The sequence below is a fragment of the Cupriavidus sp. 207A1 genome, assembly GCF_057798955.1.
Genome location: NZ_JBYOJO010000021.1, coordinates 55,701 through 110,878, shown reverse-complemented (window position 1 = coordinate 110,878; position 55,178 = coordinate 55,701). Strand labels below are relative to the sequence as shown.

The 55,178-nt window shown below is 69.3% G+C and carries 52 protein-coding genes (2 of these 52 cut by a window edge); 31 read left to right on the top strand and 21 right to left on the bottom strand.

Annotation, left to right across the window (positions count from 1 at the left end; all coding sequences use genetic code 11):
• The 3 genes from AC3FMM_RS28895 to AC3FMM_RS28885 form a co-directional block, all read left to right on the top strand.
• A protein-coding gene (locus tag AC3FMM_RS28895) for a DUF3422 family protein (RefSeq protein ID WP_115713279.1) crosses the window boundary here: on the top strand, positions 1–1,281 show its 3' portion. It extends 33 nt beyond the left edge of the window; only the last 1,281 of its 1,314 coding nucleotides appear in the window; the start codon falls outside the window, past its left edge; its stop codon occupies positions 1,279–1,281.
• A 43-nt stretch (positions 1,282–1,324) separates the two neighbouring features.
• Positions 1,325–1,510 carry a hypothetical protein gene (locus AC3FMM_RS28890; RefSeq protein WP_147299341.1) on the top strand — a complete coding sequence of 62 codons (186 nt, stop codon included), beginning with the start codon at positions 1,325–1,327 and terminating at the stop codon, positions 1,508–1,510.
• Between the two features lie 195 nt (positions 1,511–1,705).
• Entirely contained in the window at positions 1,706–2,632 is a 927-nt protein-coding gene (locus AC3FMM_RS28885; protein ID WP_488687830.1) for a LysR family transcriptional regulator, read from the top strand.
• A 42-nt stretch (positions 2,633–2,674) separates the two neighbouring features.
• Here AC3FMM_RS28885 and AC3FMM_RS28880 read toward each other — a convergent pair whose 3' ends face one another.
• The 7 genes from AC3FMM_RS28880 to AC3FMM_RS28850 all read right to left on the bottom strand — a co-directional run bounded on the left by AC3FMM_RS28880 (position 2,675) and on the right by AC3FMM_RS28850 (position 10,811).
• The gene (locus AC3FMM_RS28880; RefSeq protein WP_116314405.1) at positions 2,675–3,655 is read right to left on the bottom strand and encodes a Bug family tripartite tricarboxylate transporter substrate binding protein; all 981 of its coding nucleotides are present in this window, start codon (positions 3,653–3,655) and stop codon (positions 2,675–2,677) included.
• Positions 3,656–3,728: 73 nt separating this feature from the next.
• Positions 3,729–4,940, bottom strand: coding sequence for a tricarballylate utilization 4Fe-4S protein TcuB (gene tcuB, locus AC3FMM_RS28875; RefSeq protein ID WP_326348485.1), 1,212 nt, complete (start codon positions 4,938–4,940; stop codon positions 3,729–3,731).
• The gene (tcuA, locus tag AC3FMM_RS28870) at positions 4,924–6,354 is read right to left on the bottom strand and encodes an FAD-dependent tricarballylate dehydrogenase TcuA (protein ID WP_488687828.1); all 1,431 of its coding nucleotides are present in this window, start codon (positions 6,352–6,354) and stop codon (positions 4,924–4,926) included. Before tcuA ends, tcuB begins: the two co-directional genes overlap by 17 nt.
• Positions 6,355–6,518: 164 nt before the next feature.
• Entirely contained in the window at positions 6,519–6,980 is a 462-nt protein-coding gene (locus tag AC3FMM_RS28865) for a RidA family protein (protein WP_488687826.1), read from the bottom strand.
• 35 nt (positions 6,981–7,015) lie between these two features.
• Positions 7,016–8,464 carry an aminotransferase class V-fold PLP-dependent enzyme gene (locus tag AC3FMM_RS28860; protein ID WP_115682971.1) on the bottom strand — a complete coding sequence of 483 codons (1,449 nt, stop codon included), beginning with the start codon at positions 8,462–8,464 and terminating at the stop codon, positions 7,016–7,018.
• Between the two features lie 224 nt (positions 8,465–8,688).
• A complete protein-coding gene (locus AC3FMM_RS28855) occupies positions 8,689–9,360 on the bottom strand; it encodes a response regulator (protein ID WP_115713285.1) in 672 nt (223 codons plus the stop codon).
• Positions 9,357–10,811 carry a cache domain-containing protein gene (locus AC3FMM_RS28850; RefSeq protein WP_488687823.1) on the bottom strand — a complete coding sequence of 485 codons (1,455 nt, stop codon included), beginning with the start codon at positions 10,809–10,811 and terminating at the stop codon, positions 9,357–9,359. The genes AC3FMM_RS28855 and AC3FMM_RS28850 overlap by 4 nt, the downstream gene beginning before the upstream one ends.
• A 569-nt stretch (positions 10,812–11,380) precedes the next feature.
• Here AC3FMM_RS28850 and AC3FMM_RS28845 point away from each other — a divergent pair.
• Positions 11,381–13,393: a hypothetical protein gene (locus AC3FMM_RS28845; protein WP_240987822.1), complete on the top strand. Its 2,013-nt coding sequence runs from the start codon at positions 11,381–11,383 to the stop codon at positions 13,391–13,393.
• Positions 13,394–13,432: 39 nt separating this feature from the next.
• Here the strand turns inward: AC3FMM_RS28845 and AC3FMM_RS28840 are convergent, their stop codons facing one another.
• The 3 genes from AC3FMM_RS28840 to ampC form a co-directional block, all read right to left on the bottom strand.
• Positions 13,433–14,824, bottom strand: coding sequence for a YncE family protein (locus AC3FMM_RS28840; RefSeq protein WP_488687821.1), 1,392 nt, complete (start codon positions 14,822–14,824; stop codon positions 13,433–13,435).
• Between the two features lie 55 nt (positions 14,825–14,879).
• Positions 14,880–15,317, bottom strand: coding sequence for a CopM family metallochaperone (gene copM / locus AC3FMM_RS28835; RefSeq protein ID WP_115713288.1), 438 nt, complete (start codon positions 15,315–15,317; stop codon positions 14,880–14,882).
• Positions 15,318–15,456: 139 nt separating this feature from the next.
• A complete protein-coding gene (ampC, locus tag AC3FMM_RS28830; RefSeq protein WP_488687836.1) occupies positions 15,457–16,626 on the bottom strand; it encodes a class C beta-lactamase in 1,170 nt (389 codons plus the stop codon).
• A 215-nt stretch (positions 16,627–16,841) separates the two neighbouring features.
• On the opposite strand from ampC, the gene phnC reads away from it, so the two are divergent.
• From phnC to AC3FMM_RS28810, 4 genes are all read left to right on the top strand, one after another.
• The gene (gene phnC, locus AC3FMM_RS28825; RefSeq protein WP_115682978.1) at positions 16,842–17,696 is read left to right on the top strand and encodes a phosphonate ABC transporter ATP-binding protein; all 855 of its coding nucleotides are present in this window, start codon (positions 16,842–16,844) and stop codon (positions 17,694–17,696) included.
• A 50-nt stretch (positions 17,697–17,746) separates the two neighbouring features.
• Entirely contained in the window at positions 17,747–18,748 is a 1,002-nt protein-coding gene (phnD, locus tag AC3FMM_RS28820) for a phosphonate ABC transporter substrate-binding protein (RefSeq protein WP_116380216.1), read from the top strand.
• 103 nt (positions 18,749–18,851) lie between these two features.
• On the top strand, positions 18,852–19,664 hold the full coding sequence (gene phnE / locus AC3FMM_RS28815; protein WP_115713292.1) for a phosphonate ABC transporter, permease protein PhnE: 813 nt from the start codon (positions 18,852–18,854) through the stop codon (positions 19,662–19,664).
• A gap of 5 nt (positions 19,665–19,669) precedes the next feature.
• Positions 19,670–20,131: a GNAT family N-acetyltransferase gene (locus tag AC3FMM_RS28810; RefSeq protein WP_115713293.1), complete on the top strand. Its 462-nt coding sequence runs from the start codon at positions 19,670–19,672 to the stop codon at positions 20,129–20,131.
• A 2-nt stretch (positions 20,132–20,133) separates the two neighbouring features.
• On the opposite strand, the gene phnN is transcribed toward AC3FMM_RS28810, so the two are convergent.
• The 3 genes from phnN to phnF form a co-directional block, all read right to left on the bottom strand.
• Positions 20,134–20,724, bottom strand: a complete 591-nt coding sequence (gene phnN / locus AC3FMM_RS28805) for a phosphonate metabolism protein/1,5-bisphosphokinase (PRPP-forming) PhnN (RefSeq protein WP_115682982.1) — start codon at positions 20,722–20,724, stop codon at positions 20,134–20,136.
• Positions 20,721–21,446, bottom strand: a complete 726-nt coding sequence (locus AC3FMM_RS28800; protein ID WP_488687817.1) for a DUF1045 domain-containing protein — start codon at positions 21,444–21,446, stop codon at positions 20,721–20,723. The genes phnN and AC3FMM_RS28800 overlap by 4 nt, the downstream gene beginning before the upstream one ends.
• Positions 21,447–21,572: 126 nt before the next feature.
• Positions 21,573–22,307 carry a phosphonate metabolism transcriptional regulator PhnF gene (phnF, locus tag AC3FMM_RS28795; protein WP_115713296.1) on the bottom strand — a complete coding sequence of 245 codons (735 nt, stop codon included), beginning with the start codon at positions 22,305–22,307 and terminating at the stop codon, positions 21,573–21,575.
• A 178-nt stretch (positions 22,308–22,485) separates the two neighbouring features.
• Here phnF and phnG point away from each other — a divergent pair, with 178 nt between their 5' ends.
• From phnG to AC3FMM_RS28740, 11 genes are all read left to right on the top strand, one after another.
• The gene (phnG, locus tag AC3FMM_RS28790; protein ID WP_115713297.1) at positions 22,486–22,986 is read left to right on the top strand and encodes a phosphonate C-P lyase system protein PhnG; all 501 of its coding nucleotides are present in this window, start codon (positions 22,486–22,488) and stop codon (positions 22,984–22,986) included.
• A gap of 1 nt (position 22,987) precedes the next feature.
• On the top strand, positions 22,988–23,605 hold the full coding sequence (gene phnH, locus AC3FMM_RS28785) for a phosphonate C-P lyase system protein PhnH (RefSeq protein WP_414249390.1): 618 nt from the start codon (positions 22,988–22,990) through the stop codon (positions 23,603–23,605).
• 1 nt (position 23,606) lies between these two features.
• Positions 23,607–24,791 (top strand): carbon-phosphorus lyase complex subunit, encoded by a 1,185-nt coding sequence (locus AC3FMM_RS28780; RefSeq protein ID WP_488687814.1) that lies wholly within the window; start codon positions 23,607–23,609, stop codon positions 24,789–24,791.
• Complete coding sequence (locus tag AC3FMM_RS28775; RefSeq protein WP_115682988.1) at positions 24,788–25,690, top strand: alpha-D-ribose 1-methylphosphonate 5-phosphate C-P-lyase PhnJ; 903 nt, start codon at positions 24,788–24,790, stop codon at positions 25,688–25,690. Before AC3FMM_RS28780 ends, AC3FMM_RS28775 begins: the two co-directional genes overlap by 4 nt.
• Entirely contained in the window at positions 25,687–26,463 is a 777-nt protein-coding gene (gene phnK / locus AC3FMM_RS28770) for a phosphonate C-P lyase system protein PhnK (RefSeq protein WP_488687812.1), read from the top strand. Before AC3FMM_RS28775 ends, phnK begins: the two co-directional genes overlap by 4 nt.
• Positions 26,464–26,468: 5 nt before the next feature.
• Complete coding sequence (gene phnL / locus AC3FMM_RS28765) at positions 26,469–27,206, top strand: phosphonate C-P lyase system protein PhnL (RefSeq protein WP_115682989.1); 738 nt, start codon at positions 26,469–26,471, stop codon at positions 27,204–27,206.
• Between the two features lie 27 nt (positions 27,207–27,233).
• A complete protein-coding gene (locus AC3FMM_RS28760; protein ID WP_488687810.1) occupies positions 27,234–28,451 on the top strand; it encodes an alpha-D-ribose 1-methylphosphonate 5-triphosphate diphosphatase in 1,218 nt (405 codons plus the stop codon).
• Positions 28,452–28,551: 100 nt separating this feature from the next.
• Positions 28,552–29,064, top strand: a complete 513-nt coding sequence (locus AC3FMM_RS28755) for a sigma-70 family RNA polymerase sigma factor (protein WP_115713302.1) — start codon at positions 28,552–28,554, stop codon at positions 29,062–29,064.
• A 10-nt stretch (positions 29,065–29,074) separates the two neighbouring features.
• On the top strand, positions 29,075–30,046 hold the full coding sequence (locus AC3FMM_RS28750) for a FecR domain-containing protein (RefSeq protein WP_326348475.1): 972 nt from the start codon (positions 29,075–29,077) through the stop codon (positions 30,044–30,046).
• A gap of 131 nt (positions 30,047–30,177) precedes the next feature.
• The gene (locus AC3FMM_RS28745) at positions 30,178–32,640 is read left to right on the top strand and encodes a TonB-dependent siderophore receptor (protein WP_488687807.1); all 2,463 of its coding nucleotides are present in this window, start codon (positions 30,178–30,180) and stop codon (positions 32,638–32,640) included.
• Positions 32,640–34,388 carry an enterochelin esterase domain-containing protein gene (locus AC3FMM_RS28740; RefSeq protein WP_240987821.1) on the top strand — a complete coding sequence of 583 codons (1,749 nt, stop codon included), beginning with the start codon at positions 32,640–32,642 and terminating at the stop codon, positions 34,386–34,388. Before AC3FMM_RS28745 ends, AC3FMM_RS28740 begins: the two co-directional genes overlap by 1 nt.
• On the opposite strand, the gene AC3FMM_RS28735 is transcribed toward AC3FMM_RS28740, so the two are convergent.
• Complete coding sequence (locus AC3FMM_RS28735; RefSeq protein ID WP_115713305.1) at positions 34,372–35,205, bottom strand: IclR family transcriptional regulator; 834 nt, start codon at positions 35,203–35,205, stop codon at positions 34,372–34,374. The genes AC3FMM_RS28740 and AC3FMM_RS28735 overlap by 17 nt on opposite strands.
• A gap of 239 nt (positions 35,206–35,444) precedes the next feature.
• On the opposite strand from AC3FMM_RS28735, the gene AC3FMM_RS28730 reads away from it, so the two are divergent.
• The 3 genes from AC3FMM_RS28730 (at position 35,445) to AC3FMM_RS28720 (ending at position 39,484) form a co-directional block, all read left to right on the top strand.
• Complete coding sequence (locus AC3FMM_RS28730; protein WP_240987866.1) at positions 35,445–36,380, top strand: Bug family tripartite tricarboxylate transporter substrate binding protein; 936 nt, start codon at positions 35,445–35,447, stop codon at positions 36,378–36,380.
• A gap of 85 nt (positions 36,381–36,465) precedes the next feature.
• Positions 36,466–38,805 (top strand): cytochrome P450/oxidoreductase, encoded by a 2,340-nt coding sequence (locus AC3FMM_RS28725; protein WP_488687806.1) that lies wholly within the window; start codon positions 36,466–36,468, stop codon positions 38,803–38,805.
• Positions 38,806–38,917: 112 nt separating this feature from the next.
• Positions 38,918–39,484, top strand: a complete 567-nt coding sequence (locus tag AC3FMM_RS28720; RefSeq protein ID WP_326348471.1) for a hypothetical protein — start codon at positions 38,918–38,920, stop codon at positions 39,482–39,484.
• Positions 39,485–39,494: 10 nt separating this feature from the next.
• Here AC3FMM_RS28720 and AC3FMM_RS28715 read toward each other — a convergent pair whose 3' ends face one another.
• On the bottom strand, positions 39,495–40,424 hold the full coding sequence (locus tag AC3FMM_RS28715) for a LysR family transcriptional regulator (protein WP_116314787.1): 930 nt from the start codon (positions 40,422–40,424) through the stop codon (positions 39,495–39,497).
• 197 nt (positions 40,425–40,621) lie between these two features.
• Between AC3FMM_RS28715 and AC3FMM_RS28710 the strand changes: the two genes are divergently transcribed.
• From AC3FMM_RS28710 to AC3FMM_RS28685, 6 genes are all read left to right on the top strand, one after another.
• Positions 40,622–42,610, top strand: a complete 1,989-nt coding sequence (locus tag AC3FMM_RS28710) for an FUSC family protein (protein ID WP_488687805.1) — start codon at positions 40,622–40,624, stop codon at positions 42,608–42,610.
• Between the two features lie 23 nt (positions 42,611–42,633).
• Complete coding sequence (locus AC3FMM_RS28705) at positions 42,634–42,852, top strand: DUF1656 domain-containing protein (protein ID WP_115713311.1); 219 nt, start codon at positions 42,634–42,636, stop codon at positions 42,850–42,852.
• Entirely contained in the window at positions 42,849–43,757 is a 909-nt protein-coding gene (locus AC3FMM_RS28700) for an efflux RND transporter periplasmic adaptor subunit (protein WP_488687804.1), read from the top strand. Before AC3FMM_RS28705 ends, AC3FMM_RS28700 begins: the two co-directional genes overlap by 4 nt.
• Complete coding sequence (locus AC3FMM_RS28695; protein WP_488687803.1) at positions 43,754–45,229, top strand: efflux transporter outer membrane subunit; 1,476 nt, start codon at positions 43,754–43,756, stop codon at positions 45,227–45,229. The genes AC3FMM_RS28700 and AC3FMM_RS28695 overlap by 4 nt, the downstream gene beginning before the upstream one ends.
• 181 nt (positions 45,230–45,410) lie before the next feature.
• Positions 45,411–45,752 (top strand): hypothetical protein, encoded by a 342-nt coding sequence (locus AC3FMM_RS28690; RefSeq protein ID WP_115713314.1) that lies wholly within the window; start codon positions 45,411–45,413, stop codon positions 45,750–45,752.
• A 124-nt stretch (positions 45,753–45,876) separates the two neighbouring features.
• Complete coding sequence (locus AC3FMM_RS28685) at positions 45,877–46,212, top strand: cupin domain-containing protein (RefSeq protein ID WP_115713315.1); 336 nt, start codon at positions 45,877–45,879, stop codon at positions 46,210–46,212.
• 6 nt (positions 46,213–46,218) lie between these two features.
• Here the strand turns inward: AC3FMM_RS28685 and AC3FMM_RS28680 are convergent, their stop codons facing one another.
• On the bottom strand, positions 46,219–47,103 hold the full coding sequence (locus tag AC3FMM_RS28680; protein WP_116314382.1) for a LysR family transcriptional regulator: 885 nt from the start codon (positions 47,101–47,103) through the stop codon (positions 46,219–46,221).
• Positions 47,104–47,226: 123 nt separating this feature from the next.
• On the opposite strand from AC3FMM_RS28680, the gene AC3FMM_RS28675 reads away from it, so the two are divergent.
• Complete coding sequence (locus AC3FMM_RS28675; RefSeq protein ID WP_115683006.1) at positions 47,227–47,658, top strand: VOC family protein; 432 nt, start codon at positions 47,227–47,229, stop codon at positions 47,656–47,658.
• Positions 47,659–47,679: 21 nt separating this feature from the next.
• Here AC3FMM_RS28675 and AC3FMM_RS28670 read toward each other — a convergent pair whose 3' ends face one another.
• On the bottom strand, positions 47,680–48,003 hold the full coding sequence (locus AC3FMM_RS28670; RefSeq protein WP_062803140.1) for a thioredoxin family protein: 324 nt from the start codon (positions 48,001–48,003) through the stop codon (positions 47,680–47,682).
• A gap of 124 nt (positions 48,004–48,127) precedes the next feature.
• Positions 48,128–50,467, bottom strand: a complete 2,340-nt coding sequence (locus tag AC3FMM_RS28665) for an ATP-dependent DNA helicase (protein ID WP_488687802.1) — start codon at positions 50,465–50,467, stop codon at positions 48,128–48,130.
• 183 nt (positions 50,468–50,650) lie between these two features.
• Between AC3FMM_RS28665 and AC3FMM_RS28660 the strand changes: the two genes are divergently transcribed.
• Complete coding sequence (locus AC3FMM_RS28660; protein ID WP_414249378.1) at positions 50,651–52,228, top strand: fatty acid--CoA ligase; 1,578 nt, start codon at positions 50,651–50,653, stop codon at positions 52,226–52,228.
• Between the two features lie 7 nt (positions 52,229–52,235).
• On the opposite strand, the gene AC3FMM_RS28655 is transcribed toward AC3FMM_RS28660, so the two are convergent.
• The 3 genes from AC3FMM_RS28655 to AC3FMM_RS28645 all read right to left on the bottom strand — a co-directional run bounded on the left by AC3FMM_RS28655 (position 52,236) and on the right by AC3FMM_RS28645 (position 54,273).
• On the bottom strand, positions 52,236–52,709 hold the full coding sequence (locus AC3FMM_RS28655; protein ID WP_115713318.1) for an RES family NAD+ phosphorylase: 474 nt from the start codon (positions 52,707–52,709) through the stop codon (positions 52,236–52,238).
• A complete protein-coding gene (locus tag AC3FMM_RS28650) occupies positions 52,706–53,221 on the bottom strand; it encodes an Xre family toxin-antitoxin system antitoxin (RefSeq protein WP_115713319.1) in 516 nt (171 codons plus the stop codon). The genes AC3FMM_RS28655 and AC3FMM_RS28650 overlap by 4 nt, the downstream gene beginning before the upstream one ends.
• A gap of 92 nt (positions 53,222–53,313) precedes the next feature.
• The gene (locus AC3FMM_RS28645; protein WP_488687801.1) at positions 53,314–54,273 is read right to left on the bottom strand and encodes a DNA-binding protein; all 960 of its coding nucleotides are present in this window, start codon (positions 54,271–54,273) and stop codon (positions 53,314–53,316) included.
• 112 nt (positions 54,274–54,385) lie between these two features.
• Between AC3FMM_RS28645 and AC3FMM_RS28640 the strand changes: the two genes are divergently transcribed.
• Positions 54,386–55,178, top strand: the 5' portion of a protein-coding gene (locus AC3FMM_RS28640) for a site-specific integrase (protein WP_115713321.1). It continues 329 nt past the right edge of the window; 793 of the gene's 1,122 nt are visible here — the first part of the coding sequence; the start codon lies at positions 54,386–54,388; its stop codon lies off the right edge, out of view.

Sequence of the window (55,178 nt, the reverse complement as noted above, 5' to 3'; positions counted from 1 at the left end):
CACCCGCTGCGTGCCTCCCTGGTCGCCGAATTGCACGCCCGGCCCTTTCTTCGGCTCAGCGGCAGCGTGTCACTGACCCACTACGCCATTTACTCGGACGAGGATCCCGCCATCCATGAATATCTGGTGCGCACCTTGTGCGAACAGACCGGCATGGCGCTGCCTGCGGACGGGGTCACGCACTACGCCGTGCAATCCCCGTTCGGCTGGCATCTGAAATGGGAGCGCCACACCGAGTTCTCCACCTTCACCTTCGTCAGTCCGCGCGACGACACCGATTACTTCAACGACCTCGCCATCGATGGTGTTCCGGCAGACTGGCTGAGTCTGCTGGCCGGCAAGCGCTTCCATGCGGTGCGGATGGAGTTGCTGTCGGGACAGGCGGCGGGCGCTGTCAGCGCGAAGCTGCGCGAATGGCTCGACGGGCCGGTTCTGGTCGGCAGCGATGTCCTGGGCAGCGGCAAGGTCTACTGCGACTGGAACGTGCGGGCCGATGGCTATATGCGCATCCTGGCGATCGACGAGGACTTCCGCGAGGAACAGGGCGGCAGGCTGCTGCAACGGCTCTACGAGATCGAGACCTATCGCATGATGGCGTTGCTGGCGTTGCCGGTCGCACGTCGCCTGGGGCGGGAGCTCGACGACATCCACGCATCGCTGCAGGAACTGATGCGCGCCATGGACGCGCGCCGCGCCGGCGACGACGATGCCGAACTGCTGGATCGGCTTACCGAACTGGCCGTGCGCGTGGAATCGCTGTCCGGGCACAGCGGGCGCTTCAGCGCATCGCGCGCCTATGAGCGCATCGTGCTGGCGCGCATCCATGAGTTGCGGGAACAGCGCATCGAAGGCATGCCTACCATCTCCGAATTCATGGAGCGGCGTTTCGGTCCCGCCATGGAGACCTGCCGCAGCGTCTGGTCGCGCCACGAACAGATCGCGGCACGGGTGGCGCGCGCGGTCGACCTGCTGCGCACCCGCGTCAACCTGGCGCAGGAGCGGGATGTCACCAGGCTGCTGGCCGGACTGGAACGCACCGCGCGCAACCAGTTGCATCTGCAGCATGCGGTCGAGGGGCTGTCGGTCGCCGCGATCTCGTATTACGTGTTGTCCATCGCGGCAGCCGGGTTGAAGGCATTGCATGTCATCAAACTGCCGGTGGATCCCGAACTGGCAGAAGGCCTGTTGATCCTGCCGGTGGTGCTGATGGTGTTCGGCGTCATCAAGCGCAGCCGGACCCAGAAAACCCACGATGGCGCTGTCCACGCAGGCCAGGCCTGAACCATCATCGACCTCAAGTGCTTACCATCGAGAAAAATCGCCCATGAACGCCGTCACGAGCATCGACCCGTCTCTTGCATCTTTGCTTCGAGCTGTCCGCCAGGCGCCGCAGCCTGGCTCGCATCGGGTGATCCGGGCCGGCAGGCAAAAGACCCCCACGGAAGTGCTGACCGACAACTCGAACGACCGGCCGGACGTCGCAACGATCGCGGTACTGGGCTACAACTGAAGCAAAAAATGCCCGCCGGGATCCCGGGCGGGCCGGTACCCTGCTTCAAAACTCGCCCGGACAGTTCTGTTCCCTGCTCCCATCCGCGCAGGCCCCTGCCAGGTGCTACCATTCGGCGGCATGCCGCACGCAACCACGGCCAGCCAATAGTCCGTCGCCGCGGCGCTCGCATAGTGCGATGCCACCGAATACTCCATGGAACTGCGTCAACTCCGCTATTTCGCCAAGGTCTGCGAACTTGGCAGCTTCGGCAAGGCAGCGCTCGAACTGGAGCTCGCCACCTCCGCGCTCAGCCAGCAGATCAGCCGGCTCGAGCGCGAACTGTCCACGCGCCTGCTGCAGCGCCAGTCCACCGGCGTGGTGCCGACCGACGCCGGGCTGGCCTTCCTGCGGCAGGCCCAGCTGACGCTGCGCCACGCCGATGATGCGGTTCGGGCCGCGCAGCAGGCGCGGCTGTCCGGCCATGTCAGCATCGGCCTGGCTTCGACTACCGCCGCGGTGCTGGGCGTGCCGCTGCTGCGTGCCATGGCTGCGCGCTATCCCGACGTGCGCGTCCACGTGGTCGAGGCCTTGTCCGGGCACCTGAGCGAGATGCTCAATGCGCGCCGGCTGGACCTGGCCATTGTGTTCCGCACCGAGACCGCGCGCCGCTGGAGCGTGACGCCGCTGCTCGACGAGAAGCTTTATGTGCTTGGGGCTTCGGGCCTGCCAGGCCTGCCGAAGGGTCAGCGCGCCCGGCTCGCCCAGTTGGGCGAACTGCCGCTGATCCTGCCGAGCGCTACCCACGGCCTGCGCGCCCTGCTCGATGCTGCCTTTGCGCGCGTGCGCGTGACGCCAAACGTGGTGGCGGAGATCGACGGCCTGTCGCTGCTGATGGATGCGGTGCGCGCCGGCTTTGGCGCCACCATCCAGCCGGGCGCAGCGACCGCGCGCCTCAATGATCCGACGCTGGTCCGCTCGCTGGTGGTCGACGCCCAGGTCGGGCGGCACAATCTGCTGGCGAGCCTTTCCGATGATGAGCTGTCGCCTGCGGCACTGGCGGCACGGGTGGTGCTGGCCGATACCGCGCGCAGCCTGGTGCGCGAGGGCTCGTGGTTCGGCGCCACGCTGCACAAGGATTGAGGCCGCGACGGCGGCGCTGCCGTCCCGGCCTGATCGCCGGCCTCAATCGACCGTGATCTTCCGCTCCCTGACGATCGCGCCCCACTTGGCGCTTTCCTTCTTCATGAAGGCGAGCAGTTCCGGCCGCGTGGTCGGCTGCGGGGTCAGGCCATGCTTGGTCAGGGCATCCTTCACGCCGGCGTCGTTCAGCACCTTGACGATCTCCTGGTTCCAGCGATCGAGGACTGGGGCCGGCGTCTTGCCCGGAGCCACGAAGGCATACCAGTTCAACGCCTCGAAACCGGGATAGCCGGATTCCGCTACCGTGGGCACGTTTGGCAGATACGCCGGCCGCACCGGGCCGGTGGTGGCCAGCGGCACCAGCTTGCCGGCCTCGACCTGCGGCATTGCGGTCGGCGGTGCCGCGAAGTACGAGGTCACACGCTGGCCAAGCAGGTCCTGCAGCGCCGGTGCCCCGCCCTTGTAGGGAATATGGACCATCTCGATGCCGGCGCGCTGGTTGAACAGTTCACCGGCAAGGTGGGAGGCGGAGCCGGCACCGGTCGACGCGTAGTCCACCGCTCCAGGCTTCTTCTTTGCCAGCGCGACCAGTTCGGCCAGGTTGTTCACCCCGGCGCCCTTGTGCACCACCAGCACGTTGGGAAAGTTCACGCCGCCCGAGACCGGAGCCAGATCCTTGAACGGATCGTAAGGCAGCTTCATCAGGTGCGGCGCGATGGTCAGCGGGCCGATCGAGCCGAACAGCAGCATGCTGCCATCGGCCGGACCGCGCGCCACCAGCTGATGGGCAATATTGCCGCCGGCACCGCCGCGGTTGTCGACGACGACCGGCTGGCCCAGGTTGTCCGCCAGTTTCTTGGCGATCAGCCGCGCGGCCGCATCGGCGGCGCCGCCGGCAGCGAAGCCAACCACCAGCGTGACCGGCTTGCCGCCGGCGATAGGTTGCGCTTGCGCAGAGCCCGATGAGAAGGAAAAGCAGAGCGCGGCCAGCAAGGGTGCGCGCAGGATCAGTCGACGGTCCATTGAATCGGTCTCCGTATTGTCGTTCTGGAAAGGGTCTATGGAAGGGCGTGGGGATTGGCCAAGCCTCGGCCGCTCAGTCCGCCCCGAGCCCGACCGGGTTCGGCCGGCGCTTTTCCACTGCATGGCGCAGCAGCGCGGCACTGCGGAACACACCGTGCGCGAACTTGCCGTAGGGCATGGTGGCAAACAGCGCCATCACCGCGCCCAGGTGCAGGCACAAGAGCATGGCCAGCGCCGGCGTGCCGCGGCCCAGCCACAGCGCCAGGCCGCTGGTGGCGGTCAGGAACAGCAAGGCGATGAAGCCCAGGTCCATCGGCCGCTGGCCGTGAGCGAGGTGCAGGCGGTGACGTTGCAGGTTGAGCCAGCCGAGCCCCGCGGTGCCGATCGCGAGACTGGCGCCGCCGAGGGCACCGAGCACCTTGGGCAGGCTCGGCAACTCGTATGGCGCATGCCAGCCGAGCGCATAGTGATAGATCGTCGCCACGGCGGTGGCGGCAAAGCACAGCACGAAGCCATAGAACGTCAGGTGATGGAAACGCCGGCGCGACAGCGTGAAGGCGTCGTCGGCATTGTTGCAGCCCGCACCGTGGCCGCCGTCGAGGTATTTCAACCGCAGCACCGCGGCTCCCGCCTCTGCCGCCGCCGGTGCGCTCACTGGCGCGCCGCTGGTCGCCGGGGTGACTTCGCGCCAGAACCTGCGCACGCCCATCGCCAGCGCAAGCACGACGAAGCCGAACACCGGCGCAAACATCGACACCAGCAGGTTGTGCGGGAACAACGCGTAGAAATTGCCGCTGGCGGGACCGCCCCACAGCGTACCGTTGAGCGCCACGGCCAGCAGCAGGAACAGGGTCAGCGCGAGCGCCAGGGCCAGCGACACGGTCAGGCCATTGCGCCGGTACAGCTTGCCCAGCACTGGCGGCCAGGCATAGTCCTGGTAGGTCTGGCCCCGGACCTCGGCCATCGCCACCGGCACATTGACGGCGAACTCGTGCGGCGGCGCGTACTGGCAGGCGTGCAGGCAGGCCCCGCAGTTGTGGCACAGGTTGGCCATATAGTGCACGTCGGCGCGGCCAAACTCGAGCCGCCGCGTCATGGCGGGAAACACCGCGCAGAAGCCTTCGCAATAGCGGCAGGCATTGCAGATCTGCAGGATGCGCGCGACTTCACCCTCGGCAGCGGTCAGCGGCAAGACGGGATGGATCGGAATCACGCGTCGCTCCGCCCCGCCCACGCCTTGTGCGTCGGCACGAGCCTGATCGACCAGCTCAGCTAGCGATGGCATTGGACTGCTCCATGTCGAAATCGGGATGTTCGAAGCCGCAGGCACGCGCGGCGCCCACGCCGGCGATGCGGCCGAAGGCGGTGCCGATCGCCATGCCGACGCCGGCGGTATAGCCCTTGCCCAGCACGTTGCCGGCCATCATTTCGCCGGCGACGAACAGGTTCGGGCTGGGCCTGCCATTGAAGTGGACCTGAGCGTTCTCGTTGACCTTGAGGCCCAGGTAAGTGAAGGTCACGCCGGGACGCAGCGCGTAGCCGATGTAGGGCGGCGTGTCGAGCGGCCGCGCCCAGTGCGTCTTGGCCGGCGCGATGCCCGCGGTGGCGCAGTCGTCCAGCACCGTGTGATCGAAGGTGCCGGGCCGGCAGGCGGCGTTGAAGGCCTCGACGGTCTGCACGAAGCTGGCTTCCGGCACGCCGAGCTTGCGCGCCAGTTCGGCGAGCGTATTGGCGCTGGTGCCAGGGAACACCGGCGGCATGAAGCGGCCGATAGCCTTCTGGTCGATGATCGAGTAACCGATCTGGCCGGGCTGCTGCGCGACCAGCCGCCCCCAGATGGCGTAGCGCTTGGGCCAGAAGTCCTCGCCCTCGTCGTAGAAGCGCTCGCCGTCGCGATTGACGACCACGCCGAGCGAGACACAGTCGATCCGCGTGCAGATGCCGCCGTCATAGAGCGGAGCACGCGCGTCGATCGCCACCATATGCGCCTGAGTCGGATCGCCGATCGCATCGGCGCCCGCGTCGATCATATGGCGCAGCAGCACGCCCTGGTTGAAGCGCGTGCCCCGGATCAGGAAGTTGTCCGACGGCCACTCGCCGCGTTCGTTCTGGCCCCAGGCTTCGCGCAGCCAGTCCCGGTTCGACTCGAAACCGCCGGCGGCCAGCACGCAGGTCCTGGCCTGGATGCGTTCGCCCGCAGCGGTCACGGCCGCGACGAAACGGTCGCCGTCGCGCTCGATCGCAACCACCTGCGTGTCGTAGCGGATCTCGACACCAAGCCCCTCGGCACTGCGGAAATAGGCGTTGACGAGCGCCTTGCCGCCGCCCATGAAGAAGGCATTGGTGCGCGCCACATGCAGCGCGCCAGACAGCGGCGGCTGGAAATGGACGCCGTGCCGGCGCATCCAGGCCCGGCAGCGCGACGACGCACGGATCGTCATGCGCGCCAGATGCTCGTTGGTGATGCCGCCGGTGACCTTCAGCAGGTCCTGCCAGTACTCCTCTTCCGGATAAGCATCGACCAGCACATCCTGCGGCGCTTCATGCATGCAGCGCAAGTTGCGGGTGTGCTGCGAATTGCCCCCGCGCCATTCGCGCGGCGAGCCCTCCAGCAGCAGCACCGAGGCACCCGCCTCGCGCGCCATCAACGCGGCGCACAGCGCGGCATTGCCGCCGCCGATCACCAGCACATCTTTCATGGGGGAATCTCCTTGTGGGCTCGACTGTAAGCAGGGCCCGAAGGAGACGAAAGATGGTGGTGGTTAAGGCGTGTTCAGTTTTTGTGAAGGGTGGCGGCGACCGAATGCCAACAGCGGGGACGGCCGAAACCGTACCCCGCTGCCCTCTTCCTGCCGTAACACCCTCAGGGCTTGACCGCGATCGCCCCGATCTCCACGGCAACGTCGCGCGGCAGGCGCGCGACCTGGACCGTCGCCCGTGCCGGCGCGACGCCGGTGAAGTAGGTCCCGTAGACCTCGTTCATCTTGGCGAAGTCGTTCAGGTCCTTCATGTAGACCGTGGTGGAAACGACGTCAGCCATGGTCATGCCGTCGGCCGCCAGCACCGCCTTCAGGTTGTCGAGCACCAGCCGGGTCTGGGCTTCGATGGGTGCGTCCTTGAGCAACTCGCCCGTCTTGGGGTGGATCGGGATCTGGCCGGCAAGATACAGCACGTTGCCGGCGCGGATGGCCTGGGAGTATGGACCGATGGCCTTGGGGGCGTCGGCCGACGCGACGGCGCGCAGCGTGCCGCCGTGCTGGGCGCAGGCCGACAGCGAGGCCACGCCGCAAAGGGCCGCGGCAATCAGGGTGACAGATCGTTTCATGGGCTTGGCTCTTGTCGTGTTGAACGGGACCGGGGTTACGCCATGGCGCCGGACAGGGTCCACATCGATTCCACCAGCCGGTCGATGTCGTTCGCGTCGTGCCACAGGTGCGTGGAAATGCGGATGCCATAGTGCTGGGCCGGCGCGCCGATGACCTCGAAGTTCACCGAGCGGATCACGAAGCCCGGGGCGAAGTCGCTCAGCATGCGGTTGACGAAGGTCGTGGCCTTTTGCTGGTTCATGGCATCGTCGCGATTGCGGAACGGATTGAAGCAGGTCAGCGCGGACAGCAGCTTCGGATCGTCCTTGGGCGAATACAGCGACTCGACGCCCCAGCGCTCGACGATTTTTTCCTTCAGGTACGACGACAGCGTCAGGTCGTAGGTCTCGATCTTCTTCCGGCCGATGGTGTCCCACATCTCGCAGGCGCGCGCCAGTGCGCGGAACATCGGCACGTGCAGGCTGCCGCAGGACGTCACTGTGGCGGCGATGTCGTAGGCGCCGCGCGGCTGCCTGACGTAGGAGCTGGTATGGATCGGATACCACTCCGGCAGCGGCAGCGGATTGGATGGGCGCATCTTGTTGCGGATCACCAGGATGCCGGTGGAACCCGGTCCGCATTGCCACTTGTGGCCGGCGCCGGACATGAAGTCCATGCCCAGCGCGCCGTAGTCGTACGCCATCATGCCAGGCAGGTGGGCACCGTCGACGATGCTGATCAGGCTGTGGGCCTTCACCACCTGCATCAGGTCGGCGATCGGCAGCATGGTGCCGGTCTTGTAGGTGGGCGACGACCACATCATCGCGCGTACCCGCTTGCCCTGCCCCTTCAGCGCGCGGATGCGCTCGTCGAACAGCTGGACGTAAGTGCTGGCGGTCTGGTTGTTGCCCACCGGCAGCGCAATGGTCGAGACCTCGATGCCGTAGCGGTCGACCGCGATATTGAGCGGAGTCAGGCCGCCGCCGTGTTCGTGGTTGGTGGTGACCACCACGTCGCCCGGCTCCCACTTGATGCCGAGGATCGCATGGCACATGCCCGACGAGGTATTGCCGGAGAATGCCACTTCATCGCCATCGACGCCGAAGCCCTTGGCCACCGCGGCGCGCAGGTCGGCCAGGTTGCCGTAGCCGCTCGATGAATCGGCGGCCTTGGCGAGGTTTTCCTGGCCGAAGACATCGAGCACTACCTTGGGCATCGAGCCGCCGGTACCGATGTTCATGTAGACCTTCTCGGGCTTGAGCACGAACATGCCCTGCACTTCATTCCAGAAGGCCTCGTCCTGCGCCAGCTGCGAGCGCAGGTCGGACGATGCCGCCGAGGCGTCGTCCGAGCAGGCGCTGATCAGCGGCGCCAGCGCCAGCGAGCCGGCGCCGTAGGCCAGCATGCGCAGGAATTCGCGCCGCTTGGGTGTCCACGTCGCCAGCGCTTCCGGATGCGGTGGCGTTGCGACAGCCGTTATCTGCTTTTGCTTCAGCTCGTCCATGGTGCTCTCCCGTTGTGTCCAGCGATCGGCGTATCGACGCATCTGCGTGCCCGGCGCCTCTTCTTCGAAAAAAGTCTACGCAAACAACGGCCGCGACAGCAGCACGACTTTCCCCTACGCAGTAATACAGAGAGCTTGTTCCGCGCCCCACTCATGGTGCGCGCCAGCGCCCTGCCCCGGTGCAGCCGCACCAGGCATGGACACAGCGCACGGCTCAGGGGCAATCAGCAGTCCGCGGCCAGGGCCGCGTCGGCGAGCTGGATCGCGTGCAGGTCGGAGAAGTGGACCGCGTACTTCACCAGTTCGGCCCGACCGCCAACCTGCAGCTTGCGGCGCAGGTGCAGCCGGTGGGTTTCGACGGTGCGCACCGAAGTGCCGAGCCGCTCGGCGATCTCCTTGTTGGAGCGGCCCTCGGCCAGCAGCTTCAGCACCGTGGCCTCCTTCGGCGTCAGCGTGCGGCGCGACGACGGTGGCGGCTCGTCGGTCTGCAGGAAGGCCTGCAGTTCGGCGTTGAGGTAGGTGCCGCCGGCGGCGACGGTGCGGATCGCGGTCACCAGCTCGTGCGCGGGCGCTTCCTTGAGGACGTAGGCAGCCACGCCGAGGGCAAAGGCGCGCCGCACATATTCAGGGTCCTTGTGCATCGACAGAGCGATCACGCGCACCGACGGAAAGCGCTCGGCAAAGCGCGAGGCAAGCTGCAGGCCGTTGGCATCGGGCATGTGGATGTCCGACACCACCAGGTCGGGGTCGTGCCGCCCGGCCAGGATGATGGCCTCCTCCACGCTTGCCGCCTCGCCCACCACGGTCATTTCCCCGGTGGCCTCCAGGCGCAGGCGCACGCCGTCCAGCACGAACGGATGGTCATCGACCAGCAGCACACGAAGGTTTGGGGTCATGCGGCAGGCCTCCTGGCGGGGGAATGATGGCCCAGGCGTCGTGCGGGCCGGGTCCTGGTCTGTGTTTCGGGCGCCGGCGCGGGCAGGCGCAGGCGGGCCTCGACGCGCGTGCCGCCGGTGCCGGTGCGCACGGCAAAGTCGCTGCCTTCCAGGCTTTCGATGCGCTCGCGCATATTGCGCAGGCCGATGCCGCCCTTGCCGTCGGCGCGGACCTTGTTCAGGTCGAAGCCGTGGCCGTTGTCCTCGATCGTCAGCGCGACGTGATGCCCGCTGCCGGCCAGCGTGACCTGGACCCGGCCCGCCTGCGCGTGCGTGAGGGCGTTGTTCAAGGCCTCCTGCGCGACCCGGAACAGCGCGGTGCGCTGCGCCTGCGACAGCGCGGGGATGGCCCCCTGCTCGATGAAGCGCACCTCCACGGCGCGCGGCGGGTGCAGCTGCTCGACCAGCATGCGCAGCGCGGCGGCCAGCCCCAGGTCGCTCAGCAAGGCCGGATGCAGCCCGTGCGAGACCCGCCGGATCTCGACCAGCGCTTCCTGCAGCCGGCCCAGGCCCTGTGCCAGCAGTGCTTGCGGCGCGTGGCGACGCGATGGCGGGCGATCCTTGTCCGGGTCGGTTCCGGGCTCCTGCTCCAGATGCACCTGGGCGGTCTCCAGCAGGTACTTGGACGACACCAGCACCTGCACCACGCCATCATGCAGCTCGCGTGCCACGCGGGCGCGCTCCTCTTCCTGCGAGCTCACCACGCGCCGCGCCAGGCGCCGCAGCTTCTCGCCCGAGATGCGCGAGTTGCGCAGGTTCCAGGCCAGGCCTGCCAGGCTGATCAGCATGACCGAGCCGATCGCGAAGGCCGTAAGCCGTATCTGCGTATCGCGCAGCGTGCGCGCGGCGTTGGCATCGAACGCGGCCAGTTCGCGCTCGATGTCGTCCATATAGAGGCCGGCGCCGATCACCCATCCCCATTTGTCGGCGGTCCGCACATACGACATCTTGGGTGCCTCGGTACGCGAGGACGGCTTGATCCAGTTGTACCGGACAATGCCGCCGCCGGCTTGCGCCTGCCTGATCAGCATCCTGGCCTGGTCGCTGCCGGTATCGGCCGGGTCGCAGAAATCGACCCCGTCGATGCCCATGCTGCCCGGATTCAGCAACACGTTGCCGAGGCGGTCGTAGACGAAGAAGTAGCCGTCATTGCCGAAATGCATGCGCGACAGCGCGGCGAGCGCCTGCTGCTGCAGCGCGGCTTCCTCGCCGCTGCCCTGGGCGATGCGGGTCAGGGTCGCGTGCCCGAGTTCGACGTAGTGGCGCAGCTCCTTTTCCTTGCTGGCCACGTAGACGGCCTGGACCTGTTTGCGGTCCTGCCTGGAATGGCTGACCATCTGGTACGAGACCATCCAGGTCACCAGCAGAAATACCACCAGCATGAAGGCCGCCGACAGGGCGACCGTTCTCATGCGGATCGTCATGGTTTGCACGCGCGGGGGCAGATGGATCATCGCGGGGGCCCAGGGGAGCCAGTCATACTCGGGCTGGCGAACCGACTGCAAGGCCGCCGACGAAAACACCAAGGCGGCGTTGGCGAAAAATGCCGACGCCGCCACGACAAATCGATTCCTCCCAGTTCGATTTATCGAAACCGCCTGTGCGCGCGTTTTGGTCCTGTGTTTTGGTCCCGCGCTTTGCCAGCCGGTTTCTCGACCCCTGATGCAGCCGGCGAACCAATGGCTCAACCGATATGCATGAGGAAACCTATGTCGTTTTGTGGCAAAAAGCAAGCAGCGTGCCGGAACCGGCAACGCATGATGCAAGCGCGCCGGAACGTCGATTGGGGCGATTACCGATAACAATGCAGACATGGAGTGCAGCCGCGCGAGCCAATGCACCAGAAATATGTGCTGGCGTACTAAGCGGCGGCCGGAAAGCTGCCAAAGTCCAACCTGGCGAATCCTTGCGCCCCACGATTTTCCTTTGCGCCCCATAAAGACCGATGCCTGGGAAACGCTTGCCATCGCACCCCACTGCCATGCTTCGGGCCGTCAACCTGACGCTGGCTCCCTGCGTCGTCATGCTGGCGCTGGCCGGCTGCGAACGCGATCCCGAGCGCCGCACCGCGGCGCCGGTGCCGTCTGGTACCGCATCGGTGGCGGTGGCCGCCAAGCCGGTTCCCGCGCAAGTGCCCGCGGAACGCCCGCCGCCCGCAGCAACAGTACCGGCAGCACCGCCGCGGCCATGGTTCGACGACGTCGTGGATGCCGAAGGCAAGCTGGTGCGGGAAGCCTATCTGGCGATTGCGTCCGATTACAGCAGCGACGAGGCCATCGCCTATCGCTACGGCCCGGCCAATACCAGGCCGGTGGCGGGGGCGCCAACGCACTGGCAGCCGGACGACAAGACCTTCTATCCGCACGGCAATCCCTGCTATCAGAAGGAGTTTCCCAAGTCCGAGCTGGATCACAGCCTTAAGGTCATCTATCAGCTGGGCCAGCTGGATTGCTCCCGCAACGATTACGGCAGCAATATGGGGGATGTCATTTATCGCGCCGATGCGGCACCGGACCCTGGCGTTACCTCGCTGCTGACGCTGGCGCTGAGTGCCGGGACGGTTGCCGAGAAACCGCAGTTGCCGTGGGTTTACGGGCATGTCGCGACCGACCCCCAGTTGAAAAACCATATCGCGGCCAATGGCGGCGAATTGCCCAGGCGCCCCATTGCCATGGGGCGCTGCAGCGAACACGATTGCGCCCAGGCCTTGATCGCGTTCCAGAACGGCCTGATTGCCTCGGTCGGCAGCAATACCGCCTCGCACTCGGCGGCCGTGAAATTGCCCGCGGGCAAGGTGCCTACGGCGATTGCGATCACGACCAACTCGGAATTCGCCCTGGTAACGATCTGGGATACCGTCGCCTTCAAGGGCCAGGTGGCCGTGCTGGCGCTGGGCAGCCTGGCCGATGGCAGCAAGGTCGGCGGCCCCTATGATCCCAGCGCGGGCTCGTGGCCGGGTCTTTACCCCGGCCTGCGCAATATTTCCAACTTCGTCTTTATCAAGCTGCTGGGCTTTATCGACCTGCCCGGCATGGTGGCACCGACGGACATCTCGGCGGTAACGGATTTTGGCGTGATGCAGGACAACAGCACGCAAGGCTGGCTGATCGACCCGGTCGGCCGCCGCGGCGCCAGCCGGACCAAGACGGAGGTAAACCCGGCCACCAGCAGCGTCAACCAGAAGAGCTTCACGCGCACGGGCATCAACGGCAAGCTGGTGTCCCGGGCCGGCGTGGCGGCGGTGATTTCGAAGTCCGAGAAAAAGGTGATCTTCCTCGACCTGAAGCCGCTGTTCGACAAGGTCAACCGGGCCTACTTCGAAGGCAGCCATGCCGCGCTGCAAGCGACGCTGGCCAACACCGGCCTGGGCGATGCCCAGTGGCCGCCGGTATTTGCCGTGGACAACTACGCGCCGGCCATCGTCAAGTCGGTCCGCCTGCCGCAGAAGCCCACGGCCGTCAGGATCTCGATCCTGCCGATTCCCGGCCGCGCCTGGGTGGCGACGGAGGAAGGCAAGATCCGCGCGTTCTCCGTGGCGGGGCTGCAGTCCGGCCGCAATCCCGACCCGAAGCTGATCGAGGAGATGCTTAGCGTGCAGGTCGGCAAGAATCCCACCAGCATGAAGCACCATGTCAACGTGGGACTGGGCAATTCCAACACCAGGCTGTGGGTGGTATCACGCGGCGCGCAAAAGATCCAGCTGGTCGACATGGTGGGCCTGACCGTCGAAAAGACGCTGCAGGACTCGCGCATCGTCGACCCCATCACGGTGGACGAGACCCAGCAGAACCCGCTGCTGACCAGCGTGATCACCATTGCGGACTACACCGGCAGGCAGGTGATGAACTACCGTTATGCGCCGATTGCCCTGCAAGGCGGGAATACGCCGTTGCATATCGGCGTCGGCAAGTCGGGCAATGCGCCGTTCGAGTTCGGCGGCGCCTACGACGTGCCCGGCAAGCCGTTCGATTTCACTCAGAGCAATGTGCCGTGAGCACCCTGCCCCGTGCTGCTGCGCTGCTCGTGATCGCGCTCAGGGCGCGCTGACCAGCACCGCGTTGGCCGGGTCCGGCGGCGCGTTGCCCTCCATCACCACCAGCTGCACCGGTGACGGCGCCTGCGGCGACAGCGTCGGCACCACCTCCCGCAGCGGCCCGATCGCGGTGCCGTTGGCCATGCCGGCCGGGTTGGTCCTGAAGCTTGCCACCGGCGTCTTCTGCCCGCCCACGTAGACGCTGTATTGCGTTTGCGGCTTCAGCTTGAACAGCGAGACCTCGAGCGCGTCGACCACGCCCAGGTTGCGCGCCACGACAAAGCCTTTGGCGTCGCCGCCGCGGACCGGCTTGAGCGCAACGTTGAGCGGCTCGGTGTTCGCTCTGGGCACCAGGTTGCCCGTGCCGGCGCCGCCTGGCACCGCGTTGCTGACATAGACCAGCGCCTGCGGCGCCTGGCCCACCGGCACGCGCGCGATGACGCGGTTGTCGGCGGTGTCGATCACATCCACCGCGTCGCCGTTTTCCAGGCCGACATAGACGCGCGAGCCATCGTCCGCCGCCCAGATGCCATGCGGCAGCGCGCCGACGGGAATGGTCGCGACCAGCGTGGGCGTGGCGTCGGTGGTGAACACCTTCACCACATTCTCGCCACCTACCGTGACATAGGCATGCGTGCCGCGCGCGGTGCGGGCAAAGGCCAGGTGGTTGGTGATAAAGCCGGTATCGAACACGCCCTTCACGGCCAGCTTCCCGGTATCGATGCGTGTGACCTTGCCCACGTCCTTGTGCGTCATCCAGACTTCCTTGAAGTCGGGCGTGAATTGCAGGAAGGGCGAGAACGGGCTGGCCACGTCGAGCCGCTTCACCACCTTGCGGGCCCTGACGTCGATCACGTCGACCACCGGATTGAAGCTGGACACGACGAAGGCCAGCTGGCCCGCCGGGTGGAACAGCACCATGCCCGGTCCCGCGGTGGTCGGGATGCGGCGGGTTTCACGGAACGTGGCGGGATCGATGACCGAGATGTAGTCCTCGCCGCGCACCACCACCCATACCTCCTTGCCATCGGCGGTAAAGAAGCCCTCGTGCGGCGAGCGGCCGATATAGGCGATGCCCTTGACCCGGTTGGTCGCGGTATCGATGAACGCGACCGAGTTGGAGCCATTGGAGATGACGATCAGCGTCCGGTGGTCCGGTGAGAACCCCAGGCCGTGTACGTTGAGTTCGCCCTTGTACAGCGGCGACAGCACGTCGGGCCGTGCATTGCCGAGCCGGACCTGGCCCAGCAGCCGGTTGGCGGCGGGGTCGATCACCGACACGGTGTTGCTGTTCTGGTCCGCGGTATAGACGCGGTCCTGCGGTTGCGGTGCGGCGCTGGCCAGTGGCGCGCCGAGCGAGATGGCGAGGGCGACAAGCGTGTTCTTCTTCATGGCAGTAAGGGAGCTGGATGCGGTTGGCATAAGGCGCGCGACAGAATGGGGCGGGTCAGCGCGGCGACGTGGCCCGGGGCGGCTGGGCCTGATGGCGCTGCAGCCACGCCTGCATCAGCCGTATCTCGTTCTGCTGCTCGGTGATGATGCCCTGCGCCAGGTTGCGCAGCGCCGGATCCTTGCCGTACAGCAGCAGCGCCTTGGCCATGTCGATCGCGCCCTGGTGGTGCGGGATCATCATGGCGACGAAGTCGTGGTCCGGGTCGCCGTTGGTGGGTGCCTGCGTCATGCCGTGGTGCATCACGTTCATGGCGTCGTCGATCAGGGCGGCATAGGGTTTCGCGGTGCTGGCGATGAAGGGCGGAGGTGCCGCCTGGCCCGGGTGCTGGTGCGCGTTCTGGGCCGGCGCGGCCAGGCTGGCGGCCGACAGGCACAGCGCCGCCAGGGCGCGTGCCGCGGTGCGGGCGCCATGACGTGAAGAACTTCGTTGCATCGCAGGGTCTCCGGTTGGCCCGGCCAGAGTGTGCTGGTCGGGAATGGTTTCCTGCGTATACACGGGAAGCACCCGGACTATTCCGTCCCCGACGAAATATTTTTCCGAGCGGGCCTTGGACGCTGCGGCCAGAGTCCCTTCAAGGCTTGCCCTCCCCCACCGGCTGTCCGTCCAGATACTGCAGCACCCGGAACGCCGCCTTCACCCGCTCCGCGACCGGATAATTCTTGTTCGCCAGCATCACGATGCCGATGCGCTGCGACGGCACGTAGGCGACATAGGCGCCGAAGCCGTTGGTCGAGCCCGTCTTGTTGACCAGCATGCCGCTGCGCGCCGCCTGCGGCGGCTCCAGCCGCGCCACCGGGTTGGCCTCGAACACCACCTGGGGCGAGCTGCCTGCCAGCACGCTGTCGCGCTGCGCCGGCCACGGGTACATTTCCCACGCCAGCCCCTGCACCATGTCGCCGACCTTGAAGTAACCGGTGCGGGTGGCGGCCAGCGCGCGCTGCAGGGTCTGGTCCAGCCCGCTGCTGTCGATATTGGCCATGACGAAGCGCATCATGTCGGCCGACGTGGTCTTGACGCCGTAGGCCTCGGCATCCAGCACGCCCGGCGTGACGCGGACCGACTTGCCGCCCCTGGCGTAGCCATAGGCATAGTCCTTCATGCGCGCCTTCGGCACCGTGATGTAGGTGCTGCGCAGCCCGAGCGCGGGGAACAGTGTCTTCTCCATCAGCACGTCGAACGGCTGGCCCATGCTGCGCGCGGCCAGGTAGCCGAACAGGCCGATGCTGGGGTTCGAGTATTGCCGGTGGGTACCGGGGGCGTAGCGGGGACGCCAGTCGCGGAAATAGTCGACCATCTTGCCGGTGTCGGTGACGGCCTCAGGAAACTGCAGCGGCAGCCCGCCGGCCGCATACGTGCCCAGGTCCAGCAGGCTGGTCGCGCCCACGCTGCTGCCCGCGAGTTGCGGCAGGTGCTTCGCCGCATTGTCGGTCAGCGACAGGTCGCCGCGGGCTTGCGCATAGGCGGCCAGCGTCGCGGTGAAGGTCTTGCTGACCGAACCGATCTCGAACAGCGTATCGGCGTCGACCTTGCGGGCGCCGGCCCTGGCGGCGACGCCGTAGTGGAAGTCGTACTGCTTGCCGCCGACCGTGACGGTCACGGCCATGCCCGGCACATCGTGCGCCTGCATCACCGGCTGGATTGCCGCGTCGACGACACGCCTGAGCGCGGCCGCATCGACACGCTCGGCAGCATGGGCACCGGCGCCGCAAAGCAGCGCCGCGGCGGCGGCAATGGCTTGCATTGCCTTGTGAAGAGTTTGGTTCATATCAGATCATCTGACCGTGGTGCGCCGGCACACAGCGCAGCCGGCGCGGGAAATAAGCGAGACTTTACCGGCTCCCGGGCCTCGCCCGCCCAAACCTGTGTCCGATGACCGCGCCGGATCGGTCTTCCAGTCATCGTTCTGTCATCCACCCCCGCCAGAATGCGCAGGTCAATCAAGTCAGGGGAGTCGACATGACGCACGCAATTGAAGTCCGCGGCCTGAGCAAATCGTTCCGTGCGGACCGCAAGGCGCTTGACGATGTCACGCTGCAGATCGCACCGGGCGAGATGGTCGCGCTGCTGGGCGCGTCCGGATCCGGCAAGTCTACGCTGCTGCGCCACGTGGCCGGCTTCGTTACCGGCGACGCCGGCGCCGGCGAGATCCTGGTCAACGGCCGCCACGTGCAGCGCAACGGCCGCCTCGCCGGCAACGTACGCCAGGTGCGGCGCGAGATCGGATTCGTGTTCCAGCAGTTCAACCTGGTGGGACGCCTGCCGGTCATCACCAATGTGCTGGTCGGCATGCTGGCGCGTGTACCCAAATGGCGCGGCCTGCTGCGCGCGTTCAGGGCCGACGAAATCCGCAGGGGGCTCGATGCGCTTGCGCAAGTTGGTATAGACGACTATGCCTTTCAGCGTGCCTCGACACTGTCGGGCGGCCAGCAGCAGCGCGCCGCGATTGCGCGCACGCTGGTGCAGAACGCCAGCGTGATCCTGGCCGACGAGCCGATCGCCTCGCTCGATCCCGAATCTTCGCGCCGCGTCATGTCGCTGCTCAGGCAGATCAACCGCACCCGCAAGGTGGCGGTGGTGGTGTCGCTGCACCAGGTGGACGTAGCCATGCGCTACTGCCCGCGCGTGGTTGCATTGCGCCACGGCAAGGTGGTCTATGACGGCCCCTCGGCCGCGCTGACGCCGGCCATGCTGCGCGACCTCTACGGCACCGAAGCGGACGAACTGCTGCGCGATGCCATCCCTGAAGACGACGACAGCGCCGCGCCCATGCCGGCGCCGGCGCTGGTCACGATGAACCTGGCCGCCGCCTGAGCGGTTGGCGCAGCCCCATTCCCCCAAACCGCTTTCCACCGGAGTTGCCCATGCTTCGCAGAACCTTCATCGCCGTCGCGGCCTCGGCCGCGGTTGCCCTCCCCGCCCTCCCTGCCTTCGCCCAGGAGGCAAAAAGCCTGAACATCGGCTTCATCTCGACCGAATCGTCGTCCAACCTGAAGACCGCCTGGCAGCCGCTGATCGACGACCTGAGCAAGACCCTGGGCGTGCCGGTGAAGCCGTTCTTCGCCTCCGACTATGCCGGCATCATCGAAGGCATGCGTTTCAACAAGGTGCAGATCGCGTGGTTTGGCAACAAGTCGGCCATGGAAGCGGTCGACCGCGCCAGCGGCGAGGTGTTTGCGTCGGTGATCGACAAGGACGGCAACCCGGGCTACTGGTCGGTGCTGGTGGTCAACAAGGACAGCGACCTGAAGAGCGTCGAAGACGTGATCAGGCGCGGCAAGGACCTGACCTACGGCGCCGGCGACCCCAACTCCACCTCGGGCACGGCGGTGCCGGGCTTCTACCTGTGGAGCGCCAACAAGGTCGAGCCCAAGACGCTGTTCAAGGCGGTGCGCATCGGCAACCATGAAACCAACTTGCTGTCGGTGCTGAACAAGCAGGTCGACGTGGCCGTCAACAACACCGAGAACATGGAGCGCTACCGCATCAACACGGGCAAGAACGCCTATGAGCAGGTGCGCGTGCTGTGGAAGTCGCCACTGATCCCGGCCGACCCGATGGTCTACCGCAAGGACCTGACGCCCGAACTGAAGAAAAAGATCCAGACCTTCTTCGTCAACTACGGCAAGGGCACCGACGCGGCGCGCGAGAAGCAGGTGCTGGCCGGCCTGACTTACCAGGGCTTCCGCGCCTCGAACGACGCGCAGCTGGTGCCGATCCGCCAGATCGAGCTGGCGCGCGAAAAGGCCAAGATCGAATCCGACACCACGCTGGCCGCCGCCGACAAGGAAAAGCGCCTGTCCGACGTGAGCCGTCGCCTGGCGGAGCTGGACAAGGCCGCCGCCAGCGCCGGCAGCACGCAGTAACCGGTTCGCCGCCACCACACTGTTCGACCTGTCTCACCGGGGCGGCGGCTGTTGCCGCCCGCCTCGCACCGCTTTCCAATCCCCGCTGTATCCGGACCGCTCCATGACCGTCTCCGCCACGCCTGGCCTGCCTCCCACGCCCCGAAGCCATGTGCGCCCGCCGCGCACACCCCTTGCCGTGCCGCTGACCTGGGCGGTGCTGCTGGCCCTGCTGGCCCTGTCCTGGCAAGGCGCCGACATGCGCCCGCTCGACCTGCTGCGCGATTCGGACAACATGGCCAGGTTCGCGGCCGACTTCTTCCCGCCGGATTTCCGCGACTGGCGCCACTACCTCGACGAGATGCTGGTCACCGTGCAGATCGCGCTGTGGGGCACGGCGCTGGCCGTGGTGGTGGCGGTGCCGCTGGGGCTGCTGTGCTCGGCCAATATCGTGCCGGCCTGGGTCTACCAGCCCGCGCGCCGCGTCATGGATGCATGCCGCGCCATCAATGAAATGGTGTTCGCCATGCTGTTCATCGTCGCGGTCGGGCTGGGCCCGTTCGCCGGCGTGCTGGCGATCTGGATCCATACCACCGGGGTGCTGGCCAAGCTGTTTGCCGAAGCGGTCGAAGCCATCGACCCGCGCCCGGTCGAAGGCGTGCGTGCCACCGGCGCCGGCCCGGTCGAGGAAATCGTCTACGGCGTGATTCCGCAGGTGCTGCCGCTGTGGCTGTCGTTCGCGCTGTACCGCTTCGAGTCCAACGTGCGCTCGGCGTCGGTGGTGGGCATCGTCGGCGCCGGCGGCATCGGCACCGTGCTGTGGGAAATCATCCGCAGCTTCCAGTACGGGCAGACCTGCGCGGTGATGATCATCATCATCGTGTTCGTCTCGGCCATCGACATCCTGTCGGCCCAGATCCGCAAGGTGCTGGTCTGAACGCCATGCCGACCACCGAAGTCTCGCTGGCGCTGCGCGAAGTGCGCGGCTCCGACGCGGAGCTGCTGCACCTGTCCGCGCTGCTGGCCGCGATGGACGGCGAGGCGCCGCTGCCGCTGGCCACCATGCGCGAGCGCTATGCCACCATGCGCCGCTATCCGGACTACCGCTGCTACATGATGGTGGGCGCGGACGAGGTGCCGCTCGGCACCTTCAGCCTGCTGGTGTTCCCGGTGATGGTCCACGACGGGCGTCCCGAGGCGATCGTCGAAGCCGTGGTGGTGGCGCCGGCCGCGCGCGGCATGGGCATCGGCAAGGCCATGATGCGCGAGGCGATGCGACTGGCGCGGGAAGCCGGTGCCGCCAAGCTGGCGCTGTCATCCAGTGCGCGACGCCTGCGCGCCCACCAGTTCTATCGCCAGCTCGGCTTTACCGAGCATGGCATCAGCTTCAGCATCGGGCTCTGAACTCAGGCCTGCCGTGCCGCCGGAGGCGCGGCGCCTACCAGTTGCGCCAGCGCCGCCACCGCGCTCTCCAGCCCGCCGCTGTTGTCGATCTCGACCAGCCGGCATCCCGGCGGCACGGCGAACGCCTGCCGCGCGCGGGCCAGCCGTTTCGCAATCGCATCTTCCGCTTCGCGTCCGCGCTGGCGCAGGCGTGCCGCCAGCACTTCCGGCTGCACCCGCACGTGTACCGCGCACAGCTTCGGGTAGCGTGCCACCGCCTGTGGCAGGTACTCGCGCGAGCCGTTGACGATCACCGTCAGGCCGCGCGCCAGCCACTGCTCGATCTCGATGCCGATGCCGTAGTGCAGGCCGTGGCTGTGCCAGTCCAGCGCCAGGCAGCCCAGCGCGCGGCGGCGGTGGAATTCCTCGGGCGTCAGGGCCACCGAGGCCTCGTTGGCATCGGCGGCGCGGGTGATGTAGCGATGGGCGATGACAATGCGGTGATCCGCGCCCAGGCGCTCGCGCAGCGCGCGCAGCAGCGAGTCCTTGCCGCTGCCGGACGGTCCCATCAGGTAGAACAGGCCGTGCCCGTCGGCCACGGTTGCCGCGCTCATGCGCCGAGATACGCCGCGCCGGCGCCGTCCGCGGTGCTGCCGTCGAAGCCGTAATGGCGGGCGACGACAAAGTCCTCGCCCTGGGCCGGCTGCACGAATACGCTGATGCGGTCCACAAGCAACGGCGCTTGCAGCAGCTTGCCGCTGGCTGCTTCAAGCTGCGCGCTCGCGGCGCGCTGGCTGGCAGCATCGAGCATGCCGGTCAGTGTGATATGGAACACGAAGGTGCCGAACACATACGGGTAGCCCCATGCGTCGAGCATGCGGCGCTCTGCTGCGCTCAGCTGGTCCGGGGTGCGCCTGGCCAGTTCCTGCGCCGAAGGCGGCGCGCGCAAGGGGTCGAAGGCCAGCACGCAGGCGTCGGCCAGCGCCTGCATCGGCGGCGAGCCGCCGGCTGCGAGCGTCCATGCGACAAAACCACGCAGCGCGCGCAGCGCCAGCGGCGCGTCGAACGGCGTTTGCCGGCGCGCAAGATCCCGCGCGGCGGCATCGACCATCGCCGCGCTGGCGCCGTCGGCAAGCCGGAATGGCGGCTTCAGGGTGGCATGCAGGCCGTAGTGGGCCGGCGCCTTGATCCACTCGGGCGGCGCCGCGGGCAGGTCGGCGGGCGGAGGCAGCATGGCGCCGGTGTCGGCGTCGCGCCCCAGCCAATGCTTGCCGAAGGTGGCCAGCGGGCCGGATGGCGACAGGTAGATGGCGTAGCGGTACGCGGCTTGAGTCATGCGGCAAGGTTACCAGCGGCATCACGCGCGCGCAGGCGCAGACTGCCCCGGTTTGGTGGGGTTGACCGCAGACAGTAGCGCAGGCAGATGACAGCCGGATGTCTAGACCAATCCCGCGCGGCAGCGTCAGTCACGGTCGGACACCGTCAGCTGCACCCAGTCGCCGGCGAAGCGCACCACGCTGTACTGCACCGGGTTGCCGTCGATATCGACGTTCAGCGCCTCGACCTGCAGCACCGGGCGGGTCTTGGGCTGGTTCAGCATCCGCGCCACCGGCGCGCTCGGCATCGCCGCGGTAATGCGCGACCACTTGCGGGTGTAGTCGGCAATGCCGTAATGGGCCAGCGCGCGCGATACGGATTGCCTGGCGCGCAGCACCTCGTCGATCCCGGGAAAGCGCTTGAGGTCGAAGTAGTGCTCGGCCACGTCGATGGTGCGGTCCTCGGCCTTGCCGATCATCTGCGCATGGAGCAGCTCCGCGGTGCGCGCCAGCCCCAGCTGTTTGGCCACCTCCGGCGCGCGCACCACCTGGCTGGCGACGACTTCGGTATGGCCGCGCACGCCCTGGGCCGCCAGGTTCTGCGAGAAGCGCGTACGGCGTCCGATGGCGTAGTCGATCGCGTGCTCCTGCACGAAGGTGCCGCGGCCCTGCTCGATCCGCACCAGCCCGCTCAGCTCCAGCTCGCCCATGGCACGGCGGATGGTATGGCGGTTCACGGCGAAGCGGTTGGCGAGCTCCGGCTCCGGCGGCAATTGCTCGCCCGGCAGGTACAGCTTCTTGCGGATGTCGTCCGCCAGCGCCTCGCCAATCTGGCGCCACACCGCGACGCCCGAACCCCGTTCCACTTCTCGATCAGACATCGTGCGCTGTCCTCTTGTCATCAAGCGTTAACCCATCTCGTGCGATTGTGCCTCAGCCATGCCGCGCTGGCAGCGTGCCCGAGCAATCCCCTGCCCCGTCATGAAACGTTCATTTGGCTGTGGTCTAGTGGCTGCGTGTTCCAGGAACGACATCTAAACGTATAGACGTATAGGGGTGATGATGCAAAGCGAAACCGCGCGGCCGGATGTGCCCGCCGCCCATGCTGCCCGCGCCGCCTGGCTGCGGATCCTGGCCACCGCGCCGACCGATGCGCTCGACGGCGCCTACCAACGGCTTGCGCAAGCGCAGGCCCTGCCCGCCTACCGGCTGCTGCGCAAGCCCGAGGCCGGCATGGCGATGGTGCGGGGCCGCGCGGGCGGCACCGGGGCCCAGTTCAACCTCGGCGAAATCACGGTAACGCGCTGCGCGGTGGTGCTGGAGGATGGCGCCGCCGACGCTGCCGCCGGCGTCGCCTATGTCCAGGGGCGCAGCGTGCGCCATGCCGAGCAGGCCGCGGTGCTGGACGCGCTGCTGCAGCGTCCGGCCTGGCACCAGCGCGTGCAGGACCTGGTGCTCGCACCGCTGGCCGACGCACACGCCAGCCGCGCCGCGCACGCGGCGGCCACGGCCGCGCAGACGCGCGTCGAGTTCTTCACCATGGTCCGCGGAGAAGACTGAGATGCCCGCCGCCCAACCCATGCTGTCCACGCCGGCCGCCGCGCTGCTGCCTGGCTTTAGTGATCCGGTCGATGACGCCCAGCAGGCGTTCCGCGCAGCGCTGCGGGCGTTCGCCCACCCGGGTCAGCTGCAGACGCTGCCGGCCCGCAGCGGCTTGCCCGAGGGCCTGTCGCCGGCGCTGGCCGCGCTGCTGCTGACGCTGGCCGACGCCGATACCCCGGTCTGGCTGCCCGCCGCCGTGCCGGCCGCGGCGCGTGCCTTCCTGCGCTTTCACTGCGGCTGCCGGCTGACGGAAGCGCCCGGCGCCGCGGCCTTCGTCTGCGTGCCGGCCGGCCATGCCATGCCGGCGCTCACGGACTGCGCGCAGGGCGACCCGGCCTTCCCGGACCGCTCGGCCACGCTGCTGGTGGAAGTGGCCTCGCTCACCGACGGCGAGGCCCTGACGCTGCACGGCCCCGGCATCGAGCACACGCAAGCGCTGCGTGTTGCCGGCCTGCCGGCGGGCTTTCGCCCGGCCTGGCGCGCCAACAACGCCGGCTTCCCGCTCGGCGTGGACCTGCTGCTGTGCAGCGGTGACCGGTTCTGCGCGCTGACGCGCACCACCATCGTGGAGGACTGACATGTACGTAGCCGTCAAGGGAGGCGAACGCGCCATCCTCAATTCTTACCGGATGCTCGACGCCTATCGCCGCGGCGACACGGCGGTGCCGGAACTGACGCTGGCACAGATCCGCGAGCAGATGCCGCTGGCGGTGTCGCGCGTGATGGCCGAGGGCTCGCTGTACGACCCGCACCTGGCGGCGCTGGCGCTCAAGCAGGCCGCCGGCGACCAGATCGAGGCCATCTTCCTGCTGCGCGCGTACCGCACCACGCTGGCGCGCTTCGGCTATACGCAGCCGCTCGATACCGGCGCGATGCGCCTGCAGCGCCGGATCTCGTCGACCTTCAAGGATGTGCCGGGCGGCCAGGTGCTGGGGCCCACCTATGACTACACGCAGCGGCTGCTGGATTTCTCGCTCGAAGGCGGCCGCGCGCCGCAGCCTTTGCCCGCTGATCAGGAACCGCTCGCCGCCGCGATGCCGCGCGTGACCAGCCTGCTGGAAGCGGACGACCTGGTCGAAGCCGACGCGATTCCCGCCGGCGATCCCGCGCCGCCCGACCTGACGCGCGAGCCGCTGAGCTTTCCCGCCGGCCGCGCCGCGCGCCTGCAGAACCTGGCGCGCGCCGACGAGGGCTTCCTGCTGTCGATGGGTTACTCGACCCAGCGCGGCTACGGCAACTCGCACCCGTTCGCGGCCGAGATCCGCTACGGCACGGCCGAGGTGGAGCTGTTCGTCGAAGAGCTCGGCTTTGCCGTCACCATCGGCGCGATCGAGCTGACCGAATGCCAGATGGTGAGCCAGTTCGCCGGCAATGCCGACGAGGCGCCGCGGTTTACGCGCGGCTACGGGCTGGTGTTCGGCTACAACGAGCGCAAGGCCATGTCGATGGCACTGGCGGACCGCGCCATGCGCGCCGAAGCGCTCGGCGAGGCCGCCGACGCGCCGGCCAACGATATCGAATTCATGCTGTACCACAGCGACAACGTCGAGGCTTCGGGCTTCGTGCAGCACCTGAAGCTGCCGCACTACGTGGATTTCCAGGCCAACCTGGAGCTGCTGCGCCGGCTGCGCGCCGAGGGCGCCGACGTGCCGGACAGCGCCATGCCCGCGTCCGTGGCGGCGCCACCGCAGCCGCAGCCGCAGCCGCAGCCGCAAGCGCAACCGCAATCCCAGCCACAGCCGCAAGAGGAGACGCTGGCATGAGCGCCGCCGACACCACCATGGCCGCGGGCATCGCCCGCGACGAGCACTACAACTTCGGCTATCTCGACGAGTCGACCAAGCGCATGCTGCGCCGCGCCTTGCTGAAGGCGGTGGCGATTCCTGGCTACCAGGTGCCGTTCGGCAGCCGCGAGATGCCCTTGCCGTATGGCTGGGGCACCGGCGGCATCCAGGTGACGGCCGCGATCATCGGCAAGGACGACGTGCTCAAGGTGATCGACCAGGGCTCGGACGACACCACCAACGCCATCAATATCCGCCGCTTCTTCGCCCGCGTCACCGGCGTGCCGACCACCGAGCGCACCACCGCGGCCAGCATCGTCCAGACCCGCCACCGGATTCCCGAAACGCCGCTGCGCGCGGGGCAGACCGTGGTGTTCCAGGTGCCGATCCCGGAGCCGCTGCGCTGGCTTGAGCCCAGCGAAGGCGAGACCCGCACCATGCATGCGCTGGCGGAATACGGCGCGATGCACGTCAAGCTGTACGAGGACATCGCGCACCACGGCCACATCGCCACCACCTACGACTACCCCGTGATCGTCAACCAGCGCTACATGATGCGGCCCTCGCCCATCCCCAAGTTCGACAACCCCAAGCTGGACCGCAGCCCGGCGCTGATGCTGTTCGGCGCGGGCCGCGAAAAGCGCGTCTATGCGGTGCCGCCCTACACCGCCGTCAAGAGCCTGGACTTTGCCGACCACCCCTTCACGGTGGAGTCGTGGTCCAACTGCTGCGCGCAGTGCGGCGCCACCGACAGCTACCTGGACGAGATCATCACCGACGACGCCGGCACGCGCCGGTTCGTGTGCTCGGATACCGAGTACTGCGCCGGCCGCCAGGCCGCGCAAGCCGTCGACACCGCTGCCGGAGGTGCGCAATGAGCGCCGCTCCGCTGCTGTCGGTGCGTAACCTGACGCGCACCTGGGACGGCCTGCACGGCTGCCATGACGTCAGTTTCGACCTCTATCCCGGCGAAGTGCTGTGCGTGGTGGGCGAGTCGGGCTCGGGCAAGAGCACGCTGCTGCAGGCGCTGTCGATGCAGGCGCCGGCGCAGCGCGGCACGGTCAGCTATGCCATGCGCGAGTCCGGCCCGACCGACCTGGCCACCCTGTCCAGCGCACGCCTGCGGCTGCTGGCGCGCACCGACTGGGGCTTCGTGCGCCAGCATGCGCGCGACGGCCTGCGCATGCAGGTCAGCGCCGGCGCCAATATCGCCGAACGGCTGATGGCCGTGGGCGAGCGCCACTACAGCAACCTGCGCGAAGTCGCCGGCAACTGGCTGGAAAAGATGGAGATCGACCTGGCGCGGCTGGACGATGTGCCCGGCACCTTTTCCGGCGGCATGCAGCAGCGGCTGCAGATCGCGCGCAACCTGGTCACGCATCCGCGCCTGGTGTTCATGGACGAGCCCACGGCGTCGCTCGACGTGTCGGTGCAGGCGCGGCTGCTGGACCTGCTGCGCCGCCTGGTGGCCGACCTGGACCTGGCCGCGGTGCTGGTCACGCACGACCTGGCGGTGGCCAGGCTGCTGGCGCACCGCACGCTGGTGATGCAGGGCGGGCGCGTGGTCGAGCAGGGCCTGACCGACCAGATCCTCGACGATCCCCAGCATCCGTACACGCAGTTGCTGGTTTCTTCCATCCTGCAAGGCTGAACACGATGCACGCAGAACAAGCACAGAAGCTGGTCGAGGTGCGCGGCCTCGGCAAGATGTTTACGTTGCACAACCAGGGCGGCATCCGCCTGCCGGTGTTGCGCGCGATCGATTTCGATGCCGCGCGCGGTGAATGCCTGGTCCTGTCCGGGCCGTCCGGCACCGGCAAGAGCACGCTGCTGCGCTGCCTGTACGGCAATTACCTTGCCACCGAAGGCAGCATCCGGCTGCGCGACACCAGCGCCGACGGCGCGCCGTGGGTCGAGCTGGGCCAGGCCAGCGAGCAGCGCGTGCTGCAGCTGCGCCGCGACGTAATCGGCTATGTCAGCCAGTTCCTGCGCGCGATCCCGCGCGTGGGCGCGCTCGACGTGGTGGCCGATCCGCTGCGGCAGCGCGGTGCCGGCGAGGACGAGGCGCGCGCGCGCGCGGCCGAACTGCTGGCGCGGCTGAACCTGCCACGCCGGCTGTGGGACCTGCCGCCCGCCACCTTCTCGGGCGGCGAGCAGCAGCGCGTCAATATCGCGCGCGGCCTGATCGGCGGCCATCCGATCCTGCTGCTGGACGAGCCCACCGCCTCGCTGGACGCCGACAACCGTGCCGTGGTGGTCGCGCTGATCCGCGCAGCCCTGGCCGAGGGCCGCGCGCTGATCGGCATTTTCCACGACGAAGCCGTGCGCGATGCCGTGGCCACGCGCCTGCTGCCGCTGCACCCCGCTACCGCTACCACCACCGCCCCCGCCTGAACCGAACCGCCCCGAACGGAGCCAGACATGCCTGCGACCTACCTGACCCACGCCACCCTGGTGCTGCCCGACCGCGTGCTGCGCGACAGCGCGCTGCTGCTCGAGGATGGCCGTATCGCGGCGATCGAGCCGGCACCCGCGGCCGTGCCCGCGCACGCCACCGTGGTCGAACTGCATGGCCACACCGTGATGCCCGGCCTGGTGGACGTGCATTGCGACGCCATCGAGAAAGAGGTGGAGCCGCGCGCCAGCGTGCTGTTCCCGCTGGATTTCGCCGTGGCGCAGGTCGACCGCCGCAACGCCGCGGCCGGCATCACCACCCCCTATCACGCGCTGTCTTTCGCCGGCAACCAGTTCGGCGTGCGCAACGTCGACACCGCGGCCACGGTGGTGCGCACCATCGCCGCCTACCGGCAGCACAGCCTGGTCGACAACCGCGTCCATTGCCGCTACGAGGTCGCCGACGCGAGCGCCGTGCCGGTGCTGGAGGCGCTGATGGCCGAAGGCGTGGTCGACCTGCTCTCGGTGATGGACCACTCGCCCGGCCAGGGCCAGTTCAAGACCATGGACGCCTACCTGGCCTACATGATGGGCAACCACGGCATGAGCCGCGACGCGGCCACCGATGCAGCACGGCAGAAAGCCGCGGCGATGGAGGGCGCGCACGAGCGCGTCGACCGGCTGGTGGCCGTGGCGCACGCGCTGGGCATTCCCACCGCCAGCCACGACGACGATTCGCCGCAGCGCATCGCCGCCATGCACGCGCTGGGCGTGCGCATGAGCGAGTTCCCGATCAACCTGGAGACCGCGCAGGCCGCCAGCGCCCGTGCGCTGCCGACCATCCTGGGCGCGCCCAACGTGCTGCGCGGCAAGAGCCAGAGCGGATCGATGCGCGCCATCGATGCGATCCGGGCCGGCGCCGGCAGCATTCTGTGCTCGGACTACCAGCCCTCCACCCTGATCGCCGCCGCGTATGCCGCCGGACGCGAGGCCGGGCTGCCGCTGGACCAGGCGCTGGCGCTGGTCACCGCCCACCCCGCCGATGCCTGCCAGCTGGATGACCGCGGCTGCCTGGCGCCGGGCCTGCGCGCCGATGTGATCGCGGTTTCCGAGGTGGCGGGCCAGCCGATGGTCACGCACACGTGGTCGGGCGGGCGGCTGGTGTTTGCGGCAGGTTATCCGTCGCTGCGGCCCGCCGGCGATGCGGCCGTGCCGCGCCGGACGGCGCTGCGCGAGGTCGCGTGACGGGGCCGGGCGCGGCCATCGAGTCTGCCTCGTATTGCGAATCATTATCATTTGAGAATACAATGCGAGGCTGTTTGTCCGTGCCCGAGTTTTCCGCGCCATGCCCGCCGCCGAGCCTACGCTCAACGATGAAGTCCGCACGCTCTACCTAGACCATCACGGCTGGCTCCATGGCTGGCTGCGCCGGCGCCTGGCGAACGCGGGGCAAGCGGGGCACGCGGCCGACCTGGCGCACGACACCTTCGTGCGGCTGCTGGCGCGCGAGGCGCCGATCGCCGCGCGCGAGCCGCGCGCTTTCCTGGCCACGGTGGCACGCGGGCTGGTGGCGAACTTCCATCGTCGCCAGGCACTGGAGGCCGCCTACCAGCAAGCGCTGGCAGCGCTGCCCGAAGCCGAGGCCCCGGATCCGGAAACGCGTGCGCTGCTGCTCGAGACCCTGGCCGAGCTCGACCGCCGCCTGAACACCCTGCCCGCGGCGGTGCGCCGCGCCTTCTTGCTGTTCCAGCTCGACGGCATGCCGCAGGCCGCCATCGCCAGCGAGCTGCGCGTGTCGGTGGCCACGGTGCAGCGCTATATCGTCAGGGCGCTGCACCAGTGCTGCTTTCCTGCCTGAGCTGCGCCGCATGTCGTTACCGGGCGCACCGCAACCTCCCATCGATGCCGCGATCACGTTGCGCGCGACGCAGTGGTGGCTGACGCTGCTGTCGCCCGACGCTTCGCCGGCGAGCCGCGAAGGCTGCGCGCGCTGGCGTGCCGAGCATCCCGACCATGAGCGCGCCTGGCAACACCTGCATGACTGCAGTGCCGCCATGGCAGTGATGCCGCGTGGCGTGGCGCGGGCCACGCTGGCAAGCCCGCCGCCACGCCGCGGCCGGCGCCGCGCCATCGCGCTGATGGCTGCCACCGTGGTTGCCGCCGGCGCCTGGCAATGGCAGCGCGGCGGTGCGCTGCTGGCATGGCGGGCCGACCATGCCACCGGCATCGGCGAACGCCGGCGCGTGACGCTGCAGGACGGCACCGGGATCGACCTGGATACCGACAGCGCCATCGCCGTGCACTACGGCGATGCCGAGCGCCGGGTCACGCTGCTGCGCGGCGCCATCGCCGTGGCAACAGGGACGGACGTGCTGGCCAGGCCGTTCCGGATCGGCACCGCGCAGGGAACGTTGCGCGCACTGGGCACCCGCTTCACCGTGCAACTGCACGACGATGCGACCGCCGTCGCGGTGCAGGCAGGCGCCGTCGAAATTCGCCCGGCCGATCCGGCCGCGGTGCCGCGCGTGCTCCAGGCCGGCGAGCGCACGCGCTTCAGCCGCGAAGCGATCGATCCGCCCGAGGCCAGCGACGTTGCCGATACCGCCTGGACCCAAGGCATGCTGGCTGTGCACGACATGCGCCTGGACCGCTTCCTGGCGCAGCTGGCGCGCTACCGCCATGGCCGTCTCGGCTGCAACGGCGATGCGGCCGGCCTGCGCGTGTCGGGCATCTTCCCGCTGGACGACACCGACCGGGTGCTCGATGCCCTGCCCCACCTGCTGCCCGTCAGCGTCGAGCGCTGGACGCGCTACTGGGTCAGCGTGCGGCGCAGGGCGTGAGTCCACCGAACATCTATCAGCCGGCATCGCCAATAGAAAATTTTGTTGCGCGGGACTGAGGGGTTTGCCTGTTTCAAGTGGCCTGACAGAGGAAAGGCTGATTTCCGGCCGCATTCTGAAAGGACTGTTTCATGGGCAAGCTTCATCTGCCAACCCCGCCCGCCGGCACACGCCGGCCCGCTGCCCTGCGCATCCGGCGCAGCGTGCTCGCCGTTGGGCAGGCGCTGGCCTTGTCGGCCGCCACCTGGCCCCTCGCTGCAGTGGCCGCGGAACCCGTGCCGGCGCCCGGTGCCGCGGCGCGCGGCTACGCGATCCCGGCCGGCGCGCTGCAGCCGGCGCTGACGCGCTTCGGCCTGGAATCGGGCGTACTGGTGTCCTACGACGCAGCCGACCTCGCCGAGCGTCGCACCGAGGGGCTGCAGGGCCGCTACGCGCCTGACGAGGCGCTGGCCACGCTGCTGCGCAATACCGGCCTGCACGCGGTGCGCGTGCCCAACGGCTTTGCCGTCAAAGCCGTGCGCGCCGCCGCCCCGGAAGCCAACGGCGCCACCCTGCCGGCGGTGACCGTGAGCGCCGCCCGCCACGACGCCGAAGCGCTGACGCCCGCCTACGCGGGCGGCCAGGTGGCGCGCGGCGCAAGGCTGGGGTTTCTGGGCAATGCCGATGCCATGGACTCGCCCTACAGCAGCGCCGCCTATACCGCGCAGGCCATCGCAGACCAGCAGGCCCACACCATCGGCGACGTGCTGGCCAACGACCCGACGGTGCGCTTCACCACCTCGGCCGGACACCTGTACGAGAACTACACCGTGCGCGGTTTCGATATTTCGTCCAGCGACCTCGCACTGAACGGCATGTACGGGCTGGCGCCCTACGGGCATGCGCCCACGGAGTTCGTCGAGCGGGTCGAACTGCTGCGCGGCCCCACCGCCATGCTGACCGGCATGGCCCCGAGCGGCGCGGTCGGCGGCGTCATCAACCTCGTACCCAAGCGCGCCGCGGACACGCCGCTGACGCGGCTCTCGGCCAACTACCTTTCCGAAGGCCATGCCGGCGCCAGCGTCGATATCGGGCGCCGCTTCGGTCCGGACAATGCGTTCGGCGTGCGCGTCAACGGCGCCTATGGCAATGGCCGCACCGGCATCGACGGGCAATCCAAACGCCGCGCCCTGGGTGCGGTGGCGCTGGACTATGCCGGCGAGCGCGTGCGCGCCTCGCTCGATGCCTACGCCGATGAAGAGGAAGTGCGCAACGGCAGCGCCTGGATGGCCTCGTTCGCCAGCACCGTGCCGGCGCCGCCCAGGGCGGGCACCAATATCCTGCCCGGCACGCATGGCCGGCTCGACAACAACGCCATCGTCGCGCGCGGCGAGGTCGACCTCGCGCGCGACTGGACCGCGTACGCCGGCCTGGGCTCGCTGCACTACAAGTACAGCGGCTTTATCAACGGCACGCGCGCCAACAATGTCCGGCCCAACGGCGACTACACCGGCATCACCTACAACCAGAAGGGCTACACCGATACGGTCTCGGCCGAGGCCGGCGTGCGCGGCTCCGTGCGTACCGGCCCGGTGGAGCACCGCCTGGTGCTGGGCTACACCTACCTGGGCCTGCGCAGCGGCACGGTCAACGTGGCCAGCCGGTCGTTCCTGTCCAACATCTACGCACCGGTGACGCCGATCCTGGCGCCATCGCCGGGCAACGTGCCCCAGACCGCCGACACCACGCTGACCAGCCTGGCGCTGGCCGACACCCTCGCGTTCGCCGACGACAAGGTGCAGCTGACGCTGGGCCTGCGCCACCAGCGCGTGCAGGCGCAAAGCTTCAGCGCGACCACGGGCGCACGCACCGCGGATTACGACGAAAGCGCGGTCACGCCCTCGGTGGGCCTGGTGCTCAAGCCATGGGGAGCGCAGCTGGCGCTCTACGGCAACTACGTCGAAGGGCTGAGCCAGGGCGACACCGTGACCGACGTCACTGCCCGCAACTACCAGCAGGTGTTCGCGCCCTACAAGACCCGCCAGGGCGAGCTGGGCGTGAAGTGGGACAGCGGGCGGCTGACGCAGACCCTCAGCGTGTTCCAGATCACGCGCCCCACTCTGATCAAGGATGGCGCCACCAATACCTATGGCCCGGACGGCGAGCGCCGGCACCGCGGCGTGGAATGGAACGTCTATGGCGAGGCCAGCCGCGGCGTGCGTGTGCTGGGCGGCATTGCCTATACCCGCGCCGTGCTGACCCATACGGCCAGCGGCGCCTATGACGGCAACACCGCGTTCGGCAGTCCCACGTGGTCCGGCAACCTTGGCGCGGAGTGGGACCTGCCCTGGCTGCCGGGCCTGACCGTCAGCGGCCGCGTGACCTACACCGGCTCGCAGTACGTCAACACCGCCAACACGCAGAAGATCGACAGCTGGACCCGCTACGACATCGGCGCGCGCTACGTGACCAAGATCCAGGGCAAGCGCGTGGGCTTCTACGCCAGCGTCGAGAACCTGTTCAACCAGAGCTACTGGGCGGGCTCGTTCAACGACGGCTACGTCACGCAGAACGCGCCGCGCCTGTTCAAGTTCACAACCTCGGTGGATTTCTGATGCGCTTTCCTGTCCTGATCCGGCGCCGCGCCGCGTGGCTGTCGGCGTCCCTGATGCTGTCGCTTGCCGCCATCGCCACGCCGGCTGCCGCATCCGATCCAACCCTGGCCGTCGGCCAGCCAGCGCACGGCACCTGGCAACCCGGCGCGCCGCTGCACTACACGCTGTCGCTGCAGGCCGGCGACGTGGTGCGCGGCGTGCTCGACGGACCGGCGGCGACGCTCGACCTTGCCGATCGCGGCGGCAAGCCGCTGCGCCGGCTGCTGGGGCCGACCACGCTGTCGCGCGGCTTCCTGTTCGTGGCCCCCGGCAGCGGCGCGTACCGGCTGACCGTCAGCGGCGACCAGGCCGACGTGCCCGGCGCGGTCGGCGGACGGCCCTGGCCCGGCGCGCCTTACGTGCTGCGCATCGACGAGATCGTGCCGCGGGCCGCGCAGCACGCGCCCGCCGACCTGCCCGACAGCCCCACCCTGCGCGCGCTGGCGCAGGCCCTGGCCAGCGGCGGCAACACCAACGCCTTCTGGCAGGACATGGCCCGGCGCGGCACGCCGCTGGTAGAGCCTTTGCCGCCCACGCCGGGCAGCGGGCAGGAAGCGATGGTGCGCGTGACCTTCCTGTGGCGCGGCGCACGCGACAATGTGCGCCTGCTCGGCAGCCCCGCCGGCGACCACGACCCGCTGCTGCGCCTGGGCGACAGCGACGTCTGGTACCGCAGCTACCGCGTGCCGGCCGCCACCCGCATGAGCTACCAGCTGGCGCCGGACGTGCCCGTGCTCGACCAGCCGGCCGCGCAGCGCCGGCGCGCCATCCTGGCCACGGTGCAGCGCGATCCGCTCAACCCGCGCACCTTCCCGGACCATGGCGCGGATCCGTTCCAGCTCAAGTCCGTGCTGGAGCTGCCGGCCGCGCCGCCACAGCCGTGGCTGGCGCCGCGCGCGGGGGTGCCCGCCGGCACGGTCACGCCCTACCGCATCGACAGCCGCATCCTGGGCGAGGCGCGCGACATCTACGTCTACCGCCCGGCCCGTGCCAGGCCCACGGCCACGCTGGTGCTGTTCGACGCCCACGCCTACCTGTCGCTGGTGCCCACGCCGACCCTGCTCGACAACCTGATCGACGCCGGCCTGCTGCCGCCCGTCGCCGCGCTGATCGTGGCCAATCCGAGCGCCGCGGCGCGCGCCGGCCAACTGCCGCCGAACCCGGCCTTCGCCGACTTTCTCGCCAACGAGCTGATGCCCTGGGCCGCCACGCTTGGCCTGGACGCGCCGGCCGACCGCACCGTGGTCGCCGGTTCCAGCTACGGCGGGCTGGCGGCGGCCTATGCGGGCCTGCGGCATCCGCAGCGTTTCGGCCTGGTGCTGAGCCAGTCCGGCTCATTCTGGTGGGGTCCCGGCGGCGCGCCCGACCAGCCGCCACGGCAGCCGCAATGGCTGATCCGCGAATACGCCGCCAGCCCGCGGCTGCCGCTGCGCTTCTACCTGGAAGCCGGGCGTTTCGAAGAGGGCCGCGGCGCCGTCAACATCCTGACCACCACCCGGCACATGCGCGATGTGCTGGCCGCCAAGGGCTACCCGGTGGTGCATGCCGAGCATGCCAGCGGGCACGACTACCTGCAGTGGCGCGGCACGCTGGCATGCGGGCTGATCGCGCTGCTGGGCCGGCCGGAACGCGTCGACGCGGAAGTGGCCAGCGCCTGCCCGGCGCTGCGCCCGGATGCATCGGGCGCCGCGGTCACGCCGCGGGGTTGAACCCCAGCGCCGCGCTGACCGTGCGCGCCTCGCGCCGCACGGCGCTGCCGATGGGCCCGTCGATGGCGGGGTCGAAGCCGCCGGTGGCGCCCAGCGCGGTCAGCACCGCGCACACGCGCCCGGTGTAGTCGCGCACCGGCGCCGCCACCGCGCTGATGCCGGTCAGGTTGGTGTCGCGCACCCAGGCGCAATCGTCGGCCTGCACCGCGCGGCGCAACGCGCCGATCGGATCCCCGGCATCGAGCTGCGCCAGCCGCGCCGGGCTGGCGGCCGCAAGCTCATCCCTGGCCTGCGCCTGTACGCCCTTCTCATCGAGCAAGCCCAGGAACACGCGCCCGGTGGCGGACCACAGCAGCGGCATCACCGAGCCCGCGCGCACGTTCACCGTCACCGGCAGGCCCGGTTCCTCGAAGCGCATGATGGTCGGGCCCTTGTTGCCCATCACCGCGACGAAGCAGGTCACCTCCAGGGTTTCGCGCAGGCGCACCAGCGAGGCCTCGGCCAGCCGGATCGGGTCGGCCTGGCGCATCGCCGCCATGCCGATCTGCAGCGCCTCGAAGCCAAGGTGGTATTGCTGCGTGCCGGGTTCCTGCGCCACCAGGTCTTCTTCCAGCAGGCTGACCAGGTAGCGGTGCACCTTGGCCGGGCTTTCGTCGATATGCGCGGCCAGCGCGGTCAGGCTGGCGCGCCCGCCCAGGCGCGCCAGGCCTTTCAGGACGGCCATGCCGGTGACGGCCGACTGCACGCGCTGGCGCCGTTCGCGCGGGCGGGTCGTGGCGGTTTCGATGACGGGTTCAGGGGCTTTGGATTGGGGCATGGCGGGACGGAGCTACGCGACTTGTGCGGTGTTCACGGCGACAGCGGACGATGCCACACCGTGACAGTGGGCCAGTTCAAGGTTAACCCGCATTCAATCGTTACGCAATGCGTATATGATTTACGCAAACAGAAAACGCCGGGCCAGGACCCGGCCCTTCCTTCAGGAGACAAAAACCCATGCCCCGCCCCCGCCTTGCCCCTGCCGTGCGCCTGGTTATCGGCGCGCTGACCGTGCCGATGCTGTTCGCGAGCGCCGCCCACGCCGCCGATCCCTATCCCGCCAAGCCGATCCGCTGGATCGTCCCGTACGCCGCCGGCGGTGGCTCCGACTTCCTGGCGCGCACCATCGGCCAGGGCCTGTCGGCCAAGGTCGGCCAACCGGTGGTGGTGGACAACAAGCCTGGCGGCAATACCGCCATCGGCGCCACCGAGACCGCGCGCGCGGCGGCTGACGGCTATACCGTGCTGTCGGCCGACAACGGCACGCTGGTGTTCAATCCGGTGCTGTACAAGTCGCTGTCCTACCATCCCGGCAAGGACCTGGCACCGGTGACGCTGCTGGGCCGGTTCCCGATGATCCTGGTGGTGGGCACCGCCAGCCCCGCCAAGACGGCCAAGGATTTCATCGCACAGGCCAAGGCCACGCAGGGCGGCATCAACTACGGCTCGGCCGGCGCGGGCAGCCCGCACCACCTGGCGATGGAACTGCTGAAGGTGGAGGCCGGCCTGTCGATGACGCATGCCCCGTATCGCGGCGCCGCGCCGGCGCTGTCCGACGTTGCCGCCGGCCAGGTCGCCGCGATGATGGTGGACTACGCCGCCGGCGCCGGCTTCATCAAGGGCGGCAAGGTGCGCCCGCTGGCCGTGGCCAATGCCACCCGCCTGCCGCAGCTGCCCGACGTGCCGACCTTTGCCGAGCTGGGCTACGCGCGCGTCGAAGCCGCCGCGCTGGTGGGCATGGTGGTGCCGGCCGGCACGCCGCCGGAGGTGATCAACACATTGAACAAGGACGTGGTCGCGGCCATCCGCGAGCCGGCGGTCAACAAGCGGCTGGTGGACTTTGGCGTCGAGCCCGTCGGCAACACGCCGGCACAGTTCAGCGAATTGCTGCGCAGCGAATCCGGCCGCTGGACCAAGCTGATCCGCGACCTGAAGATCACGCTGGACAACTGAGTCCGGCCGCAACACCGCTGCCCGTCCGGCGCGCCGGACGGCAGCGCTTTTTGCCAGGCATCGATGCCTGCCAGGAGTACCCAGCATGACCCTCCCCTCCCCCGGCGCCGCGCGCGGCTGCCCGATCGACCACAGCACCTTCACCGCGCCCACCGGCTGCCCGGTCAGCCACAACGCGGCGCAGTTCGACCCCTTCGGCGACGGCTACCAGCAGGACCCGCCCGAATACGTGCGCTGGTCGCGCGAGCAGGAGCCGGTGTTCTACAGCCCGCAGCTGGGCTACTGGGTGGTCACGCGCTACGACGACATCAAGGCGATCTTCCGCGACAACCTGACCTTCAGCCCGTCGATCGCGCTGGAGAAGATCACGCCTACCGGCGACGAGGCCAACGCGGTGCTGGCCAGCTACGGCTACGCCATGAACCGCACGCTGGTGAACGAGGACGAGCCCGCCCACATGCCGCGCCGGCGCGCGCTGATGGCGCCGTTCACGCCCGCCGAACTGGCGCACCACGAGCCGCTGGTGCGGCGCCTGACGCGCGAGTATGTCGACCGCTTTATCGACGACGGCCGCGCCGACCTGGTCGACCAGATGCTGTGGGAAGTCCCGCTGACGGTGGCGCTGCATTTCCTGGGCGTTCCCGAAGAGGACATGGACCTGCTGCGCCAGTACTCCATCGCCCATACCGTCAACACCTGGGGCCGGCCTAAGCCGGAGGAACAGGTGGCGGTGGCGCACGCGGTCGGCAACTTCTGGCAGCTGGCCGGCCGCATCCTGGACAAGATGCGCGAAGACCCGTCCGGCCCCGGCTGGATGCAGTACGGCCTGCGCAAGCAGCGCGAACTGCCCGAGGTAGTGACCGACTCCTACCTGCATTCGATGATGATGGCCGGCATCGTCGCCGCGCACGAGACCACCGCCAACGCCTCGGCCAACGCCATCAAGCTGTTGCTGCAGCATCCGCACGCCTGGCGCGAGCTCTGCGAAGACCCGGCGCTGATTCCCAATGCGGTCGAAGAATGCCTGCGCCACAACGGCTCGGTGGCGGCGTGGCGACGGCTGGTCACGCGCGACACCGAGGTTGGCGGCATCCGCCTGCCGGCGGGCAGCAAGCTGCTGATCGTGACTTCGTCGGCCAACCATGACGAGCGCCATTTCGCCGATGCCGACCTGTTCGACATCCGCCGCGACAACGCCAGCGAGCAGCTGACCTTCGGCTACGGCTCGCACCAGTGCATGGGCAAGAACCTGGCGCGCATGGAAATGCAGGTCTTCCTGGAAGAGCTGACGCGCCGGCTGCCGCATATGCGCCTGGCCGAACAGACCTTCACCTATGTGCCGAACACCTCGTTCCGCGGGCCGGAGCACCTGCTGGTGGAATGGGATCCCGCGCAGAATCCCGAGCGCCGTGACCCCACCCTGCTGGCGGTGCGCCAGCCGGTGCGCATCGGCGAGCCGTCGGCGCATACCATCGCCCGCACGGTGGTGGTCGAGCGCGCCACGCCCGCCGCCGACGACGTGCTCCGGCTGCGGCTGGTGGCGCCCGACGGCAAGCCGCTGCCGCGCTGGGCGCCGGGCTCGCATATCGACGTGGAATGCGGCGACACCGGGCTGTCGCGCCAGTATTCGCTGTGCGGCGATCCGGACGACGCGGCGGCGCTCGAGATCGCGGTGCTGCGCGATCCTGCCAGCCGCGGCGGCTCTGCCTGGCTCCATGGCAGCGTCAGGGCCGGCGACCGCCTGCGCATCCGTGGGCCGCGCAACCACTTCCGCTTCGATGAACAGTGCCGGCGGGCCATCTTCATTGCCGGCGGCATCGGCGTCACGCCCGTGAGCGCGATGGCGCGGCGCGCCCGCGCGCTCGGCATCGACTACGACTTCCACTATTGCGGGCGCTCGCGCCGGGCCATGGCCATGCTGGACGAACTGCAGTCGCTGCACGGCGCGCGCCTGCACGTCCATGCCAGCGACGAAGGCGGGCGTGCCGACTTTGCCAAGCTGCTGGGGCAGCCTGACGCGCACACCCAGGTCTATGCCTGCGGCCCGCAGCGCCTGCTGGATGCGCTGGCCGAATGCTGCGCGGCGTGGCCGGCGGACGCGCTGCGCGTCGAGCATTTCGTCTCGCGGCTGGGCACCCTGGATGCGTCGAAGGAGCAGCCCTTTACCGTGGAGCTGAAGGACTCCGGCCTGGTGCTGGAAGTGCCGGCGGGGCAGACCCTGCTGGGCGCGCTGCGCGGCGCCAATATCGACGTGCAGAGCGACTGCGAGGAAGGCCTGTGCGGATCGTGCGAAGTGCGCGTGCTGGCCGGCCAGGTCGACCACCGCGACGTGGTGCTGACGCGCGCCGAGCGCGACGCCAACCACCGCATGATGGCGTGCTGCTCGCGCGCCTGCGGCGGCGGCCGGCTGGTGCTGGAGCTCTGAACACGCGGGCACGGCAAGCGCGCTGTTGCAACGTAGGACAAAGCCTGACAACGGCCGCAAGGACACAGGACTAAAGTAGCAGCGCAACCGCCGCCCCCGTTCTGTCTGCCTCATGCCCCCTGACCCCGCCGCCGTCCACGTCGTTCCCGATCCCGCTCTCTGCCGCTGGCATCGCCCCGCCATCCACCTGTCGTTGCTGGCTGCGACACTTGCTCTTTCCGCCACACCAGCCGCCACGCCAGCCGCGACCGTGGCCGCGCCGCAGCTGTCGGAGCTCGCCACGCTGTTGCTTGGCACCGTGCGCGGCAAGCCGACCGGCATGCACGGGGTCACGCGCCTGACCACTGGCGATGCCGACCGGCAACTGCGCCTGGCCTGCCAGGAGCTGATGCGCGCGGGCCCGGTAAACCTCGACGACACCACGCGCTTCGACGGTTGCGTGGCGCGGCCCGGCAAGATCGTCGACTTTCACCTGAAAGTCTCCGGCATCGATGCCAGCCGCGACGACACCCGTGATTTCATGGCGACGGCCAAGCCGATCCTGGAGCGCGGCATCTGCCGCAACCCGGATGTGCCGGTGCTGGGCAAGCTGGGGATCCGGCTGCGCTATCACTATGCGGCCGGACAGAAACCGCTGGTGCTGCTCGACATCCCGCCCGAGCAGTGCCGCGGCAAATAGGGCGACGGGCTCAGCCCGCGCGCCCCTCAGCCCGTTCGCCCGCTCGCCCGTTCCCCAGCACCTCTTCGCACACCGCCAGCCACGCCCGCGCCGCGTGCGACAGGTAGCGCCCCGGCGACCAGATATGGGCCATGGTCCAGTCCACCGCGGGTTCGGTCAGGCGCGCCATGGCCAGCGTGTCCTGCGCCTGCAGGCGCTCGGCCAGCGGCTGCGGCAGGAAGGTGGTGCCCAGCCCCGCCGCCGCCATCGACGCCAGGAAGTCCCAGTGCCCGCTGCGCGCGACCACGCGCGGCTCGATGCGGGCTTCGACAAAGGCCTGGCGCAGCTTGCGCGTCAGCGAGAAATCCTCGGTCAGCATCACCAGCGGCTCGTCGCGCAGCGCCGCCAGCGACACGGTGCCCCCGCGCGCCCAGGCCGCCTTGCGCGGCCCCACCGCCCAGATCGGATAGCGGCCGAACTGGCGCGTCTCCAGCGCCAGGCCGCTGTCGCCCGGCAGCACGGTCGCTCCCACCTCCAGCTCGCCGCTGGCCACCAGTTGCTCCACCACCTGCCCGCCGTGCTCGTCCAGCGTCAGTGACAGGTTGGGATAGCGCTGCCGGAACGCGCTGACCGCCGGGGAGAAGAACAGGTTGACCATCGGCGGGATGCCGACCGTCAGCTGCCCCCGCCCCAGCGAGGACAGGTCGGCGACCTCCAGCGTCAGCCGGTGCACCACGCCCAGCGCCTCCTGGCCGCGCTCGTAGACAACGCGGCCGACGTCGGTCAGGCGCACGCTCTTGCCTTCGCGGATCAGCAGCGGCTGGCCGACTTCATCCTCGAGCTGGCGGACCATCTTGCTGATGGTCGACTGGGTCACGAACAGCGACGAAGCGGCCTGGGTAAAGCTGCGCAGCCGCGCGGTCTCGACGAAATAGCGCAGCGCGCGGATATCGATGGGCATGTTGGCGTGGAGGGCGGACGCGCCGCCCATGAATATCGCGAATGGAAAAGCCAATATTAAATCATGAATGGAATGCGAGAGGTGCAGCTACACTTCGCTCCCAACATGCCGTCCCTGCCCAAACCGCGTCCCCAATGAAGCGCGGAGCGGCAGGTGGCGGCAAGCGCCCCCAACCTTCCCCTTCAAGACCCTGCTCCATGGCTAGCTGGCCGAATGCACGACAGTGGCTGTTCTCGCTGAAGGCATTCGCCGCCGCGATGCTCGCGCTCTACATCGCGCTGGCGCTGGGACTGGCGCGGCCGTACTGGGCCATGGCAACGGTGTACTTCGTCTCGCATCCGCTCACCGGCGCGACCCGCTCCAAGGCGGCGTATCGCGTTGCCGGCACGGTGCTGGGCGCCACCGCCGCGGTGGCGACGGTGCCGCAACTGGTCAACATGCCGATCGTGCTGATGGGCGCGATCGCGCTGTGGATCAGCGTGCTGGTGTACCTGTCGCTGCTGCAGCGCACGCCGCGCAGCTATGTGTGCCTGCTGGCGGCCTACACGTTGCCGATCGTGGCCTTGCCGGCGGTCAGCCAGCCGGCGCAGATCTTCGACATCGCCGTGGCACGGATCGAGGAGATCGTGATCGGCATCGTCTGCGCCGGGCTGGTGGGCTCGGTGGTGTTTCCGGCCAAGGTCGCGCCGGCGCTGCGCGCGCGTGCCGATACATGGCTGTCCGATGCCGCGGCCTGGGCCTCGGACATCCTTGCTGGCAGTCCGCGCGCCGACCACAGCCGCCACCGGCTGGCCGCCGACATCCTGCAGCTGGACCAGCTGATCAGCCAGCTGGCCTACGACACCGAAGGCGGCCACACGCTGCGCCACGCGCGCGCGCTGCGCGGGCGCATGACCATGCTGATGCCGCTGCTGTCGTCGCTGGACAGCGTGCTGCAGGCGCTGCGCTGCCATGCCGCCGGCATCCCTGCCGACCTGCGCGAGGCGCTGGCGGCGACGGCTGCATGGCTTGCCGGCGATGCTGCCACGGCGCCTGCCGCTGCCCCCGAAGGCTGGCGGATGCTGTCCGGACCTGACGCGAGCGGCTGGCATGATCGCCTTGCCGCCACGGCGGCCGACCAGCTGCAGCGCCTGTGCGCCCTGTACGGCGAATGCCGCGCGCTGCAGCAAGGCATCGGCGACCACCGCACCGGCACGCCGCTGCCACGCGGCGAACCGGCTGCGGAAGCTGCCGGCCATCACCATGACCACTGCATGCTGCTGTTCGGCGCGGTGTCCAGCGGGCTGGCGGTGTTCTGCGCCGGGCTGTTGTGGATCTTCTCGGGCTGGGAGGACGGCGCCAGCGCGGTGGTGGTGGCCTCGATCGCGAGCTGCTTCTTTGCCGCGGTCGACGAGCCGCGACGCATGGCCGGGGCCTTCGTGCGCTGGAGCGCGATCTGCCTGCTGATTTCGTCCGGCTACCTGTTCCTGGTGGTGCCGCATGCGCACACCTTCGAAGCGCTGGCCGCGCTGCTGGCGCTGCCCTATCTCGGCATCGGCCTGCTGATTTCGCGGCCGGGGTTCCATCTGATCGCGATGCTGCTATCGGTCAACACCGCCGCGTTCGCCAACGTGCAGGCCGTGTTCGACGCGGATTTCCTCGCCATCTTCAATACCTGCCTGGCCAGCGCGGCGGCCATGGTGTTCGCGCCGCTGTGGTCGGTGGCGGCACGCCCGTTCGGCGCGCGCGCGGCGGCACGGCGACTGGTGCGCGCCAGCTGGAACGACCTGGCGCGGGCCGCCACGCTGCGCGCCACCGACGGCGATGCGCGGCTGGGCGCGCGCATGCTGGACCGGCTGGGCCAACTGGTGCCGCGCCTGGGCGCGGCCGGCGACCCCTTGTCCGCGGACGGCTTCCATGCGCTGCAGGTCGGCTATTGCGCGCTGGCGCTGCACAAGGCGCTGCCGGACTTGCCGCCGCCGGCGCGCAAGCCGGTGCGCCGCGTGCTGGCCGCGGTGGCGCGGCATTTCCGCGCGCAACTGCGTGCGGGGCGGCGCGTACCGGTAGCGGCGGGCCTGGCCGCCGCCGTGGGCGAGGCCATGGCCGCGGTGGCGGCCAGCGGCCGCGCCCAGCGCGGCACGCTGGGCGCGCTGGTGGTGCTGCAGGTCACGCTGCTTCCGCTTCCCGCCATGACCTTGTCCCGCTGATCCCACCTTCTTCGCTGCGCCCCATGCTTAGTGAAATCGACCTCTACGGCGTGTTCGTGCCCGGCGTGCTGGTGCTGGCCGTGCTGGCCTTTGCGGTGGCCACGGCAATCCGCATGGCGCTGGCCGCGCTGGGCTGCTACCGCCATATCTGGCACCGCTCGCTGTTCAACCTTTCCCTCTATGTGATCGTCCTGGGCGCCGTCGCTGCCGTTTTTGCCGCGGTGCCCGGACTGCCGTCATGACCTTCCGACTCCGCTCCTTGCTTCCCGTGCTGCCGACGCTGCTGGCCGCCATCGCCGCGCTGCTGGTGCTGCGCCACCTGTGGGACTACTACACCGCCGCACCCTGGACCCGCGACGGCCACGTGCGTGCCGACATCGTCCAGGTGGCGCCCGACGTATCGGGGCTGGTCACGCGCGTGCTGGCGCGCGACAACCAGTACGTCCGGGCCGGCGAAGTCCTGTTCGAGATCGACCGCGACCGCTACGCGCTCGCCCTGGAACAGGCGCTGGCGACGCTGGCGACCCAGCGTGCCGCGCTCGCGCAGGCGCGGCGCGAAGCCGCGCGCAACCGCAGCCTGGACGGCGTGGTTGCCGCCGAAGTCGCCGAGCAAGGGCGCGCGCGCGTGGAGCAAGGCCAGGCCGCGCTGGCGCAGGCCGAAGCCGCGCTGCGGCTGGCCCGGCTGAACCTGCAACGCACCAGCGTGCGCAGCCCGGTGGCGGGTTACTTGAACGACCGGCTGCCGCGGCTGGGCGACTACGTGTCGACCGGACGACCGGTGCTGTCGATGGTCGATGCCGGCTCCTTCCACGTCGAAGGCTATTTCGAGGAAACCAGGCTGCACCGCATCCATATCGGCAGCCCGGTCGACGTGCATATCATGGGCGAGCCCCGCCACTTGCGCGGCCACGTGGACAGCATCGCCGCCGGCATCGAGGATCGCGACCGCAGCGCGGGTTCCAACCTGCTGCCCAACGTCAATCCCACCTTCAACTGGGTGCGGCTGGCGCAGCGCGTGCCGGTGCGCATCGTGCTGGAAGACGTGCCGGCCGACGTGCGCCTGGTCTCGGGGCGCACCGCCACCGTGGCAGTGCGCGAGCCAGCCGCAGACCAGGGCGCCGCGCGCGGCCCGGGGCCGCGATCATGAGGCCGCGCCGTGCCTGGGTGGCATGCCTGATTGCGTGCCTGATTGCCTGCCTGAGTGCCTGCACGACGGTGGGACCGGACTATCACGTGCCCGACCACGCGGCGGTACGCGCTACCGCGGCCAATGGCCCGCTGCAAGGTGCACAAGCGCCGGACGTGGCGATCGCGCCCGTGCCCGACGACTGGTGGCGCCTCTATGACGACGAACGGCTCGACCGGCTGGTGACGAAGGCGCTGGCGGCAAACACCGACATCCGCGCCGCCGGCGCCAACCTGCGCCGCGCGCTGGCGCTGCTGCACGAAGTGGAGGCCGAAAACCTGCCCCAGGGCAGCGCCGGCGCCGGCGTGTCGCGCGCGCAGCTGTCGGGGGAGAGCTTTTTGCAGCAGGCCCAGCCGCCGGTGTTCAACCTGGGCGACGTGGGCCTGGGCGCCTCCTACCTGATCGACTTCTTCGGGCAGCTGGCGCGCGCCGACGAGGCTGCGCTTGCGGGCGCGCAGGCCAGCGAGGCGACGCTGGACATGGTGCGCGTCACCATCGCTGCGCAGACCGTACGCGCCTACGTGCAAGGCTGCGCCGCCACGCATGACCTGCACGCCGCCACGCAGCAGCTGGCGGTGCAGCAGCGCACGCTGGGTGCCACCCGCCGCCTGCTCGCCGCGGGCCGCGCCGGGCCCGCCGAGGTGGCGCGCGAACTTGCCCGCAGCGAAGCACTGCGCGCGGCGCTGCCGCCGCTGCAGGCCGCACGCAGCGCCGCGCGCTACCGGCTGGCGCTGCTGCTGGGCCAACCCCCAGGCGCGCTGCCGGAAGCCGAGGTCGCCTGCGATGCCGAGCCCGCGCTGCGCGCGCCGCTGCCGGTCGGCGATGGCGCCGCGCTGCTGCGACGGCGCCCCGACGTGCGCCAGGCCGAACGCGAACTCGCCGCCGCCACCGCGCGCATCGGGGTGGCTACGGCCGACCTGTATCCGTCGATCCGCATCGGCGCCAGCGCCGGACTGACCGGCGTGCTGAGCCATCTTGGCAGCGGACCCACGGCGCGCTGGAGCGTGGGGCCGCTGCTGAGCTGGACCTGGCCCACCAATGGCGTGCGGCACCGCATCCACGGCCTGGAAGCCGCCGCGGATGCCGCGCTGGCGCGCTTCGACGGCGTGGTGCTGCGCGCGCTGCAGGAAACCGAGACCGCGCTGTCGGCCTACACGCGCGAACTGGAACGCCACGCGGCCCTGCTCGCCGCCAGCGAGCAGGCCGCGCAAGCCGCGCGGCAGCAGCGCCGGCTGTGGGAGGCGGGGCGCCTGCCCTACCTGGCGCATCTCGATGCCGAGCGCGACCTCGCCGCCGCGCAGGCCGCGCTGGCGACCTGCGCGGGCCAGGTAGCCGCGCGCCAGGTGGACCTGTTCCTGGCCCTCGGGGGCGGCTGGCAGAGCGCGCGCAAGCTGGCTGGCGTGCCCGCATCGATCGATGAAAAAAACGACTGAAATCCTGACTGTTAAATCATCACGGGAATAGCCCGGCGTGGCTACACTTCGTCCCGTGCCGGGCAAACAACCATGCGCGGCACCGCCCACAAGGCGAATCCGGACGGCGCAGGCAGCAAACCCGCCAGCCTGCGCGGCCCCTTGCGGGCCAGCCGTCCCCTTACCCCAAAAAACAGCAGACATGCATAAAAACGCTCTCAAAGCCCTTCTTGCCACGACTCTCTCCCTCGCAGCAATCAGCGCCGCCACCCCCGCGATGGCACAAGGCCTGAACGATCGCGGCGTTGCCGGTGACCGCTACGGCTACGCCCTGCACAACGGCAAGCGTGATCCTTTCACCGACGGCGCGCGTGTCAACGACCAGCGCGACCCCTTCACCGATGGCGCGCGCGTCAACGACCAGCGTGATCCGTTTACCGACGGTGCCAACCGCGCCACCGGCCTGGAAGTTGCTGGCATGGATCGCAGCGGTGTGTCGGAGACCCCCTCTCATCGCGGCGCGCGCGCGTCCACCGCTGCCTGATCTGGCGGCGAAACCACGCTGCGTGCTACTGATGCGCGCGCTCCGGTGCTAGATTGAGAAGGCGTGCCGCCGCCCGGCGTCGGCGCGCCTGACAAGCCACCCCACCAGACGCGAGGAGCCGCGCATGTCCCTTCCCCATCTTGCTTCAGGACAGATCGCCAGCGTGCTGCCCCTGGGCGCGCGGCTGGACCAGACCGCCACCCAGGCCCTGTTCAAGGAAGGCCCCCTCGAAGTCATGCGGCTGGTGCTGAAGGCCGGCAAGCATGTGCCCCCGCATGCGGTCGACGGACCCATGACCGTGCAATGCCTCGAAGGCGAGGTGCGCGTGCGCGTGGACGGCTCCGAACGCCAGCTGCACCAGGGCGACCTGCTGTACCTGGGGCCTTGCGTGCGCTACGACGTGACGGCGGTGTCGGATGCCTCGGTGCTGGTGACGATGGTGTTGCCCGCCAGCCTCTGAGCTTTTCTAAGCCTCTACTGGCTGCCAGCGCGCGCTCGCCGCCACGAAGGCGTCGATCAGCGCCGCGACCGGCGCGCGGCGCAGCGCCGCTTCACGCACCAGCACGCCCACCTCGCGATAGAGCGGCCCGCCCGGCAGCGGCACCTGCACCACGCCGGCGGCCTCGCGCAGCGGCACCAGCTCGGCCGGAATGATGGCGCAGCCCAGGCCCGCCGCCACCATCTGCAGGATCACCGCCGGCTCGTCCAGTTCCATCCCCTCCCTGACCCAGAGCCGCTGCCGTTTCAGGTAGCGGTCCACCAGCTGGCCGCCGGTGCTGTGGCGGTTGTAGCGGATAAAGGGCAGCGCCTCCAGCAGCGCGCGCAGCTCCTGCGGCGAGCCCGCCGGCCCGATGCCGACGAAGCGCTCGCGCACCAGCGGCACCCACTTCAGGTCCGGCGGCAAACCCAGGCGCGGCCGGATCAGCACGGCCACGTCGAGCTCGCGCGCATCGACCTGCGTCAGCAGCTGGGTCGACATGCCGGGCACCACGTTGACGTGCGAGTCCGGGAAGCGCTGGCGGAAGTGCCGCATCGCCTCGGCCAGCAAGGTGGCCTGCACCGTCGACACCGCGCCCAGCTCGACCGGCGCGGCCTCGGCATGCGGCCCGGCGCGATCCTTCATCGCGGCATAGAGCTCGACAAAGCGGCGCGCCTCCGGCAGCAACCGGTGCCCGGCGTCGCTGAGCGCGACCGACTTGCCGGTGCGCTCGAACAGGCGGCAGTCCAGTTCCTCTTCGAGCCGCCGGATCTGCGTGCTGACGGCCGACTGGGTCAGCGCCAGCCGCGCCGCCGCCGCCGAAAACGACCCGGTTTCGGCAGCCGTCAGGAAGGTCTGGAAGTAGCGGATCATCTATTGAAATCTTTGATGCTCAGGGCAAAAATGATTCGCTTCATATTACGGCTTGTGCTGACTACAATCAACGCGCGGGCCGATCCACCGCCCGGTCAAGACCTTCCCTCCATAACAAACCCCATGAACACGACTTCCACGATCCCCTTGTTCCACCTGGCGTTTCCCGTGCGCGACCTGGCCGAGGCGCGCAGTTTCTATGGCGGGTTGCTGGGCTGCCCGGAAGGCCGCAGCTCCGAGGCGTGGGTGGATTTCAACTTCTATGGCCACCAGGTGGTGGCGCACCTGTCGCCCGAGGAATGCGGCCACCGTGCCACCAGCGCCGTAGATGGCGACGACGTGCCGGTGCGCCATTTCGGCGCGATCCTGCCGATGGACCAATGGGAGGCGCTGGCCGAACGCCTGCGCGCGGCCGGCACCCGGTTCGTGATCGAGCCGCACGTGCGCTTCAAGGGCCAGGTCGGCGAACAGGCCACCATGTTCTTCCTGGACCCGTCGGGCAACGCGCTCGAATTCAAGGCCTTTGGCGACCTGAGCCAGGTGTTCGCGAAATAAGCCGGTGCCAGCGCGCGGCGGTCAGGCGATGCGGCGCATCGCCTCGCGGATGGGCTCCGCTTCCGTGGGCCGCACCAGCCTGGCCACTTCCTGGCCGTCGCGCAGGAACACCAGCGTTGGCCACAGCTTGATGCGGAACGACCGGCCCAGCGGCCGTCCGCTGCCGTCTTCGATCTTCAGGTGGCGCAGGTCCGGATGCACGGCAAATGCCTCGGCCAGCGCCGGCTGGGCCCGCTGGCAATAGCCGCACCACGGCGCGCCGAACTCCAGCACGGTGGCGCCGGACAGCGTGTCCACTTCGGTGCGGGTCGGCTCGGTGGCGGCATAGTGTTGAGTCATCGGCATGGTGTTTCCTTTCGGTGGGCGCGTGACGGTGTGCCTGCCAGATTCGTTCCAGGCCAGCGCGAGGCCAACCTGAGGCGGGGCTACGGCGCCAGCATGCCGCATCCGCGACGCCAGCGTGTAATTTCTACGCCGCCGGCGCGATTTCCCACCATGACGGCAGCAGCTCCCGCACCTCCGCCGCGGCAAAGCGGTCATCGATCAGATACAGCACGCCCTGGTCCTGCTGCGTGCGAATCACCCGGCCCGCCGCCTGCACTACCTTGCGCAGCCCGGGATACAGGTAGGCATAGGCATAGCCCCGGCCGAACGCCTGCTCCATGCGCGCGCGGAACTGCTCGTTGACGGCGTTGAACTGCGGCAGCCCCAGCGTGGCGACGAAGGCGCCGATCAGGCGCTCGCCCGGCAGGTCCACGCCCTCGGCAAAGGCGCCGCCGAGCACCGCAAAGCCAATGCCCTCACCGCCTTCCGCAAAGGCCGCCAGGAACGCCGCCTGCGCGGCTTCGTCCATGCCGCGCGCCTGGACCCAATGCGGGATGTCCGGGTGCGACCCGGCGAAGCGGGCGACGGCCTGCTGCAGGTATTCGTGGCTGCTGAAGAAGGCCAGGTAGTTGCCTCGGCGCGCGCGGAACTGGTCCGCCATCAGCGCCACGAGGGCCGGCAGCGACTGCCCGCGCCGCGCATAGCGGGTGGAGATGCGCGAGGCAATCCGCACCGACAGCTGCTCGGCGCGGAACGGCGATGGCACTTGCACGCGCGCGCAATCGGGCGGCAGGCCCAGCGTGTCGAGGTAATAGTCCGCGGGATCGAGGGTCGCGGAAAACAGCGTGACCGAATGCGCGGCGGCAAGGCGCGGGCGCAGGAACGGGGCCGGGATCACGTTGCGCAGGCAAAGCCGCGCATGATAGCCGCGGCGCCGCGACACGCGCTGGATATCGAACAGCGAATGCGCATCGAGCTGTTCGGCCAGGCGGGCGAAATGCAGTGCGTCAAAGTAGAAGCGCTGCAGCGCGGGATCGTGCGCGCCTGGATGCTCGGTCATGTAGGCCAGCGCCGCCGCACAGCATTCTTCCAGCGCGCGGCGAAAGGCCGCGGGCACTTCCGGCAGGACCTCGTAGGCATCGTCACCCTGGCGCGCGAGTGTGCTCCACTGCCGCGCCAGCCGTGCCAGCGGCCGCGATAGCGGCGCCGGCGCGCCGCGGCGCAGCTCGCGCAGCGCTTGCGGGTCCAGCTCCGCCGTGTACATCGCGCGGCCGCGCTCGACCAGGTTGTGGGCCTCGTCCACCAGCACGCTGGCGCGCCAGCCATTGGCCACGGTCAGCGCGTACAGCATCGCACTGCGGTCGAAGTAGTAGTTGTAGTCGGCCACCACCACGTCGCTCCAGCGCACCAGTTCCTGCGCCAGGTAGTAAGGGCAGATGGCATGTTGCCGCGCCAGTTCGCGCACCGCGGCGCGGTCGCGCACCGGCATGGCGCGCGCCGCTTCGCGCGCGGCCGGCAGGCGGTCATAGAAGCCGCGCGCCAGCGGGCACGATTCGCCATGGCAGGCCAGCTCCGGATGCTCGCAGGCCTTGTCGCGCGCAGTCAGCTCGAGCACGCGCAGCGGCTGCGCGCCATGGCCGCGCAGGGCCGCGGCGGCGTGCAGCGCCACCCCGCGCCCGGTGGAGCGCGCCGCCAGGAAGAACACCTTGTCGAGCCGCTGGCCCGGCATGGCCTTGAGCACCGGGAACAGCGTCCCGACCGACTTGCCGATGCCGGTGGGCGCCTGCGCCAGCAGGTGGCGGCCGGCGCGGTTGGCGTTGTAGACCGCCTGCGCCAGCTCGCGCTGGCCCGGGCGAAAGCCCTGGTGCGGAAACGCCAGCTGCGCCAACGCCGCATCGCGCGCCTGCCGGTGCGCCAGCTCGGCCTGGGCCCAGTGCAGGAAGCGCTCGCAGGACTGGACAAAGAACGCCTCGAGCGCCGGCGCGTCGAAATGCGCCACCACCGGGTGCTCGCGCTGGCTGACGATGTCGAAATAGACCAGCGCGATCTCCAGCCCGGGCAGCCCCAGCTTGCGGCACAGCAGGCAGCCATAGATCCTGGCCTGGGCCCAGTGCAGGTGGCGGTGGTTGTCCGGCACGGCGGCGTCGCCGCGGACCGTCTTGATTTCCTCGAGCCGGTTGGCAGCGGGATCGTAGCCGTCGGCACGGCCACGGACATGAAGCGGACCGAAATCCGCGGACAGCGCCACTTCCGCCTGATAGCCCGCGCCGCGACGGCCGGTCACCACGCCATGGCCCGCCACCCCCTCCTGCGCCGACGGCGTCGGCACGAAACGCAGGTCCAGGTCACCCGCCTTGGCGGTGAACTCGCACAGCGCGCGCACTGCGACGACGTACGCGGGCTGCGTCGGCGCAGTGGACGCAGTGGACGCAGTGAGCGGTGCGGGCGTGACGGGAGGGGGCGCGGTGACGGCGGACACAGACAATGGGCACGGCGAAAACTGTACAAATATACAGTAGTGACTGGCCGAGGAACGCCCTTACCGCTTAACGGGCATAACGAAAGAGCAAATCGTTATTTCCATGTGCCCCACGCGCCGCTCTATATTGTCCGGCTCACAAGACAACAAGCGCCTGCCTGCCCGGCGGCGGACGACCGGAGACCGACCTTGACCCGCGGCATCACCCTTGGCGACACCCTGACCTGGCCCGCGCGCAACCTGCCGCACAAGACCGCGCTGGTCAGCGGCATCGGCGCCGGGCGGCGCGCGTGGACCTTTGCGCAGCTGGATGCCGAGGTCAACCGCCACGCACATGCCTTGCAGTCGCTCGGCATCGGCAAGGGCGACGTGGTGGCGGCCTTCCTCTACAACACGCCGGCCTTCGTCTTTACGCTGCTGGCCACGGCACGCCTGGGCGCGGTCTTCAACCCGGTCAACTACCGCCTGGCGGCGCAGGAGCTGGCCTACATCCTGAACGATGGCGGCGCCAGGGCGCTGCTGTTCGAACGCGAAGGCGCGGCCGTCGTGGAAAAGGCCGCCGAACTGGCGCCCGGCACCACGTTGCGCCTCTATGCCGACGCCGACCCGGCGCCCGCCTTCGCCACGCACCGGCTCGACACGCTGGCGGCGGACCGGCCCGACACGCCGCCGACGGTGACGGTCGACGAGAACGATCCCTGCATCCTGATGTACACCAGCGGCACCACCGGCCGGCCCAAGGGCGTCATGCACACCCATCGCAGCAAGCTGCAGCACAACGCGATGATGCACCAGGCCATGATGCTGGCGCGCGAGGACGTGGGCCTGTCGCTCGCGCCGCTGAACCACACCGCCGAGCTGCATACCAGCTTCCTGCCGCGCCTGCAGGTCGGCGCCACCCAGGTGCTGCAGCGCCGCTTCGATGCGGGCGAGGCGTGGCAGCTGGTCGAAGCCGAGGGCGTCACGCACTTCTTCGCCGCGCCGACCATGGTCGGCATGCTGCTAGACCATCCGGACGCTGCAACCCGCGACCTGTCCTCGCTGCGGCTGGTGGAGTACGGCGGCGCTTCGATGGCGCCGCACCTGATCCGCGAATGGGACCGCAAGGTCGGCGCGGGGCTGGTGCAGGTCTACGGCACCACGGAAATGGGACCATGCATGTCGGTGCTCTACCCGCACGAACAACTTAGCCGCGCCGGCTCTGCCGGCCTGCCCGCGCTGGACCACGAGCTGGTGGTGGCAAGGCTGCGCGAGGACGGCGCACCGACCGACCCGTCGCAGCCGTGCGCGCCGGGCGAAGTCGGCGAAGTGCTGGTGCGCGGCCCATGCATGATGCAGGGCTACCTGAACCGCCCGGATGCCAACGCACGCGCGCTGGCGCATGGCTGGTACCACACCGGCGACCTCGGCAGCGTGGATGCCGAGGGCTACCTGTGGATCCGCGACCGCATCGACTACATGATCAATTCCGGCGCCGAGAACGTCTATCCGCGCGAGGTGGAAGACGCCCTGATCGAGCATCCCGGCGTGCTCGAAGTCGCGGTGCTGGGCGAGCCCGATCCCACCTGGGGCCAGGTGGTCGGCGCCTATGTGGTGGCGCGCGGCGAGGCCGCGCCGAGCGCGGAACAGCTCGATGCCTTCCTGCTGCAAGGCGATCGGCTCGCTGCCTACAAGCGGCCGCGCCGCTACCATTTCGTCGAAGCGCTGCCCAAGACCACCAGCGGCAAGATCCAGAAACACCTGCTGCGGGCCGGCGGCGCGGCGTGATCCTGCCTCAGGCCAGCCGTGCGTCGTACTGCCAGCGGCGCACCTTGGTATAGGCCAGCCGCCCGGCATCCGCGTGCAAGGGATTGACCAGCACGTTGTACTCTTCGGGAATCACGAAGGAAGGCACCAGCAGCAAGGCGCTCGTGCCCGCGCGGACCCAGGCCTCGCCGGTGTCGAGGCTGGTCTTGCCGGCGGGAATGGCATCCCAGCCGACGGGCGCGCTGGCCGCCGTCCAGCGCCCTGCCGCGGCCCACAAGTCGTCGGGAATATCGATGCGGACCAGGTAGCGGTTCAACGGCAGGCCGGCCGAGCCCAGGTGAACCAGCGTTTCCAGGCACGCCAGCGCAATGCTCGAGGCCGCGTAAATCAGGGAGGTGCCCTGCCGGTTCCAGCGCCCTCCGCTCGCCTTGGCGCCGGCGCCGCTGGCATCGTCCGCGGTATAGAGGGGCGTGTCGGTCGCGATGCGCCACGCCGGCCTCAAGCGTAGGCCCCGCTCTGCATCCTGGCCACCAGGTCGGAGACGATGCGCTGGCCCGCGACGGTATCCATCAGCGCGGCGGGGCGTTGGCCGCCCAGCGCCGGCGACGGCTGCTCCAGCCACTGCGCCACCCACTGCGCCGCATTGAAGCCGCGCGCATCGCCCGAGCTTTCCACCAGCGCCTGCACCTGGCCCACCAGCCGCACCATGCCCAGCACGCGCTCGCTCTGCTCGCTCGACAGGTTCTGGTGGGCGCGCGCCTTGCGGTCGACGGTGGCACGCGGCAAATCCAGCGTCTTGATCAGCTGTTCCTTGCTCGTGCCCATCGATTCGGCCAGCCGGTTGAGATCGGAAGCCGGCACGCCCTCGCGGATGGCGTGGATCACCGACATGGCGCCTTCGGTCGACAGCGTGGCCTCGTAGACCGCCAGGTAGCTATTGACGCTGAGTTGGCGGGCGGCGCGGCGTTGGTGTGCGAGCGGATAATGGCCTTCAGGCGTGAGCACGCGCGGCATGGCAGACCTCATCAAATGAGCCTTCAGTATAGCTCAATTGATTTCCCGCCAGCATGCCTTGCGCTGCGCTTCTTGCCGGAAGGCCGGTCGGCCTACAGCCCCCGGCCGCGCCGTCTTCCCTTGCCGACGGACAGCGCGATGCGGGCCGGACGGCTCCGCCGGGGCGGCGTTGCCACAGCCGTGGCTTCGGCAGGCGCCGCGCCGGCCTGCTCGCGGTACTCCGCCAGCAGGCTTTCCCGCTGACGCACCCGTTCTTCCAGCACCGCAATCGCCTGGCCGAGCCGGATCATCTCGCTGCCCTGGCGCGACGCCGCCTCCGCGGCCCGGCTCAGTCGCTCGACCGCCGCCTTGCGCTCGGCCTCGAGCAGCTTTTGCGCTTCCCTGGCGGTCACGCGCGCGGCATCCAGTTCCAGCGCCATGCGGCGCTCGTTGGCGGCGGTGCGCTGCATCAGCGTTTCGCGTTCCTGGTCCCATGCCGCGCGCCGGGCTTCAAAGTCGTTCTGCATCGCATGGCGCGCGGCCAGCGCGGAGGCATGCTCGGCGCGCAGCGCTTCGGCTTGCTGCTGCCATGCGGCCGCAGCGGTTTCGGCGCGCGCGGCGCGCTCGGCCGCCTCGTCGCGTGCCCGCGTCAGTTCCGCCATGGCAGCCTCCGCGCCTTCGAGCCGCACCTGCATGACCTGGCGTTCCTGCGCCAGCGCTTCGCGCTCCTGCTGCAGCGCCGCGTTCGCTTCCACCAGCGCGGCTTCCCGCTGCGCCAACGCGGTCTCGGCCGAGGCCCTGGCGCCTTGCAGCGCCGCCTCCCACAGGTATCGCGCGGCTTCCGTGACGGGCTCGGGACAGCCTGGCGCCGGCGCGAAGCCCTGCGGATCCTGGATCCGCCCGCCCAGCGCAGCAAACCACGCATCCAGGTGCGGACTCACGGTGTTGGGCGAGCCTCGCCCCAGATGCAGGCGGATGCGTTCGATGGTCGGCCGCTGGCCGGCCTTGAGCAAGCTGTCGGCGGCTTGCCAGACGTCGTCGCGGGTGATGCCTCGGCTGCGGAGCGTTTCCATGATGGGATCCGTCGAATTCCTGAAAAACCACAAATAAGGTTCGATAATGGAGACTTATCGGCTTCTAGTCGTTATTTACGTATGATATATTACAGCATACATCATATTTAATATGATCAAAATCCGAGACGCCCACGAGGCCTACTTCCCACCGATTCCCTCCGATGTCGACTTACCGGCTCCGCTCCGCACGTCCCAACTGGATCCTCTCGCCGAGCAGGCGGCCAACGCGCTGCGCCAGGAAGGCGAATCCCGCAACACGGTGGCAAGCTACCGCTCCGCATTGCGCTACTGGTCTGCCTGGTATGCGCTGCGCTACCGGCAGCCAGTACGGCTTCCGCTTGCGCCCGCCGTCGTTATCCAGTTCATCGTCGACCACGCCACGCGCCAGACGCCGCAGGGCCCTGTCTGCGAGATGCCGGCCGCGATCGACCAGGCGCTGGTCGCTGACGGATGCAAGGCACGACCCGGCCCGCCCGCGCTGTCCACGCTGAGCCACCGGCTCGCGGTCATCGCCAAGGCCCACCAGCTGCAAGGCCTGCCCAACCCCTGCGCCGATGCCGGCGTGCGCGAATTGATGGCCAGCACCCGGCGCGCCTACGCGCGCCGCGGCCACCGCCAGGCACGCAAGGCCGCCCTGACACGCGCGCCGCTGCTGCGCCTGCTTGATACCTGCGATGGCTCGCTGGCCGGGTTGCGCGATCGCGCGCTGCTGCTGTTCGCGTGGGCCAGCGGCGGGCGTCGCCGCTCCGAAGTCGCGCGCGCCACCATGGACAACCTTACGCGTGTGGGGCCCGGGGACTTTGTCTATGTGCTGGGCTGGTCGAAGACCAACCAGTCAGGCAGCGAGCACGCCGATACCGCCAAGCCCGTCACCGGTGCCGCCGGGCAGGCGCTCGAGGCGT

Coding starts and splice junctions, on each gene's coding strand:
- phnE (WP_115713292.1), top strand. CDS start 18,852: ATGACCGTCTCCGCCACGCCTGGCCTGCCTCCCACGCCCCGAAGCCAT.
- AC3FMM_RS28705 (WP_115713311.1), top strand. CDS start 42,634: ATGCTTAGTGAAATCGACCTCTACGGCGTGTTCGTGCCCGGCGTGCTG.
- AC3FMM_RS28710 (WP_488687805.1), top strand. CDS start 40,622: ATGGCTAGCTGGCCGAATGCACGACAGTGGCTGTTCTCGCTGAAGGCA.
- AC3FMM_RS28690 (WP_115713314.1), top strand. CDS start 45,411: ATGCATAAAAACGCTCTCAAAGCCCTTCTTGCCACGACTCTCTCCCTC.
- AC3FMM_RS28840 (WP_488687821.1), bottom strand. CDS start 14,824: ATGAAGAAGAACACGCTTGTCGCCCTCGCCATCTCGCTCGGCGCGCCA.
- phnD (WP_116380216.1), top strand. CDS start 17,747: ATGCTTCGCAGAACCTTCATCGCCGTCGCGGCCTCGGCCGCGGTTGCC.
- AC3FMM_RS28800 (WP_488687817.1), bottom strand. CDS start 21,446: ATGACTCAAGCCGCGTACCGCTACGCCATCTACCTGTCGCCATCCGGC.
- AC3FMM_RS28845 (WP_240987822.1), top strand. CDS start 11,381: ATGCTTCGGGCCGTCAACCTGACGCTGGCTCCCTGCGTCGTCATGCTG.
- AC3FMM_RS28735 (WP_115713305.1), bottom strand. CDS start 35,205: ATGCCCCAATCCAAAGCCCCTGAACCCGTCATCGAAACCGCCACGACC.
- phnG (WP_115713297.1), top strand. CDS start 22,486: ATGATGCAAAGCGAAACCGCGCGGCCGGATGTGCCCGCCGCCCATGCT.
- AC3FMM_RS28745 (WP_488687807.1), top strand. CDS start 30,178: ATGGGCAAGCTTCATCTGCCAACCCCGCCCGCCGGCACACGCCGGCCC.
- tcuA (WP_488687828.1), bottom strand. CDS start 6,354: ATGAAAGATGTGCTGGTGATCGGCGGCGGCAATGCCGCGCTGTGCGCC.
- AC3FMM_RS28650 (WP_115713319.1), bottom strand. CDS start 53,221: ATGCCGCGCGTGCTCACGCCTGAAGGCCATTATCCGCTCGCACACCAA.
- AC3FMM_RS28685 (WP_115713315.1), top strand. CDS start 45,877: ATGTCCCTTCCCCATCTTGCTTCAGGACAGATCGCCAGCGTGCTGCCC.
- AC3FMM_RS28775 (WP_115682988.1), top strand. CDS start 24,788: ATGAGCGCCGCCGACACCACCATGGCCGCGGGCATCGCCCGCGACGAG.
- AC3FMM_RS28730 (WP_240987866.1), top strand. CDS start 35,445: ATGCTGTTCGCGAGCGCCGCCCACGCCGCCGATCCCTATCCCGCCAAG.
- AC3FMM_RS28855 (WP_115713285.1), bottom strand. CDS start 9,360: ATGACCCCAAACCTTCGTGTGCTGCTGGTCGATGACCATCCGTTCGTG.
- copM (WP_115713288.1), bottom strand. CDS start 15,317: ATGCAACGAAGTTCTTCACGTCATGGCGCCCGCACCGCGGCACGCGCC.
- AC3FMM_RS28700 (WP_488687804.1), top strand. CDS start 42,849: ATGACCTTCCGACTCCGCTCCTTGCTTCCCGTGCTGCCGACGCTGCTG.
- AC3FMM_RS28890 (WP_147299341.1), top strand. CDS start 1,325: ATGAACGCCGTCACGAGCATCGACCCGTCTCTTGCATCTTTGCTTCGA.
- phnH (WP_414249390.1), top strand. CDS start 22,988: ATGCCCGCCGCCCAACCCATGCTGTCCACGCCGGCCGCCGCGCTGCTG.
- AC3FMM_RS28670 (WP_062803140.1), bottom strand. CDS start 48,003: ATGCCGATGACTCAACACTATGCCGCCACCGAGCCGACCCGCACCGAA.
- phnN (WP_115682982.1), bottom strand. CDS start 20,724: ATGAGCGCGGCAACCGTGGCCGACGGGCACGGCCTGTTCTACCTGATG.
- AC3FMM_RS28645 (WP_488687801.1), bottom strand. CDS start 54,273: ATGGAAACGCTCCGCAGCCGAGGCATCACCCGCGACGACGTCTGGCAA.
- AC3FMM_RS28720 (WP_326348471.1), top strand. CDS start 38,918: ATGCCCCCTGACCCCGCCGCCGTCCACGTCGTTCCCGATCCCGCTCTC.
- AC3FMM_RS28695 (WP_488687803.1), top strand. CDS start 43,754: ATGAGGCCGCGCCGTGCCTGGGTGGCATGCCTGATTGCGTGCCTGATT.
- AC3FMM_RS28880 (WP_116314405.1), bottom strand. CDS start 3,655: ATGGACCGTCGACTGATCCTGCGCGCACCCTTGCTGGCCGCGCTCTGC.
- AC3FMM_RS28850 (WP_488687823.1), bottom strand. CDS start 10,811: ATGAGAACGGTCGCCCTGTCGGCGGCCTTCATGCTGGTGGTATTTCTG.
- AC3FMM_RS28725 (WP_488687806.1), top strand. CDS start 36,466: ATGACCCTCCCCTCCCCCGGCGCCGCGCGCGGCTGCCCGATCGACCAC.
- AC3FMM_RS28675 (WP_115683006.1), top strand. CDS start 47,227: ATGAACACGACTTCCACGATCCCCTTGTTCCACCTGGCGTTTCCCGTG.
- AC3FMM_RS28760 (WP_488687810.1), top strand. CDS start 27,234: ATGCCTGCGACCTACCTGACCCACGCCACCCTGGTGCTGCCCGACCGC.
- ampC (WP_488687836.1), bottom strand. CDS start 16,626: ATGCAAGCCATTGCCGCCGCCGCGGCGCTGCTTTGCGGCGCCGGTGCC.
- phnK (WP_488687812.1), top strand. CDS start 25,687: ATGAGCGCCGCTCCGCTGCTGTCGGTGCGTAACCTGACGCGCACCTGG.
- AC3FMM_RS28810 (WP_115713293.1), top strand. CDS start 19,670: ATGCCGACCACCGAAGTCTCGCTGGCGCTGCGCGAAGTGCGCGGCTCC.
- phnC (WP_115682978.1), top strand. CDS start 16,842: ATGACGCACGCAATTGAAGTCCGCGGCCTGAGCAAATCGTTCCGTGCG.
- AC3FMM_RS28680 (WP_116314382.1), bottom strand. CDS start 47,103: ATGATCCGCTACTTCCAGACCTTCCTGACGGCTGCCGAAACCGGGTCG.
- phnL (WP_115682989.1), top strand. CDS start 26,469: ATGCACGCAGAACAAGCACAGAAGCTGGTCGAGGTGCGCGGCCTCGGC.
- tcuB (WP_326348485.1), bottom strand. CDS start 4,940: ATGCCATCGCTAGCTGAGCTGGTCGATCAGGCTCGTGCCGACGCACAA.
- AC3FMM_RS28860 (WP_115682971.1), bottom strand. CDS start 8,464: ATGGACGAGCTGAAGCAAAAGCAGATAACGGCTGTCGCAACGCCACCG.
- AC3FMM_RS28715 (WP_116314787.1), bottom strand. CDS start 40,424: ATGCCCATCGATATCCGCGCGCTGCGCTATTTCGTCGAGACCGCGCGG.
- AC3FMM_RS28885 (WP_488687830.1), top strand. CDS start 1,706: ATGGAACTGCGTCAACTCCGCTATTTCGCCAAGGTCTGCGAACTTGGC.
- AC3FMM_RS28740 (WP_240987821.1), top strand. CDS start 32,640: ATGCGCTTTCCTGTCCTGATCCGGCGCCGCGCCGCGTGGCTGTCGGCG.
- phnF (WP_115713296.1), bottom strand. CDS start 22,307: ATGTCTGATCGAGAAGTGGAACGGGGTTCGGGCGTCGCGGTGTGGCGC.
- AC3FMM_RS28865 (WP_488687826.1), bottom strand. CDS start 6,980: ATGAAACGATCTGTCACCCTGATTGCCGCGGCCCTTTGCGGCGTGGCC.
- AC3FMM_RS28755 (WP_115713302.1), top strand. CDS start 28,552: ATGCCCGCCGCCGAGCCTACGCTCAACGATGAAGTCCGCACGCTCTAC.
- AC3FMM_RS28750 (WP_326348475.1), top strand. CDS start 29,075: ATGTCGTTACCGGGCGCACCGCAACCTCCCATCGATGCCGCGATCACG.
- AC3FMM_RS28780 (WP_488687814.1), top strand. CDS start 23,607: ATGTACGTAGCCGTCAAGGGAGGCGAACGCGCCATCCTCAATTCTTAC.